This is a genomic window from Kluyvera cryocrescens NBRC 102467 (genome assembly GCF_001571285.1).
Lineage (GTDB): Bacteria > Pseudomonadota > Gammaproteobacteria > Enterobacterales > Enterobacteriaceae > Kluyvera > Kluyvera cryocrescens.
The window spans coordinates 1-48,775 of sequence record NZ_BCTM01000030.1; the positions used below are offsets into that span (position 1 = coordinate 1).

Below are 48,775 nucleotides of genomic sequence, written 5' to 3' on the forward strand. Positions count from 1 at the left end.
AATCGATGAAAAATCCGTATTGCGTACTCATGGGTTAATCCTTATACCTTCGCGATTTCAACCAGGTTCGTGTGCTGCGGGTTGCCCTTTGCCAGCGGAGACTGGCGATGGGTCGTTAGCGTATTGATACAGGAACCGTGGTCGATACGGTCACCATCCATTTTGGCATCGTGCCATGCACCCTGGCCCATCGCAGAGACACCCGGCATGATGCGCGGAGTGACTTTCGCCGCAATACGCACTTCGCCGCGACCGTTAAACACCCGTACCATGTCACCGTTCTTTATGCCGCGCTTTTGCGCATCAATCGGATTGATCCACACTTCCTGACGGCATGCCGCCTGCAGAACATCGACATTACCGTAGCTGGAGTGGGTTCGTGCTTTATAGTGGAAGCCGAAAAGCTGCAGCGGGAATTTATCGCGCAGCGGATCGTCCCAGCCTTCGAAGGTGGAGGCATAGACCGGTAGCGGGCTGATGGTTTCATCTTTTTCTAGCTGCCATTTCGCTGCAATATCAGCCAGTTGAGCAGAATAAATCTCAATTTTGCCCGATGGCGTTTTTAACGGGTTGGCATCGGGGTTGTTGCGGAAATCCTTATAGGCGACAAAGTGTCCGTTCGGATCTTTACGCTTGTAGATGCCCATTTTCTTGAGTTCATCATAGGTTGGCAGTTCGGCATCCTTCGCGCGCATTTTGGCGTAAAGATACTGCAGCCACTGCTCCTGAGTACGACCTTCGGTGAACTTCTGGTGAACGTCGTCACCCAGACGTTTCGCGACTTCGCTTAAGATCCAGTAAATTGGCTTTCGCTCGAACTTCGGCGCGGTTGCCGGTTGGATAAAGATCAGGTAGCCCATGTTCCCGGCATAGTCATTCGGGATGATATCTTCCTGCTCGACGGTCATCAGATCCGGCAGCAGGATATCGGCGTATTTCGCCGACGCGGTCATGAAGTTTTCAATCACCACGATCATTTCGCACTTACTTTCATCCTGCAAAATCTCATGGGTTTTGTTGATGTCAGAGTGCTGGTTGATGATGGTGTTGCCGGCATAGTTCCAGAAGAACTTGATTGGCACATCGAGCTTTTCTTTGCCGCGTACGCCGTCCCGGGTAGCGGTCATTTCCGCGCCGTGATCGATTGCATCGGTCCAGGTGAAGCAGGAGATTGCCGTTTTAACCGGGTTGGTCAGAACCGGGAAGCGCTCAATGGTGATGGTATAGGTAGACTCGCGGGCGCCGCTGTTACCGCCGTTGATGCCCACGTTGCCGGTGAGAATTGACAGCATGGCGATGGCTCGTGCAGCCAGTTCACCGTTAGCCTGGCGCTGTGGCCCCCAGCCCTGACAAATATAGGCCGGCTTGGTGCTGCCGATTTCGCGTGCCAGTTTAATAATGCGATCGGCGGGAATACCGGTGATGCGCGAGGCCCATTGCGGCGTTTTGGCGATGCCGTCGTCGCCCTGGCCCTGAATATAGGCTTTATAGTGACCGTTGGCCGGAGCCCCTTCTGGCAGCGTAGTCTCATCGTAACCCACGCAGTACTGGTCGAGGAACGGCTGGTCAACGAGATTTTCATCAATCATCACCCAAGCGATACCGGCCACCAGCGCGGCATCTGTACCGGGGCGAATCGGGATCCACTCATCTTCACGGCCGGCGGCGGTGTCGGTATAGCGCGGATCGATAACGATCATGCGCGCATTTGAACGTTCGCGCGCCTGCTCAAGGTAATAGGTGATCCCGCCACCGCTCATGCGCGTTTCGGCAGGGTTATTGCCAAACATCACTACCAGTTTGCTGTTTTCGATATCGGAGGTGCTGTTGCCTTCGTTACTGCCGTAGGTATACGGCATGGCGCAGGCGATCTGGGCGGTGCTGTAGGTGCCGTACTGATTAAGTGAACCGCCGTAGCAGTTCATTAAGCGCATCACCGCTGAACCGGAAGGCGAGGAGCGGGTAATGTTGCCGCCGACAATACCGGAAGAGTAATTGATATAAACAGATTCGTTGCCGTAATCTTTCACGACGCGCTGCAGGTTATTGGCGATGGTATCGAGCGCTTCCTGCCAGCTAATACGTTCAAACTTGCCTTCACCACGCTTGCCCACGCGCTTCATCGGATAGTTCAGACGATCGGGGTGATTGATGCGGCGGCGGATGGATCGCCCGCGCAGGCAGGCGCGGACCTGGTGTTCGCCATAGATATCCTGGCCCGTATTGTCGGTTTCAACCCAATAGACCTCGTCATCTTTGACGTGCAGACGCAAGGCGCAGCGGCTACCGCAGTTGACCGAGCAGGCGCCCCAGACCACTTTGTCGTCCGTGCGCCCGGCCTGTTGTACCGCGGCCGCAGTGGCGCGCAAAGAGAAGGGTAGCGACAGCCCGCCCGCCGCCAAGGCTAAAGAACCGATAGCCGATGATTTAATCAGGCTGCGTCGGCTCAGCCCTCCATGCTTTTCCAGATTCGACATCACTCACTACATTATTGTTTATTGATTTCAGATGGAAATTAAAATCCGGCTAAGAATGGAGGGATGATACCTGGTAAGTGGTATACAAGTATTATCCCTGGTCAAATAGGAATATGACTACAACAGGTTATTTTTTGCGGGGCGTTTGCCAGGTTCTCAGCTGCTGTGCATAATTGTTTTACAACAAAAAAACATTATTTTTACGGTGAATGTTTTCCGCATACCGGAGAATATTGGCTGTCCCCTACAGGAAAAGTCTCATGCACGATATGTCTTCGCACATCGTTCCGCTGCCGGCGATCGATACGGTCACGGTTCCCTATAAAGGGGTAAATTATTTACGCCCCGAAATTTTACTCGATTTCGTTAGCGTGACCCCTGGGCATGTCCTCGCCATTACGCCGCTGGCGGTACTTTATTCAAGCGTTGGTGTCTCGCAATCGACCGAATTGCGCAAGATCCCAGTACTGGTCTCAGGACGGGTGGTTTATCCGATTAGTTCGCAGACGCTCCCGTGCCTACACGCGAAGCTCATCATTAACACGCACTCACAGCAGCTGCGTTTTCAGGGCAATCTTGATGCTCTATCGGACGACCGTTCATTAAGGGATGGGGTATTAATTGGTATCGCGCTGGCGTTTACGGTAGCTGACGAAGGTTAAGACGGCACCGCCTCCGCAGAGGCGGTATCGCATTACTGAGCGCTGTCGGTGCGGGTGTATAGAATCTTGAAGGTATCGTTAGCGCAGTGACCTACAACCTGTGCACCGGGCTGATCGGCCTGATCGTTAGGAACGATATCAAGAGTGAAGGCGCTTTCAGCGACCCCGTTGTTGACGATTTTTTGCTGAATGTCGCTCCTGAAGCGTTCACATGAATCCGGAACGGCCGCCAGTGCAGGCATCGCCCCTGCAAGTAACAGCGCGAGTAACCAACGTGAAGATCTCATGATCGGCTCCTTTTCAGTAGACTCGGAAAAAGTATAACAGTGGTAGTGTAAATAATTGTATTTCCTAATATCATTGAGAAAATCCCGAAACAGGACCGCGGTTTGAAGAAACTTATTTTACTGGCGTCAGCGCTGACGCTACTCAGCGGCTGCGACAATCACGATTCGCCTGCGGCATTTACTCCGGAAATGGCCAGCTTTTCCAATGAGTTTGATTTCGATCCGCTGCGTGGACCGGTGAAAGACTTCAGTCAAACGTTGATCAATGAGAAGGGCGAAGTTGCCAAGCGCGTCAGCGCGCAAATATCGCGCGAAGGCTGTTTTGACTTACTGGAGTTTCATAACATCGAAGAGGATACCGGCGCCCTGCTGGTGCTGGATGCCAACTATTATCTCGATGGCGTGACGCGGGAGAAGCGCGTGCGCCTGCAGGGGAAATGTCAGTTGGCAGAGTTCCCTTCAGCGGGAGTGGCCTGGGAAACGGACGATAATGGCTTCGTGGTGAAGGCACTCAGTAAAGAAAGTGAAGTGGACTACCGCTATGACGACGAAGGCTATCCGCTTGGCAAGACCTCAACGGTAAAAGATAACACGCTGTCGGTGGTCTCCACGCCTTCGCAGGATGTCCGCAAAAAGCTCGACTATACCGCCGTGAGCCTGCTGAATAAGCTGCCCGTCACCAACGTAACGCAAAGCTGCGAATACGACAGGCACGATAACCCGGTGAGCTGCGAGCTGAAGATTGTTGATGCAAGCGCGAAACCGCCGGTCACTCAGCATTACACGATCAAAAATACGATTGAGTACTACTGAGAGAAAATGAGAAGGGCGCCGATGGCGCCCTTTTTTACACTATGGGTTGATTGAACGACCGGTAGAGCGATCGAGGCAACGCAATGTGTTCGGTTCCCAGTAAGCATTGACGTTCGGGCTCTGCTGGCATTTATCGCGAGCATCAAAAGCGACGTCGGTTTTATCCCACTCTTTTTCCGCGCGTTTGTTAACTTTCTGACGCAGCTGGCGAGTGTCGTTCCACTGCTCTTTGTCCATCGCTGCATTCTGGCGACTCTGGGCGCTATCGCCCGATTCGATCACCAGTTTGTTAGTTTCAGCAGAGGCAGATGCGGTGTACACGATGGCTCCCAGCGCGAGCATTGCCGTCAGGCACAGGCGTTTGCCAAGTGTAATTTTCATTTGCATGTTCCTTCGAGATAGTGAATACGATAACTCCTTAAACCAGTTTACTACATCTCTTTCGGCTGGCATACCTGCGAAAAAAACGTGGTCGAAACCTGCGTTTTTTTCCGTATGATGGCGCAATCGGTTCATTATTGATGATGCAAGATGTTAAAGACCTCGCTACTGTTTTTTGCTACCGCACTGTGTGAAATCGTTGGCTGCTATCTTCCCTGGTTATGGTTGAAGCGAGGTGCTACGCCGCTATTGTTGGTACCAGCGGGCTTAGCGCTGGCGATGTTTGTCTGGTTATTGACGTTACATCCTGCCGCGAGCGGGCGCGTGTATGCCGCCTATGGCGGAGTCTATATCTTTACCGCGCTGCTGTGGCTTCGGGTGGTGGAAGGCGAGAAGCTGACCGCCTACGATTGGCTGGGAGCGGCAGTCGCGCTATGTGGCATGCTGATCATTGTTGCCGGCTGGGGGCGGAGTTAAATCCGCCATCCGTTTCCTGTGTGATCTCTCAGTCGTTTGTTCGATTTAAAACCCCGCGTTTTGTGATCCTTCTCGGCATTTTTTGATCTCTATACTTGTATGGTAGTAGTTCAGGGCGTAAGTTTTGCTCACTAACCGATGAGATGTAAGGATTGAAGATGAAAATTGTGGGTGCTGAGGTTTTTGTAACCTGTCCTGGTCGTAACTTTGTCACGCTGAAAATTACTACCGATAGCGGATTGGTTGGCTACGGCGATGCCACGTTGAATGGTCGCGAACTGCCAGTTGCATCCTACCTGAAGGATCATCTGTGCCCGCAGCTACTGGGACGTGATGCACACCGCATCGAAGATATTTGGCAGTTCTTCTATAAAGGCGCGTACTGGCGTCGTGGGCCGGTAACGATGTCGGCAATCTCGGCAATTGATATGGCGCTGTGGGATATCAAGGCCAAGGCCGCCAACATGCCGTTGTACCAGCTGCTGGGTGGTGCATCCCGTGAAGGAGTGATGGTTTATTGCCACACCACGGGGCGCACCATCGATGAGGTACTGGAAGACTACGCGCGCCACAAAGAAATGGGCTTTAAGGCCATTCGCGTTCAGTGCGGCGTGCCAGGTATGAAAACCACCTACGGGATGTCGAAAGGCAAAGGGCTGGCCTACGAGCCAGCGACGAAAGGCCAGTGGCCGGAAGAACAGCTGTGGTCGACGGAAAAATATCTTGATTTCACGCCAAAACTGTTCGATGCCGTACGTAATCAGTTCGGTTTCAACGAACATCTACTGCACGACATGCATCACCGTCTGACGCCGATTGAAGCGGCGCGTTTTGGTAAAAGCATCGAGCAGTATCGTCTGTTCTGGATGGAAGACCCAACGCCTGCAGAGAACCAGGAGTGTTTCCGCCTGATTCGTCAGCATACCGTCACGCCGATTGCGGTGGGTGAGGTATTCAATAGCATCTGGGATTGCAAACAGCTGATTGAAGAACAGCTGATTGACTACATCCGCACCACCATGACCCATGCAGGTGGCATCACCGGAATGCGCAGAATCGCTGATTTTGCCTCGCTTTACCAGGTTCGTACTGGCTCACACGGTCCATCCGATCTTTCACCTGTCTGCATGGCAGCTGCGCTGCACTTTGACCTATGGGTACCGAACTTCGGTGTTCAGGAATATATGGGCTACTCCGAGCAGATGCTGGAAGTCTTCCCACACAACTGGACCTTCGATAACGGCTATATGCACCCAGGCGATAAACCGGGCTTAGGCATCGAGTTTGACGAAAAACTGGCGGCTAAATATCCGTACGACCCTGCGTATTTACCGGTCGCCCGGCTGGAGGACGGCACGCTGTGGAACTGGTAATTCATTCTGCTTTTTAATTTCATTCATCATTGCCAAAGAGAAAAAACATGGACTTCATTAACGATCGTTTCATGATCGAGAGTGAAGTCGGTGTTCGGTTATATAAAGAAGTTGCAGCACAATTACCGATCATCGACTATCACTGTCACCTTGATGCAAAAGAAATATACGAAAATAAAAGCCTCGAAAATATCACACAGCTATGGCTAGCCGGAGACCATTATAAATGGCGCGCAATGCGCGCTAATGGCATTGCCGAACGTTATATTACCGGTGATGCAACGGCAGAGGAAAAGTTTAAAGCCTGGGCTGAAACGGTGGAGTCTTCATTTGGTAATCCGCTCTATCACTGGACGCATTTAGAATTAAATAAGTATTTTTCCTGTAATGAAATGCTTAGCAGTGAAAACTGGCAGGAAATAATGCAGCACTGTAATCAACAGATGGCCGGAGAAGATTTTAAACCGCGTAGTTTAATTGCGCGTTCTAACGTTGAGGTAATCTGTACAACCGATGCACCGCTGGATTCTTTGGAATACCATCGTTTGTTACAGCAGGATTCAACTTTTAAAACACGGGTGCTGCCAACGTTCCGTCCGGACGATGTTTTTGAACCTGATGCAAATAGGTTTGCGCGCTTTGTTGATAAGCTGGCCGCGCTGACCGGCCGTGAAATTTGTACTTTTGCTGATTTTTCAGCGGCGCTGGCGCAGCGAATTGACTGGTTCCATGAATCGGGATGCCGCATCTCCGATCACGGTCCGGTCATCCTTGAGTATCAGGCAGCGGATGAGCAACGTGTTAACGGACTTTTCAACCAAAAGCGTGGTGGTGAAGCGTTAACTGGGCTTGAGAGCGCGCAGCTGACGAGTGCGATATTTGTCATGCTGGCGAAAGAATATAAACAGCGCGGCTGGGCGATGCAGATCCATTTCGGTGCAATTCGCAGCAACAATAGCAAAATGCACCAGCAGCTAGGGATTAACACGGGGTTTGATTCAATAGCCGACCAAAGCAATCTGGCCGCTGGTCTGAACCAGCTTCTGGACGCAATGGCACGGATTAACGCGCTACCAAAAACAATTCTCTACAACCTTAATGGCAGCTATAACGATATTGTCGCCACCACCATTGCCAATTTCCAGTCGGGTGAAGATGGCGTGAAATCACCGATGCAGTTTGGTTCCGGCTGGTGGTTTAACGATACCCGCCGGGGTATGGAAAACCAACTCAATAGCCTCGCCGACCAGGGCTTATTAATGCATTTTGTGGGCATGCTCACCGACTCCCGGAGTTTGGTTTCTTACCCTCGTCATGATTATTTTCGTCGGATTCTTTGCAATTTAATAGGCAGTTGGGTTGACCGTGGGGAAATTCCTGATAACGACAGGATCTTAACGCGGATGATTAGGAATATATGTCACGACAATGCAGTTAATTATTTTAGATTCTAACGTCCTTCCTTAAATGAGGGTAGAACATGTCTCGTACTAATAGAAAAATAACAATTCCCGTCAGTATTGGCTATGGCTTAACGGATATCATGGGCGGTGGCGCATTTACCGTTATTGGTGCATGGCTTTTATTCTTTTACACAACTTTTGTTGGTCTATCTCCGGTTGAGGCGGCATCCATTGTTGCTATTGCGCGTATCGTAGATGCGATAGTCAGCCTGTTCATGGGCAGCTTCACCGACCACTTTTATAAAAACGCATTGGGTAAACGGTTTGGCCGTCGACGCTTCTTTTTGCTGATCGGTGCGCCGTTGATGCTGGTCTATACGTTGTTGTGGGTGACCGGTATGAGCTTCTGGTTCTACCTGGCGGTTTATCTGGCTTTCGAAGTGATTGCGGCAATGGTACTCATCCCTTGGGAAACCCTGCCGTCTGAAATGACCAAGGATTTTAACTCCCGTACCAAGCTTTCGACTTGCCGTATGTTCCTGTCGGCATCCGGTACTTTCCTGGCGACCTTTATTCCAGGGCTGTTGATAAGTCATTTCGGTGAGCACGATCCGCACGCGTACTTTATTAATGGCGTTGTGTTCTCGGTCATCTTTATGCTGTGCGTCTTTATTTCGTGGAAAGTGACCTGGGAACGTGAGTTGACGCCGGAAATGCAGGCGGAGTTAGAGAGTCATCGCCAGCCAACCTCGTTTATGGAAAAAGTCGTTGCCGTTGGTCGCCTGTTTAAAGAGTACTATTCCACGCTCAAAGTCCGAGCCTTTAGAAAACACCTGGCGATTTATCTGTTCTCCTTTACGGCAAAAGATGTCTATAACACAGTCTTTGTCTTCTTCTGCGTGTACTGCCTCAACGTCTCGTCTTCACTGTCGGGGACGCTGCTGTCAATGAGTATCGTGGGGTTGCCGGTGACGCTGTTGGCTGGTGTCGCTATCATCAAATACGGTCCGTCGCGTTTGTATGTGTTTGCCTACACGTCGATGTTGTTGTGTCTGGCCGGCCTGTTTATGGTTTATCAGTTCCCAACCGATAACAAAGTGACCATTTTGCTGGTGCTGGCTGCACTGTATCAGGTTGGTCGTTGCGTGCTTGAGTTCACGCCGTGGAACGTATTCCCATTCATCCCAGATATTGATGAAATGATCACTCGCCAGCGTCGCGAAGGGTTATTTGCTGCCGTTATGACGTTCTCTCGTAAAACTACGGTGGCTATCGCGACTTTCGCCGTCGGCGTGATGTTGCAGGAGGGTGGTTTTGTGAAGGGCAGTCAGGTCCAGCCGGAAAGCGCGGTTAATACTATCGCCATGATGTTGTTTATCGGTACAGCGGGACTGCTGCTGATTGCACTGTGGCAGGCGTTAACCTTCCATCTCAACAAGCAGACTCATAAGATCTTTGTCGATGAAGTTGAGCGTTTGAAAGCGCATGGTTCGAAACAGGACGTGACGCCACAGGCCCGACATATCGTAGAAGATCTGACCGGTTACTCGTATGACGATTTGTGGAACGAGCCGCAGAACACCGAGAGTCAAACATCTCGCCCGATGCGGGCACACTAACGATAGCGCTGACAGCATAGGGAGATTTTTGCCTATGCTGTCACACAACTTAAAAATCATGTCATACCAATCGCCAATAAGTTAACGCAAATCAAAAACACCTCAAATGAACTCGTTAATCTAGTATGGCAATCAACGTTCTCTACAGTGAGTCAAAAAGATGCAGAATAAGCTATTAACCGCTAAGGCAACTCTCCCGACCTACGACCGCAGCAAGCTGGTGTCACGTATCGTACACTTGGGCTTTGGTGCGTTCCATCGCGCTCATCAGGCTGTTTATGCCGATATCCTTGCCGCAGAACATGGCAGCGATTGGGGATATACCGAAGTTAACCTGATTGGCGGTGAGCAGCAGATTGCCGACCTGAACCATCAGGACAATTTATACACCGTGGCAGAAATGTCGGCTGACGCCTGGACTGCTCGCGTTGTGGGTGTGGTCAAAGAAGCGCTGCACGCCCAGGTTGATGGGCTGGAAACCGTACTGGCGAAAATGTGCGAACCTCAGGTAGCGATTGTTTCTTTAACCATTACCGAAAAAGGCTATTGCCACTCTCCGGCCACTGGCCAACTGATGCTCGATCATCCATTTATTGCCGCTGATTTGCAAAATCCGCACCAGCCGAAATCTGCACCGGGTGTCGTGGTAGAAGCACTGGCGCGTCGTAAGGCGGCGGGGCTCCCGGCATTCAGCGTGATGTCCTGCGATAATATGCCGGAAAACGGCCATGTGATGCGTAACGTGGTGTGTGCTTACGCCCGTGCCGTGGATGCCGCTCTGGCTGACTGGATCGAGTCCCACGTCACGTTCCCGTCTACCATGGTTGACCGCATTGTGCCCGCCGTAACCCCAGAAACGCTGGATAAAATTGAACAGCTGACCGGCGTTCGCGATCCTGCAGGCGTGGCCTGTGAGCCGTTCCGCCAGTGGGTTATCGAAGATAACTTTGTAGCAGGGCGTCCGGCATGGGAAAAAGCGGGGGCAGAGCTGGTGAGCGACGTGATCCCGTTTGAAGAGATGAAACTGCGTATGCTGAACGGCAGTCACTCTTTCCTGGCGTATCTGGGCTATCTGGCGGGTTATCAGCATATCAACGACTGTATGGGCGATGAAAACTATCGCCGCGCTGCGCATGACCTGATGTTAAAAGAACAGGCACCAACGCTGAAAGTGCAGAACGTCGATCTGGCGCGCTACGCGGACTTACTGATTGCGCGGTATACCAACCCGGCTTTGCGTCACCGTAGCTGGCAGATCGCGATGGACGGTAGTCAGAAATTACCGCAGCGTATGCTCGATTCCGTGCGCTGGCATCTGGCGGATAGCAGTAGCTTCACGCTGTTAGCGTTAGGCGTTGCCGGTTGGATGCGCTACGTAGGCGGTGTGGATGAGCAGGGTAACGCAATTGAAGTTTGTGACCCGCTGCTGCCGGTGATTCAGGCGGCGGTTGCACAGAGCGAAGAGGGCGAATCCCGCGTGAAAGCGCTGCTGGCTATTGAGGCGATCTTCGGTAAGGACCTGCCGCTGAACGGTCAGTTTGTTGACCAGGTGATAAATGCGTATTTGTCTCTTCTCAGCAAAGGCGCGAAAGCGACTGTCGCGGCATACATCTAATCAGTAAAGCTATACTGCCAAGCGCCGTCATTTTATGGCGGCGCTTTTCCGCGTCTGAACTCCAGTTTTTTCCTGCGATATCCTGATTTCCCCCACAAATTTTATCTGCGCAATCTTATTTCCGGTCATTCTTTCATCTACGACATTTTTGTGATCTGTATTGCTGTTTCTTTCTAATTATACTTGTATGGTAGATATATGGAGCAAGATATGTACAGTATTAGGTGGTTATTTGTTCAGTGATATCCTAAGGGGCAACAGAGATGAGAAGTGTGGTTATCGAAAAACCAAACCAATTAACGCTTGAGGAACGACCGATTCCTTCTCCAGGAAAGAATGAAGTTCGAGTAAGAATAAAAAGCGCCAGTATTTGTGGTTCTGATATTCACATTTGGCATGGACATAATCCTTTTGCAAAATATCCGCGAGTGATTGGACATGAATTTTCTGGGGTTATTGATGCTGTAGGTGAGAATGTGTCGAAGGCTCGTCTTGGCGAGCGGGTTGCTGTGGATCCGGTGGTGAGTTGCGGATATTGCTATCCTTGCCTGACGGGCAAACCAAATGTCTGTACATCACTCTCGGTCATTGGCGTCCATCATGATGGCGGGTTCAGTGAATATGCCTGTGTCCCGCAATACAATGCAAAATTATTGCCGGAAAGCATTCCTGACAGCATTGCCAGCCTTGTTGAGCCTTTCACCATTGGCGCCAATATCTGCGGCAAAATGCAACCTACTGAACTTGATGTTGCGCTTATTTATGGCGCCGGGCCAATGGGACTTACCGCCATACAGGTATTACGCCATGTATATAATGTCAAAAAGATAATTGCTGTCGACCGTATTGATGAACGATTAACACTGGCGAAGGAAAATGGTGCTGACGTTGTTATCAATAATAAAGACATATCGTTAACTGAAACCCTGAATGATGTACCTACATTAATTATTGATGCTGCCTGCCATCCGTCAATCTTGAATGAAGCCATACAGATAGCGTCACCTGCGGCGCGGATTGGACTGTTGGGATTCTCAGATACACCCGCAACTCTCGTCCAAAAAGAGATTACCAGTAAAGAGTTGACTATTTTCACCTCCCGCCTTAACAGTAATAAATTTCCTGAAGTGATCGAATGGATTTCACAGGGGAAAGTATTCCCGGAAAAATTAATCACTCATCGTTTTTCTTTGGATAGCGTATTGTCCGCTATGGAGTTATTTGAACACGATGCCAGAACGTGCTGCAAAGTTGTATTAGATATTCAGTAGTCGAAATTAATATTTGTAATCTGATAAAACTGCGCCTTATCGCTCAGCGCAGTGGCCATGATTTTATTCTTGCTATATTAATTAGCCATTAAACTGGAGATTGATTCATGACAAAAATTTCATTTAATGAAATGAAGAATACTGTGAAACAAGCTTTTCTGAATGCGGGTCTTCATGAAAAACAAGCAGATATTTGCGCTCAAATTCATACGGAAACTAGCTGTGATGGGATTTTTTCTCATGGACTTAATCGCGTGGCGCGCTTTGTCGATTATGTGAATAAAGGTTGGGTTGATATTAACGCGGCTCCGGAACGCGTGAAATCACTGGCCTCTTTAGAAATATACGATGGCCATCGCGGCATTGGTATCACCAACGCGTTATTTGCTACGGAGCGAGCAGTTGAGCTCGCTAAACAATATGGTGTTGGTATCGTCGGGATGCGAAACACAACTCACTGGATGCGTGGCGGCACCTACGGTTGGAAGGCTGCACAACAAGGCTACGCAGCAGTCTGCTGGACTAACACCGAATCCTGTATGCCAGCCTGGGGAGCGAAGAATACTCGCCTTGGTAATAACCCGTTTGTGATGGCCGTTCCTCTGCATGAAGGCGCGATGGTTCTGGATATGGCGATGTCACAATATGCCTATGGCAAGCTGCAGGTAACTCGTCTTAAAGGAGAGAAACTGCCGTTCCCTGGCGGTTATGATAAAGAGGGTAACCTCACTGATGAGCCAGGGCCAATTGAAGAGTCCATGCGTATTCTGCCTACTGGATACTGGAAAGGCTCGGGTATGGCGATCCTGCTCGATGCGATGGCGGCATTTTTAACCGCCGGTTCACCAACGAATGAGATTGATAAGATCCAGCAAGGTAGTTGTACCGGGGCAAGCCAGGTGTTTATGGTCTTTGACCCGGAACATTTTGGTGGCGCTGAGTTTAGTGAAAATATGGCCCAAAGTGTCGCTGAATATGTGAAAACATCTGCGCCAGCGGAAGGCATTAAAGAGGTTTACTATCCTGGGGAAATGGAGATGAAAAACCGTGCTAACTTTATGAATAGCGGCATCCCGGTCGATGATGGTGTCTGGACAGAAGTCGTACAACTTGCGGAGCGCAGGGTGTTATGATTAGTGGAAATATTCAGCAACTCCCGCAGGCGGTGAAAGAATTGCCGGCAGAGATTTATACTGTCCTGGAAAATATTGCCGGTTTTGATTGGCGACAACATCAGGATGGCCAACTCGAAATAGATGGTATTGTCTACAAAACGTTTACAGCTGATACCGTAACTGCAGAAAACCGTCGACCGGAAACGCATAAAAAGTTCATTGATGTACAGTACGTGATTACCGGCAATGAGTGGATAGAGTTTGCCGTGCGAGGAGGCTCCGTGCCTCAGGAGGTAAACCCGCTACAGGATAATTATTTCTATCAGCGGGAATCTTTAAGCTTAAACGATATGTTGCTGAGGGCTGGAGACTACGTGATCTTTTTCCCCTGGGATATCCATGCGCCGTTGTGCCATAAGCAAGATCCTCAGCGCGTAAGAAAAATGGTGGTAAAAGTCCCCCTCGAGACGTTGTAATCAATTAGGTAGCGAACCAACGCCTCCCATTAGTGGAGGCGTTTTATTTTTTCTGATATTCCATGACAACACTTCTTTGAGTTCCTTTAAGTTAGTTGAAATAACAGACGTTTATTTTCACGTTTGTCTCATCATTATGAACAAAAAATGCTATATCCAGCAGAATAACTGTGGCATGGTTATAGCAGGAGATTAATGGACTATCTGTAATAAGGAGCTCGGGCTATGTACAAAAAAATTCTCATGCCTGTAGATGTATTTGAAATGGATTTAAGTGATAAAGCCATCCGCCATGCCGTTTACTTGGCCGGTGAAACGGGTGAAATTACCTTATTTAATGTTTTGCCTAACAGTAATCGCTCGATTTTACGCGGTTTTGCTTCAGATATTAAAAAGTTTGAAGACTATATGTTGGCAGAATCAACAAAGAAAATGGTGAGTCTCCAGCGTTTATTTGACATGCCTGCGGAGCGACTGCATACCGAAGTTCGTTTTGGGAATATACGCGACGAGATCCTCGCAAAGGGTAAAAGTGGTGAATATGACGTGATTGTCATTGGTTCACGTCAGCGGGGGATGAGTACCCATTTGCTGGGGTCAAACGCTGAATCTATCCTGCGCTACGCCAATATCCCAACAATGGTGGTTCGCTAATAAAAAAGGCCTTCATGATGAAGGCCTTTTTTCTATTCCTCGCTAAACCAGTCACGATTTTCCTGACGGATAAGCAATACCGACTCGCTAATTTCCTGTAGATGCAGCGTCATCGCTTTATCCACGGCGTCGACATCACGTTTCTCCAATGCTGAGAATATTTCGTGATGCTGCTTTAGCAGCATTTCTGGGGATGATACATGATCAAGACTCATGTAACGGACCCGGTCAATGGCGGCTTTAATATTTTCAATAGTGTCCCAGGCCAGTTGGCAATCGGCAATGCTGGAAAGCAACTGATGGAATTCATCATCAAGCTGAAAAAAGTCATTGAGCTGCTGGCGGTCAATGGCAATACGCTGCTGATGTAAATTTTGCTCAAGCAGATAGCTTTGTGCATCAGTGATCATCGTTGCCGCCCGACGAGCCACGGCGCATTCAATCGCCTGGCGTACGAAGCAGCCGTTACGCACCTGCGAGAGGGATATTTTATTTACGTAGCTACCGCGCTGCGGGCGAATTTGAATCAGGCCATTTTCGGCAAGCTTAATAAATGCTTCGCGTACCGGCTGACGAGAGACGTCAAACCGCAAAGAGACCTCTTTTTCGGACAGCGGGGTACCTGGCGCAATAAGGCAATGCACAATATCGCGACGCAGAATGCGATAAATCTGTTGGTTGACGGGCTGTGTAGGGTTCAGTTGGGTTTCGGCGGCCATTGAATCGTTCTTATCAGCTGATTAAGCTGCTATTTTACGCTTTTTTTGCTTTGTAGCCCAGCCCGACCGACGGTCGAGCCGGGAATTAATGCTAAGCCTGGCGATGGACGCTAAGGCCTGCATAGGTTTGGCTTACCGGCATCATTTCGACGGTATTGATATTGACGTGTTTTGGCAGCGTTGCGACCCACCAAACGGCCTCTGTCACGTCTTCCGGCGTCAGCGCGTTGGTGTTTTCGTAGGTTTTGCCAGCTTTCGCATCGTCGCCTTTAAAGCGCACATTCGAAAACTCGGTGCCACCCACAAGACCCGGCTCAACGTCAGTCACGCGGACGGCGGTGCCATGCAGGTCGGTACGCAGATTAAGGCTGAACTGACGAACAAACGCCTTGGTGGCGCCGTAAACATTGCCGCCGGCGTAAGGCCAGCTTCCGGCGGTGGAGCCGATGTTGATAATATGTCCGCGGTTACGCTCGACCATTCCCGGCAGAACGGCACGCGTCATATACACCAGGCCCTTGTTGTTGGTATCAATCATATCTTCCCAATCTTCAACGCTGGCTTTGTGCGCCGGCTCCAGACCCAGCGCCAGGCCGGCGTTGTTGACCAGAATGTCGATTTCCTGCCACTGCGCAGGAAGATTGGCGATTGTCTCTTCAATGGCCGCGCGGTTTCGCACATCAAGCTGTACGGTCAGTACGCTATCACCCAGCTCATCTTGCAGCGCTTTCAAACGTTCGCTACGACGGCCAGTGGCAATCACTTTATGCCCGTTGGCAATAAAACGACGCGTAATGCTTTCGCCAAAACCCGCCGTTGCCCCGGTTACCAGTACGATCATCTTTCTGTTCCTTCAACGCGTTAGTGTGTCATCACGATAGCACGCTATCTTTATCTGGGGAAAGATACCGCGACAGCCTGAGAAATCATTGCGGTCTATCAATAGCTTGCTACTCTAGAGCAAAGTCTTAATCAGGAGCACACGATGTCGGCCATGAATCCATTTTTTGCTAGCAGTACGCTGCCTTACCAGGCACCGCCGTTTAATGAAATCAACGATAGCCACTATCGACCGGCTTTTGATGAAGGCTTAAAGCGCAAACGACAGGAGATTGCCGATATTGCGCACAACCCCGCTGCGCCTGACTTTGACAACACGTTTGTGGCACTGGAAAAAAGTGGAGAGCTGCTGTCCCGCGTCAACGCCGTTTTCTTTGCAATGGCGGCCTCACACAGCAATGATGAGATCCAGCGGCTGGACGAACAGTTCTCGGCGGAACTGGCTGATTTAGCGAATGATATTTATCTCAATGATGCGCTATTCCAGCGGATCGATCATGTGTGGCAGCAGCGCCATCAATTGGGTCTTGATGCAGAATCCCTGCGTCTGGTCGAGGTGATTTACCAACGATTTATTCTGGCGGGTGCTACGCTGGCGGAGGCGCAAAAAGCCGAGCTAAAAGCCTTAAATACCGAAGCCGCGACCTTAAGCAGCCAATTCCATCAGCGTCTTCTCGGTGCCGCGAAATCGGGTGGACTGATCGTTGAAAGCGCCGCAGAGCTGGCCGGTCTTAGCGATGATGAGATCGCCACGGCTGCAGCGGCCGCTGCTGAGCGGGGGCTTACGGATCGTTGGTTGATCCCTCTGGTTAACACCACTCAACAGCCTGCGCTGGCGGCGCTTCGTCGTCGCGAGACGCGCGAAAAACTGTTTAAAGCCGGTTGGCAGCGTAACCAGCAGGGGGATGACAACGATACCCGCGAACGTTTGCTGCGGCTGGTGGCCATTCGCGCGAAGCAGGCAGCACTCATGGGCTATGCCGATTACGCGAGCTGGAGCATGGCCGATCAGATGGCGAAAACGCCCACCGCCGCCTTTGATTTTATGCGTAAAATCACCCCTGCGGCGCGAGCTCGTGCGGAGAGCGAGCTGGCTGATATTCAGGCGCTTGTCGATAAAGGTGAGTCGACCTTTAGCGCCCAGGCCTGGGATTGGCTGTTTTATTCAGAACAGGTGCGGCGCGAAAAATATGCGATTGATGAAGCGCAAATTAAACCCTGGTTTGCCCTCGAAAATGTGCTGACCAAAGGCGTATTCTGGGCGGCGAGCCAGCTTTTTGGCATTCGCTTTGTAGAACGTTTCGATCTGCCGGTGTACCACCCGGATGTCCGCGTTTGGGAAATTTTCGATGCCGACGGTGAAGGAATGGCGCTGTTTTACGGTGATTTCTTCGCGCGGGAAAGTAAAAGCGGTGGCGCGTGGATGGATAACTTTGTGCCGCAGTCGACATTGCTGGGGACGCGCCCGGTGATCTACAACGTATGCAACTATGCAAAACCTGCCGCAGGGAAAAGCGCATTGATCTCCTGGGATGACGTCATCACCTTGTTCCATGAGTTTGGTCACGCGCTACACGGGCTTTTCGCCAATCAGCGCTATGTCACGCTTTCCGGCACCAACACCCCGCGCGATTTTGTGGAATTCCCTTCGCAAATCAATGAGCACTGGGCTAGTCATCCCGAGGTGTTTGCGCACTACGCGCGTCATTATGAAACCGGCGAACCGATGCCTGAATCATTGCGCGATAGCCTGTTCCGGGCATCCCACTTCAACAAAGGGTATGACATGACCGAACTGTTGAGTGCGGCGCTGCTGGATATGAACTGGCACAGCGTGACGGTGAAAGAAATACCGCATAATGTGGAACAGTTTGAAGCGCAGACGTTACGTCGGGAAAATATTGACCTTGCTGCCGTTCCGCCGCGCTATCGCAGCAGCTATTTTTCACATATTTTCGGAGGTGGCTATGCTGCGGGCTATTACGCTTATTTGTGGACGCAGATGCTGGCGGATGATGGTTACCAGTGGTTTGTTGAACGCGGTGGCTTAAATCGTGAAAACGGCCAGCGTTTCCGTGAAGCTATTTTGTCTCGCGGTAATAGCAGTTGCCTTGAACAGCTTTATCACGACTGGCGTGGACACGATCCGTTAATTGCGCCGATGTTAAAAAACCGCGGCTTAAGCGATTAACGCTTTCTATTCTCAACACTCCCGGCCGAACGCGTTGAGGTCGGGAAATAGAAAAAAAACCCGCACACAGGGCTGGCGGGTTAAGTAGAACAATAAAATAGAGCATTCATGCTGTCTTCCCTGGAGTGAAGACAACAGCGTCAGTTTACGTAATGTTAACAGTTACGCAACCTGACATTTTCGGTAGGGGACAATAGCAAATTTGCGTGGCTGGCGCTGGCGCACGCACTCTTTACAAATGCGTTCAGTTATTGAAGAAACTCGGCATTTGTCTTGCTATTATTGATTCGTAACTTGTTGAGTTAATGGATTTAATATCGACACTCTGCCCGGAGGCAATAATGAATAAATTACAGCGTAAAGCGCGTTGCGAAACTATCTGGTCTACTCGTCCCGAGCATCAGGATTTACAGGAGTCGCGCTCCGGCAGATTGTGGGCAGGGCGTAAGGCCAACTGCCAGAGCAAAAAAGCGTGGAAGAATCCGGGCTTAATGAATGTGCTCGCCGTTTAACATTAGTTGAATATTGCGGTGATAGAGTAACTGCCAGTACCAGTTATCCATTCCAGGAGGGAGGGTAGCTGTAGAATGAAAATCTATCCATGCAAGCATTTATACCGCCAGTATTACTGGCGGTTTTTTTTTGCCCGTTAATCATTCCATTTTCCGCTCAAATAGGCTGTCAGAAAACCGGAAAACAGAATAAGACCGAGCGCAATAACAAATATTTGCATATTATCCGGCATAATGACCTCCGCTTTAACGATCGATGATACACATCCTCTAGCGTACTCATTTAAACGTAGACTAACGGCCTGGTTTGTTAAATTAATTATTTGTTGCAGTAAACTTTTTACGGTAGGCCAGCGGGCTTATTGCTAAATGTTGCTGAAAACGCAGCCGCAGATTCCGGGCATTACCGAATCCGCTGATCTCTGCGACCTTTTCCATACTGTCACGGCCGGTGGCCAGGTGATGTTGCGCCAGCTGTAGCCGCGCTTCAAGCAGCCAGCGGGCAGGGGTGTGACCGGTGGCATCCTGAAAACGCCGTAGAAAGGTGCGTTCACTCATTCCCACCCGTTCGGCAAGCGAGCGTACGCTGTGACTCTCAGCCAGATGCTGATGGAGGAAATCGTACAGCATTCCAAGGCGTTGGCTTTCCCGGGAGCGCGCGACGGGTTGTTCAATCTGCTGCTTCTGCGTGCCATCACGATGCGGTTGAATAACCAAACGCCGGGCTACTTGATTGGCGATTTCCAGCCCATAGTCCAGCCGTACCACATGCAGACACAAATCGATTCCTGCCGCGCTACCTGCGGATGTAAAGACATTATCTTCCGCCATATAGAGCACATCCTCTACGACCTGGATCTGCGGGAAACGCTGCTGCAGCTCTTCGGTGTAGCGCCAGTGGGTGGTCGCCTGTTTCCCACTCAGAAGCCCGGCGGCCGCGAGGACAAACACACCTGAGCAGATTGATAGCATCCGGCAACCGCGTTGATTTGCTCGCTGCAACGCCTGACAAAGCGCGTTCGGTACCGGGCTGTCGATGCCGCGCCAGCCGGGAACGATAATCGTGTCGGCGTGCTCCAGCAAACTGAGGTTACCATCGGCCATCACCCGCACGCCGCCGGTGGCGTGTAGCTCACCTTCATCAACTGCAGCCACGGCAAAGCGATACCAGTGTTCCCCCATTTCTGGTCGCGGCAGGCCAAAGATCTCGACCGCCACGCCAAATTCAAAGGTACATAAGCCGTCGTACGCCAGCACGACCACCTGAGAGGCTAACTTTGTCATTTTATGGCTGTTTTCTGTCATTTCTGCGGGCAGTCCTCGTGCATACGGTCTGTATATACTCAAGCGGTTGTTACCATAGAGTTAACATATAACGGGAGAATAAACGATGAGTTATGTAACTGAGCACCCCGCCGCGCCATCGGAACAGGCTGTTGCACACTTTCGCCAACGGCTGGCGCTGGAGACCGATTGTGCTGATGTTCATGCGGCAATGCGGCAGTCTGATATCGATTTTGTGCTGCTTCACGTCGTCGGCAGCCCGGAAGCCTTTGCCCAGCGTCATATCCCTGGCGCTATACACCTCCGCCACGCGGCTATTACCCGCGAAAAAATGCAGGCGTGGCCAGAGAACACGCTGTTTGTGGTCTATTGCGCCGGACCGCACTGTAACGGTGCCGACCGCGCAGCGCTGAAGCTGGCGCAATTGGGACGACCGGTAAAATTAATGATTGGCGGCATGACGGGCTGGCAGGATGAAGGTTTTGCCTTTAATACGGGAACATGAATCTTTTTCACGGGTGATGAAATTTTCTCGTTTGCCAGCGAAGGTCACGGATGACAGTATTTGGACATATAGCCATCCAGAAGGCTAAATAATTCAAATAATACATTATCACCCAGGGCAACCAGTTTGTCCGGGTGAATAAGGAGAATCGCATGCCACATCAACACGCTCCCTATCGCGCCGATATCGTCGGCAGTTTTTTACGCCCGCTGGCCATTAAGCAAGCGCGTCAGCAGTTTGCCGACGGTGAAATCAACGCGCAGCAGCTGCGTACCGTTGAGGATGCGGAGATCCGCCGCGTCGTACAACATCAGTGTGATTGTGGTTTGCATGTGGTCACCGACGGTGAGTTCCGTCGCGCCTGGTGGCATTTCGACTTCTTTGACGGCCTACAGGGGGTTGAGCGTTACGACGCCGACAAAGGCATCCAGTTCAACGGTGTACAAACCCGTGCGCATGGTATTCGCGTGACCGGAAAGCTGGGATTCGGTGAACATCCAATGCTGGAAGATTTCCGCTTTCTGAAAAGCATTAGCGGCGATGCAACCCCAAAAATGACCATTCCAAGCCCTAGCGTGCTGCACTTCCGCGGCGGGCGTAAAGATATTGATGCGACGGTCTATCCGGATCTGGCTGATTACTTCAACGATTTGGCCGATACCTGGCGTGATGCGATTCGCGCTTTCTATGATGCGGGCTGCCGTTATCTGCAGCTGGATGACACCGTGTGGGCCTATTTGTGCTCCGATGAGCAGCGCCGTCAGGTTCGTGAACGCGGCGATGACCCGGATCAGCTGGCGGCCATCTATGCTGATGTGCTGAACCGCGCGCTGGAGGGGAAACCTGACGATCTGATTATTGGTCTGCACGTTTGCCGTGGCAACTTCCGTTCTACGTGGATCTCTGAAGGGGGTTATGAGCCAGTGGCTGAAATCCTGTTCGGCCGGGTGAAAGTGGATGCCTTCTTCCTGGAATATGATAATGACCGTTCCGGCGACTTTGCGCCGCTACGCTTTGTGCCGAAAGGTGAACAGAAAGTGGTATTGGGGCTGATCACAACGAAGAACGGCGAGCTGGAAAATGCACAAGGAGTGAAAGCGCGTCTTGATGAGGCGGCAAACTTTGTCGCTCGGGATCAAATTTGCCTCAGCCCGCAGTGCGGCTTTGCTTCGACAGAAGAAGGGAATAGCCTCACCGAGCAGCAGCAGTGGGAGAAGGTTCGCCTGGTGACGGGGATTGCCGCCGAGGTTTGGGCATAAGATAACGGTTCAATCATGTTGCGCCATCCGATGATCGGGAACGATTGTCGGATGGCGTTTTGCTGCTCGCGGGGTTAGATGGCGTTCAGCTCCGGGCGCCAGGCGCTGGCTTTTATTCCGCGGAAGATCAGCGCCCATGCGAGGATGATCGCAATCATCATTATCGGGAACAGGGTCAGCGGTGGGAAGTGGGTAAGGATCTGCCCGGTCAGCAATGGGTTGAATGCGGCCCCTAGCCAGCCCAACGCCTGGGCGGAGAAGTAGCTGGCTTTCATACCCGGTGGTGCGATGTTATCGATCAGCATGTATTCACCTGGAGCATAAATTATCTCGCCAATAGTGAAAACGGCCGCCGCCAGCCCCCAATACACCAGGTTGTTGCCTGACATCATAAAGCCAGCCAGCCCCAGTACGTAGCAGACGGTCCCAAAGGTCATTAACGGGCGCAGGTTATTCGCCGTTAATTTGCGCCCAATGGCGTACTGCAATGTAACCACCACTGCGGCGTTGACCGGCAGAATCACCGCCACCACTTTTTCGGCAAACGTACTGTCACCGATGGTCAGGACGTACTGGGACAAGCAGGAAGCGAACGAGCCGCCAACAAAGGAGGCCAGCAGGCCGGAAAGGGTAAACCACAGTAGCGCCCGGTCATGCAGCAGTACGGAAGGCGACCAGGCGACCGGCTTTTCCGTCATCTCACCGGGAGTGACGCGCTCAACGTAGCGTTGAATAAACAGCAGAGGGAAAGCGGCACAAATCGCCGCCAGCCAGAATGGCAGGTTAATGCTGTGCATTACCAATAGCGTGCCAATCGGCGGGCCGATGGTCCAGCCGATGTTCAAAAATGAGTAGTTAAGTGAGAATACGCGCGTTTTGGTACTGGCGGCCAGGGTATCGGAAAAATAGGCCTTCAGTACGGTTGAGAAGACCGAATAGGAACAGTTTATGAGTGCGAAAAAGAACACCACCAAAGGAATACTATTCACCAACGGAATGGCGACAAAGCCGGCGATGAAAAACATCACGGCGATCAGCATATAGCGCTTTTTATCAAATTTATCGGCCAGAATGCCGAAGCCAAGGCTGAAGACTACGCCGACCACCAGCGCGATGGACATCGCATAGCCGATGGTATCTACCGTCATGGCATATTGCCGGGTGAGGTAGATGGTCATGAATGGGAGTGTGGCACCGCGCCCGATGGTTAACAGCAATGACGATGCCAGCAGCGCAATCGTGGATCGTCTGGTGGTTGGTTTCATTTTCTTGCCCAAATGGTGTTGTGGTATTGGTTTTGTTATCTCTTTCACAAATATCACGCCATAAGAAGCTTGTATAGCGGAGGAGGTGTCGGGAAGTGCGATTTCATCCCGCCAAAAATAATGATCTATTACTGGGGCAAATTTTTCGTTACTTTGATTGTGTTTACATAAATTTAATAAACGTTGAGGCGAGTATGACGCGTAAAGATGGGCTACTGGCGCTGCTGGTGGTGGTGATATGGGGGCTGAACTTTGTGGTGATCAAAGTCGGGCTACACGGCATGCCGCCGCTGCTGCTGGCTGGCTTACGCTTTTTGTTTGTGGCTTTTCCCGCACTTTTCTTCGTTCCGCGTCCTCGCGTGCCGCTGTCGTTGCTGCTGGGCTATGCGCTGACCATCAGCTTTGGTCAGTTTGCCTTCCTGTTCTGCGCCATTAATTTCGGCATGCCGGCGGGCCTTGCATCACTGGTCTTACAGGCCCAGGCTTTCTTTACCATCATTCTCGGCGCCTTTGTCTTTGGTGAACGGCTACAGCGCAAACAGCTGGTGGGGATCTCGCTGGCGGTTTTCGGCGTACTGGTACTGATAGAAACGAGCATGAGCGGGCAAAACGTCAAGCTGCTGGGCTTTATGCTGACGCTGGGTGCGGCGCTGTGCTGGGCATGCGGCAATATCTTCAACAAAAAAATCATGCTGCATCCTTCTCAAACCGGCGTGATGTCGCTGGTGGTGTGGAGTGCGCTGATCCCCATTATTCCTTTCCTGCTCAGTTCGTGGATCTTCGAAGGGCCGGACCTGATGGCCGAGAGCTTGATCCATATCGATATGACAACGGTTCTGTCGCTGGCCTACCTTTCATTTATGGCCAGTATTGTCGGTTACGGAATTTGGGGTTCTTTGCTGGGGCGCTATGAAACCTGGCGAGTGGCACCGTTATCGCTGTTGGTTCCGGTCGTTGGGCTGGCGAGCGCGGCGCTGCTGTTGGGGGAAACGCTATCGTTGATGCAGCTTGCGGGGGCGGTGTTGATTATGGCAGGACTGTTGATTAACGTCTTTGGCTTTCGTTTGCCGGGGTTGCGTCGTGCGGTGAAGGGATAAAAAAAGCCCCGCGCTGGCGGGGCAATTGCGTTTAGCGATGATTATCGTTGTAGTACGGCACGCCCAGCTCGTCCGATTTGTCGCTACCGGCGGCCATATGATTAAAATCAAACGGTGACTGGTTGCTGGCAGATGGCATCAGCATAGTGTGATGGGCGTTATTTTGTGCCGGGAGTTGTTGCTCCGCATAGCTTGGGCTTGCAGCCACCGCCAGTAGGGCGAAGGCAACGGAAGCGAACAGTTTCATTATTTCCTCAATACGTCTTTTGGCAGGCGATTAACAAACACAGTGATCAATGGGATGGAGGTAGCGAGACTCTCCGTGCATATTGGTGACGCGATACTTGTGCGGTGGCACATCGAAATAGTTCTTAAACGTTCGCGTCAGCGTCTGCTGCGATTCAAAACCGTAACGCTCCGCCAGATAGAGGATCGGCTCGTTACTTTCTTTTAATTTCTGGGCAATTTCCGTCAGCTTACGGGTGCGGATGTATTGACCTAGTGAATGACCGGTCTCTTTTTTGAACATCCGCTGCAGGTGCCACTTGGAGTAACCGGAACGCTCGGACACTTTCTCAAGCGACAACGGGGATTCCAGGTTATCTTCGATCCAGCCCAAAATGCTATGAATAGTAATAGCGTCGGTGTTGCGTCTGGACATCGTCTTACCTCTTCTTCTGTTTACGGCAATATTTTTTTAAGTAGAAGCTCAAGCGTTGCCACTTCATTTGCCGTTAAGTTTTTTGTTAATTCCTGGTGCAGGTTTTGCCCAACGAGCTGATGACATTGCTCACAGATTGCCGCGCCTTCAGGCGTTAGCTGAATCAATACCCCTCGCTTATCGTTTGGATTGGGTAACCGGGCTATCCAGCCCCGACACAACAAACGATCCAGCATGCGGGTGAGTGCGCCTAAATCCACCGAAAGGGTCTTTTTCAATTCCACTGGGGTGATGCTGCCCTGGCAGCGAATGGAGCACAAAACCCGGAACTGCGAGGCGGTAATGTCTTCTGGCGATAAATGCTCGTTGAGTAAGCGATCTTTTTTCTGGTTAACCATGTGAATCAAATGCCCAAGTGGAATCATTTCATTGAAGAGATTGCTTGTGCTGTTCACTTTGGTTGCCCTGGCAAGTACTTTAGTTGCGGAGGATATTATTTCCCATGCAACCATAAGTCAACTGAATGAATGGCGGGATGCCACGAATTGCTAAAACGGTTCAGATGGCGGTAAATAGGATATCCTGTAGTTAACCGTGTCAGAGCAAAAGCTGCTGCACTGAACGGTCAACGCCCGGCGCTCAGCGCGTTTTTTTTCGTAAAACAGACAGGATTTTTGGATATCTATGAAGGAACTCTTTCAGGCAATTGGGCTTGGGCTGGTGGTGCTGCTGCCGCTGGCGAACCCGCTCACCACCGTCGCGCTGTTCCTCGGCCTTTCGGGAAATATGAACAGTGCAGAACGTAATCGTCAGTCGATGATGGCGTCGGTGTACGTGTTCGCCATTATGATGGTGGCCTATTACGCCGGTCAGGTTGTGATGAATACATTCGGTATATCTATACCTGGTCTGCGTATTGCCGGGGGGCTGATTGTTGCCTTTATCGGCTTCCGCATGCTGTTCCCGCAGCAAAAGGCCCATGAATCGCTGGAAGCGCAAAGCAAATCGGAAGAGTTAAAGGAAGAGCCGACCGCCAATATCGCCTTTGTTCCGCTGGCGATGCCGAGTACGGCGGGGCCTGGGACCATTGCGATGATCATCAGCTCGGCGTCAACGGTAAAGCACGGTGCCGATTTTCCCGACTGGGTCATTATGGTCGCTCCGCCCATTATTTTTGCGCTCGTGGGGATTATTCTGTGGGGCTGTTTACGCAGTTCTGGCGCGATTATGCGCTTGGTCGGTAAAGGTGGGATTGAAGCGATTTCTCGCCTGATGGGCTTCCTGCTGGTGTGTATGGGCGTACAGTTTATTATTAACGGGGTACTGGAAATTATCTCTACCTATCACGCCTGATGTATATGCGGGGCCGCATTGTCTGCGGCCCCGCATATGTTTAGTGTTGATGGGCCTGCTCTTCCAACGATGTCGCTGGCCAGCGACGGAAAATCACCACCGACCAGATAAAGGCCGCCAGCGCCGGAACCGCGCCAACGTAGCCGATGACTGACATTGAGAAATGGGTGCTTATCTGACTGCCCAGCAGCGCGCCAGCACCGATGCCGATATTAAAGATCCCGGAAAATAATGACATCGCCACATCGGTCGCATCCGGCGCCAGCGCCAGAACTTTAACCTGCATACCCAGACCAATCACCATAATTGCGATTCCCCAGAAGACGCTCAGCACCGCAAGGTGGCTGGCATCCTGGGATGCGGGCATCAAGAGCAGTAAACATGCCAACAGTAGGCCGATGGCGCTGCTGACCAATCCTGACGCGTGCTTGTTACCGAGCTTACCGAACACCACACTGCCAATAATCCCCGCACCGCCAAGCACCAGCAGCAGAATGGTTGCGAAGTTGCCGCTGAGTCCCGCCACGGTTTGTACGAACGGCTCAATATAGCTGTAAGCGGTGTAATGCGCGGTCACGACGACCACGGTGAGCAGATAGATGCTGACCAGCGCTGGACGTCGGAACAATATTGGCAAGCTTTTCAAGGAACCGGAATGTTCGCTCGGCAGACGAGGAAGCAATTTTACCAGTGCCAGCAGGGTGATCAGCGCGCCTACGCCGATGGCAAAGAAGGTGGTTCGCCAGCCGAAGTATTGGCCGACGATACGGCCAATCGGTATGCCAAACACCATCGCCAGTGCGGTACCGGTGGCAATCAGGCTCAGCGCCTGAGCGCGTTTCCCGGCGGGAGCCATACGGATCGCCAGCGACGCGGTGATTGACCAGAACACCGCATGGGCGAAGGCAATGCCGATACGGCTGGCCACCAGCACGGTAAAGTTCCACGCGAGGAATGACAGCACATGGCTGGCAATGAACACAATAAACAGCCCAATTAGCAGTTTGCGCCGTTCCATCTGGCTGGTCAGCAGCATAAACGGTAGCGACATCAGCGCAACCACCCAGGCGTAAATGGTCAGCATGATCCCCACTTCTGCGGTTTGCATACCGAAGCTGCCGGCAATGTCAGAGAGCAGGCCAACGGGAACAAATTCGGTGGTGTTGAAGATAAAAGCGGCAATGGCCAGCGTGACCACCCGAAGCCACGCGATCCGACGAGAGACCGTGTTAGTTGTCATATAAATGCACCGGGAGCGTTAAAGAAATGGGGAGATGGTCGATCTTAAAGCGATTGTTGCGCTGAATACAAACATTTTGTGAGATATATCTCATTTTTATCTGTGTGTGACAGTGTCACGTTATTTTGAGTTCAACAGGCTTGTCGATGTGAATAATTCGTGTCAGTTTGCTGTAACAAGAGTGGGCAATGCGGGGAGTAATATGCACGAAATTGATTTTTATCTGGTTGATGCATTTAGCCAACAGGCCTTTGGCGGCAATGCGGCGGCGGTCTGTATCCTGGACGACTGGCTGCCGGATGAGACCATGCAGAAAATGGCGCAGCAGCACAACCAATCGGAAACGGCCTTTATCGTCAAACAGCAAAGTGGGTTTGCTCTGCGTTGGTTTACGTCGCGTATTGAAGTGAATCTTTGCGGCCATGCGACGCTTGCCGCCGCGCATGTGATTTTCAACCATCTGCATTATCCCGACGAGCGCCTCCATTTTGACACGCTCTCCGGGCGTTTGACCGTCTCACGTAGCGGTGACTGGCTGACGCTCGACTTCCCGGCCTGCCCAACGAGCGAACAAACGCCGCCCGCAGAGATGCTACGCGCTCTGGGCATCAGCGGTTATTGTCAGGCACGCAAAGGACGTGCCTGGGTTATCGAACTGGACAATCGAGAGCAGGTTGCCGCCCTGGCTCCGGATATCACGGCGATGACGCCGGTTGAACATAAAGTCTCGGTGACGGCCGCGGGCGACGGGGAATATGATTTTGTGAGTCGTTTCTTTTCACCGGGGGAAGCGGTATGGGAAGATCCGGTCACCGGGTCGGCGCATACCATGCTGATCCCCTATTGGGGAGAGAAGCTGGGTAAGACACAAATGCTGGCGCGTCAGATTTCAGCGCGCGGGGGCGATATCCGCTGCGAATGGGCGGGAGAGCGGGTGTTGATGAGCGGTACGGCGAGAACCTACCTGCAGGGGAAAGTACAACTCGATTAACGCAACGGCGGCTACGTTGACCCGTTAATCAGGAGAAACGTAGCCGTGGGACTCTTTTCTATGGCAACAGCGCGATGTTGGCTTTGATTACCTCAACTGAGTGGCGGAATTTCTCCTGCTCATCGGGCGCCAGCTGTAATTCAATCACCTGTTGAATGCCATTCTGCGCCAGCACGGCGGGGACCCCAATGGCCACGCCGCTTACGCCGTATTCACCGTCAAGAATGCAGGAGATGGCCAGCGCACGATGGCTGCCGGTGAACACATTGCGACAAATCTCCGCAATCGTTCCTGCGATACCGTATTCGGTACAACCTTTACCGGCATAGATCTCAAAACCGAGTTTGCGCACGCTTTCGGCCATCGCCTGTCGATCTAGCGTTTTGCCAGTCCGACGCTGGTAAACCTGTTCAATGGGTGAGCCGTAAACCGAGGAGTGTGACCAGACCGGGAACTGCGTGTCGCCGTGCTCGCCAAGAATAAAGGCATCGATACTTTGCGCGCCAATATCCAAATCCTGAGCCAGCTTGCGACGCAAACGCGTGGTATCAAGCCATACCCCGGTTCCGATCACCTGATTGCGCGGCAGGCCTGATAGCTGCCAGACTTGCCAGGTAATGATATCGCACGGGTTAGTGGCAATCAGGAAAATGCCGTTAAAACCGCCGGCCATCATTTGCGGCACAATGCTGTGCACGATACGGGCTGTGCCATGTAATTCATCAAGGCGCGTCTGGCCGGGCTTTAGCGCGCCGCCGGAGACGGTAATGACCGCGATATCGACATCAGCGCAATCGCTGGCGTCGCGACAGGAGATGGTCATCATGCCGGGCATATAGGCCGCGGCATCGCTCAGATCCTGGGCGTGTGCCTGCGCGCGGGGCTGATTGAGGTCGACCAGGATTAACTCTTCACAAATATTCTGATTCAGCAGCGCATAGGCGGCCGATGCGCCGACGTTACCGGCGCCGATGATCATGACCTTACGGGCTTTGGTATTCATGGGAATTCCATTAAATGGATAAACAACAGGGAATAAAGCTACTCGTTAACAAGCGGTTAGCGCAAGAGTCTGCTGCAATTATAAGTTAACGATCTGAGTTGACGTGCGGGCGAATGGTAGAGTGAAGAAACAACATAACACCGGAGCCGCCTATGTACACTATCGCCATGACGACACCCGCTGACGCGGGAATTCATTCCCTTATTGCTGCGCTTGACCGCTACCAAATGGCGCTTTATCCGCAGGAGAGTAATCATCTGGTCGATTTGTCGCAGCTGCCGCAGGATCAACTGGTGCTGTTGGCCATTCGTCACGGTGAACAGGCGGTTGGCTGCGGCGCGATAGTGGTGGGTGATGATGGGCGCGCGGAAATGAAACGCGTGTATATCGACGATACGCACCGTGGGCAGCAGTTGGGTGAAAAATTGTTGGCTGAACTTGAGGCGGCAGCGTGGCAACGAGGTTGCCATACGCTGCAATTAGAAACGGGAATTCATCAACCCGCGGCCATTCGGCTTTATGAACGCTGCGGTTATGCCGTGTGCGAAGCATTTGCCCCGTACCTGCCCGATCCGCTGAGCGTCTTTATGACGAAGGCGTTGACTCATTCAGTAACGCAATAAACGCTTCCAGCTGACGGCTCATGGCACCGCGTCGCCATACCAGCCAGGTCGTCAGCCAGCGCCATTTCTCCGCCAGCGGCCAGGCAGACACCTGGTGATGGCCGGGCATACTTTCTAGCATACTGCGGGGAATTAGCGCCAATCCCGCACCGGCAATGACGCAGGCCAGCATGCCATGGTAGGACTCCATTTCATGAATACGCCCAGGCGTGGCTTTATCCGCATGAAACCAGCTCTCGAAATGACGGCGATAGGAGCAGTTGGCGCGAAACGCATAGATGCTTACGCCGTTCACCTCACTGGCGCGAGTAATCGGCGGATGGCCTTGGGGGGCAACCAGCATCATCTCTTCTTGATAAACCGGCATGCCATCAAGACCCGGATGGATTATCGGACCATCGATAAATGCTGCGCCCAATGTCCCTTCGAGTACGCCATCGGTCATGGTGCCGGAAGGGCCGGTTGCCAGATCAAATTGAATACGTGGGTAAAGCTGGTTATAGCGCGCCAGCGTCTGCGGGATCCGCACGGCGGCAGTGCTTTCCAAAGCGCCGAGGGCGAATAGCCCCTGCGGTTCATCACCAGCAACCACCATCCGCGCTTCATCAACCAGCGCCAGAATCTGCTGGCTATAGCGCAGAAAGCTATGACCGGCGGGGGAAAGACGCAGCCGCTGGTTCTCGCGGATAAACAGCTCGACGCCGAGATCGGCCTCCAGTTGGCGAATACGGGTTGTCAGGTTTGACGGAACGCGGTGTACCTTCTGCGCGGCCTGGGTAATGCTGCCGGTTTGCGCGACGGCGTTAAACATTTCCAGCTGGGTTAAGTCCATGGCATTCTCGTATCGTGAATAGTTTGGTTAATATTATTCAGTTTTCATAAATAGCAGAATAGGCGAGGATGTCATCATCGCGCAATTGACCAGGAGAGAAAAAATGAATTCACCTGCAACCCATGCCCTTTCTATTAACCCTGCAAATGGCGAAACGTTATCCGCGTTGGCGTGGGCAACCTCAGCGGAAGTCGACGTGGCCATCAGTCTTGCGGATAGCGCTTTCCGCCAGTGGCGTAAGACATCCGTTGCTGAACGTGCGGATGTGCTGCGTGCCGTTGGACGCGCGCTACGAGAACGTGCTGAAGAAATGGCTCAGTGCATTACCCGTGAGATGGGTAAACCTATTCAGCAGGCGCGGGGGGAGGTGGCTAAGTCCGCGGGCCTTTGCGACTGGTACGCAGAAAACGGCCCGGCGATGCTGGCTACGGAAGCGACTCAGGTTGAGAATAATCAGGCGGTCATTGAGTACCGACCGCTGGGGCCGGTGTTAGCTATCATGCCCTGGAACTTCCCGCTGTGGCAGGTGCTGCGCGGTGCGGTACCCATTATGCTGGCGGGTAACAGCTATATTCTGAAACACGCCCCGAACGTGATGGGCTGTGCGGCGCTAATCGGCGAGGTGATGGCGCAGGCCGGTGTACCTGCCGGCGTTTTTAACTGGGTCAATGCAACTAACGACGGCGTTTCGCAGATCATTAACGATCCGCGCGTGGCGGCGGTAACGGTGACCGGTAGCGTGCGCGCGGGTAAGGCCATTGGTGCCCAGGCCGGCGCGGCGCTGAAGAAATGTGTGCTCGAACTGGGCGGTTCCGATCCCTTTATCGTGCTTAATGACGCTGATGTTGATATGGCGGTACAGGCGGCGGTGATTGGTCGTTATCAAAACACCGGACAGGTGTGCGCGGCGGCGAAGCGTTTTATCGTGGAGGCCGGGGTTGCCGAGATCTTCACGCAGAAGTTTGTGGCGGCGGCGAAAGCGCTGAAAATGGGCGACCCGCGTGAAGAAGAGAACTATCTGGGGCCGATGGCGCGATTCGATCTGCGCGATGAGCTTCATGACCAGGTGATGGCGACCGTGCAAGAAGGGGCGACACTGCTGCTCGGTGGCGAGAAGCAAAACGGCGAAGGTAACTATTATCCTGCGACGGTGCTGGCTGATGTGTTACCCACCATGACGGCGTTCCGTCAGGAGATGTTCGGCCCGGTTGCGGCGATTACGGTAGCGCGTGACGCGGACCACGCGCTGGCGCTGGCCAACGACAGTGAGTTTGGTTTATCCGCAACCGTCTTTACCGCGGATAGCGCTCAGGCGCAGCGTTTTGCCGATGAGCTCGAGTGCGGCGGCGTGTTTATCAATGGTTACAGCGCCAGCGACGCGCGAGTCGCGTTTGGTGGGGTGAAGAAAAGCGGCTTTGGTCGTGAGCTGTCGCACTTCGGCTTACGCGAGTTTTGTAACGTGCAGACCGTGTGGAAGGATCGTCGCTAAGCCAAACGACGTAGCCGCTGCGCTCTGCTATACTCCCAGGCCGAAAATAGCCTGTGGGCAAGGAGCGTAAGTGGCTACGGTTATCAATAATGCCATGCTGACGTCGATTCTTAACGACGTCCGGCCGCTGATTGGGCAGGGTAAAGTGGCGGATTACATTCCGGCACTGGCCTGCGTCAGCGGTAATAAATTGGGGATTGCTATCAGCACCGTCGATGGCCAGCACTTTTGCGCCGGTGATGCGAACGAGCGGTTCTCCATTCAATCCATTTCAAAAGTCCTTAGTCTGGTGGTGGCGATGAATCACTATCAGGCTGAGGAGATCTGGTCACGGGTAGGGAAAGATCCCTCCGGCCAGCCGTTCAATTCGCTGTTGCAGCTCGAAATAGAACAGGGCATCCCGCGCAACCCGTTTATCAACGCCGGGGCGCTGGTGGTCTGCGACATGCTGCAAGGGCGTTTAAGCGCTCCGCGCCAGCGTATGCTGGAGATCGTGCGGAAGCTTAGCGGTGTTTCTGACATTAGCTATGATTTGCAGGTGGCCCGTTCGGAGTTTGAACACTCGGCGCGCAATGCGGCCATTGCCTGGTTGATGAAATCCTTTGGCAACTTTCACCATGATGTGGCGACGGTTTTACAAAACTACTTCCACTACTGTGCCCTGAAGATGAACTGCGTGGAGCTGGCGCAGACCTTTTTATTCCTGGCGAATCAGGGGCAGGCAACGCATCTGGATAAACCGGTGATCTCGCCGATGCAAACGCGGCAGATCAATGCCTTGATGGCAACCAGTGGGATGTATCAAAACGCCGGTGAGTTTGCCTGGCGAGTTGGCCTGCCGGCGAAATCCGGCGTGGGCGGCGGGGTGGTGGCGATTGTGCCTCATGAGATGGCGATTGCCGTCTGGAGTCCCGAACTGGACGAAACCGGTAACTCACTGGCCGGTGTCGCGGTGCTGGAAAAACTCACTCAACAAATAGGACGCTCGGTTTACTGATGGATACGCTGGAGAATTTGTTCTCACGTCTACAGCGATCGCCGTTCCGCAGCCGTTTTCGGCTTGGCATGAAAGAGCGGCAGTATTGTCTGGATAAAGGTGCGGAGGTGATTGATCGCCACGCAGCCGATTTTGTCGCCGGGCGTTTAGCTCCGGCGCTACCAAAGAATGACGGTAAGCAGACACCAATGCGCGGGCACCCGGTATTTATTGCTCAACACGCCACGGCGACCTGCTGTCGAGGCTGCCTGGAAAAATGGCATCATATTCCTCAGGGGCAAGCGCTGAGTGAAACCCAGCAGCAGTATATTGTTGGTGTGATTCATTACTGGCTGGTGATACAGATGAATAAAACCGAGACGTAGTACGCATAAGCATAATCTGAAAAGCTATCTTTTTTGATAGCTTGCCCAGACGAACGTTGCTCAATATGATAGGCCGGGCGACGTATCGGAATAAATTGTGTTATGAATGGTTTTGGCAAACTAATTGCGAATGATGGGGTGACAGGAACCCGGTTTGTCAGACGAATGTATCTGATGCGGATCCTTGGCACCTTTCTCTGTTTTCTTCCTATTCTCTCCGTGCTTATTGAACGTCAGCAGCCGCTGATTCTGCAGTTACTGCTGGGGATCAACGCCTTTATCTGGCCAACGGCCGCTTTTCTGCGCGCGCGTCGTGCGCCTATTCCCAGGGATGCGGAACAACAAAATCTGTTGGTGGATGCAGCGGTGGGCGGATTCTGGATAGCGATGATGGCCTGTAATCCGCTGCCTTCGGTAACGATCGCCACGATCCTGATGACCGACAGGCTTTCTGCGGGCGGCGTGGTGCTGATGCGCAAAGCCGCGGGAATGATGCTCGCCGGTTTTGCCGCGAGCTGGGTGCTGACCGGGATGCCGTTTTATCCCTATGTCTCGCAGCGCACGATGCTGGCAACGCTGCCGCTTATTTCCCTCTACGTATTGGCGCTCAGCCTGCTAACGGACAGTATTGCGGTTAAGCTGCGGCTGAAGAGTCAGGAGCTGGAGCGTATTGCCATGCTCGACCCGCTGCTGGATATCGCCAATCGCCGTCTACTTGAACAACGCATCGCCTGGGAGCTTATTCGGCTTAAGCAGCACTGTGGGCATTCATTGTTGATGTTTATCGATCTCGATAACTTTAAAGAGATTAATGATCGCTTTGGCCATAAAGTTGGCGATGTGATGCTGAAAACGGTGTCACAAATTTTGCAGATGGCCACGCGTCCGAGCGATACGCCTGCGCGTTTGGGCGGCGATGAGTTTGTGATCCTGCTACCCGATACTTCGCCAGAAGAAGGGCGCGCGATTGCCCAACGTATTATGGATGCGACATCGGTGGTCACCGATCGACCGGATCATCAGCAAACACTAACGCTGAGCATTGGTATTGCCGATGCGCTGCCGGATATGCAAGAAGTCACTGATTGGCTGCAAGCGGCAGATAGCGCCTTATACGAAGCCAAACGTCGCGGTAAAAACCAGATCTTTGCGCATTGAGATATACGAAAATACAATGACGCGTCTTGTTGTGTAATCAAATCGTTAACGAGATAGTGGTCTCTTCATTGAATGAGGAAGATCATGAACGCATCTTTTACCTTACATACCTTCTCTGAGGCCGATATTTTGGCTCACCTCGACGCGCTGAGCGACGTTCTGTCTAACTGTGTTAACGGCGGCGCTTCGGTCAGTTTTATGCTGCCTTTTACGGAGAAGACCGCGCACGCGTTCTGGCGGCGGACGGCGGCAAGTGTTGCCTTGGGCGAACGTCAGGTGCTGGTGGCAAAAAATGACGCCCAGCGCGTCGTGGGAACGGTCCAGTTGATTACCGATCAAGCCGAAAACCAACCGCATCGTGCCGATGTGGCCAAACTGCTGGTGCATGAATGTGCGCGGCGTAGCGGAGTTGCCCGGGCGCTGATGCAACGTTTGGAAGCGGTGGCGAGGGACGCACAGAAAAGCGTGCTGGTGTTGGATACGGCTACCGGTAGCGACGCCGAACATTTCTATCGGCAGTGCGGCTGGCAGAAAGTGGGGGAAGTCCCGCGTTATGCACTAATGCCGGACGGTGAATTGACAGCAACCTCAATTTTTTACAAATTTGTATAGACTCGTTATTTATACGCTCACTTTTGATCAAAACACGGTTTCATAAGCGGAAAATCTGATAAGTTATTACACCAATTGAGCAGGCTGTATGACTAATCCAGAAAGGAACCCATTGTGAAAACACTGAACCGCCATGATTTCCCCGGTGCCCAATACCCTGAACGTATAATCCAGTTTGGCGAAGGAAACTTCCTGCGTGCATTTGTTGACTGGCAGATTGATCTCCTGAACGAACATACCGACCTGAATTCCGGGGTCGTTATCGTTCGTCCAATCGCCAGCGATTTCCCTCCGTCGCTTAGCACTCAGGATGGCCTTTACACCACAATTATTCGTGGCTTGAATGAAAAGGGCGAAGCCGTGAGCGATGCGCGCCTGATCCGTTCCGTAAACCGTGAAATCAGCGCCTACAGTGACTACGATGCCTTCCTGAAGCTTGCTCATAATCCAGACATGCGTTTTGTCTTCTCCAACACCACTGAAGCCGGCATCAGCTATCACGCAGGTGATAAATTTGATGATGCACCTGCGGTGAGCTATCCGGCGAAACTGACCCGTCTGTTGTTCGAACGCTTCAGCCATTTTAACGGCGCGGCGGATAAAGGCTGGGTTATCATTCCTTGCGAATTGATTGATTATAATGGCGAAGCGCTGCATGAACTGGTCGTCCGTTATGCGCAAGAGTGGGCGCTGCCGGCAGAGTTTATGACCTGGCTGAATGCGTCAAATGCCTTCTGCTCAACGCTGGTGGACCGTATTGTCACCGGCTATCCGCGCGATGAAGCGGCCAAACTGGAAGCCGAACTTGGCTATAAAGACGGTTTCCTCGATACCGCCGAACATTTCTACCTGTTTGTCATTCAGGGGCCGAAATCACTGGCCAGCGAGCTTCGTCTCGACAAACTGGCGCTGAACGTGCTGATTGTTGATGACATCAAGCCATATAAAGAGCGTAAAGTCGCCATTCTCAACGGGGCGCACACGGCGCTGGTACCGGTCGCGTTCCAGTCCGGTATTGATACCGTTGGTGAGGCGATGAACGACGCAGAAATTTGTGCCTTCGTCGAAAAAGCCATCTATCAGGAAATCATTCCGGTGCTGGATCTGCCAAAAGACGAACTGGAATCTTTTGCCAGCGCAGTGACCGGGCGTTTCCGTAACCCGTACATTAAGCATCAACTGCTGTCGATCTCACTCAATGGGATGACCAAATTCCGTACCCGTATTCTTCCTCAGCTTCTGGCGGGGCAGAAGGCGAGCGGTAAACTGCCGGCGCGTCTGACCTTCGCGCTCGCGGCGCTGATTGCGTTCTACCGCGGTGAGCGTAATGGTGAGGCGTATCCGGTTCAGGATGATGCGCACTGGATTGAGCGTTATCAGAAACTGTGGGCTCAGCATCGCGACCAGCAGATCAGCACCGCTGATTTGGTGAAAACGGTCCTGTCTGTCAGCGATCATTGGGAACAAGATCTTACACAGGTTTCTGGATTGGTCGAACAGGTTTCCGCTGACCTGGATGCAATCCTCACCCTGGGTATGCGTAAAGCCGTTCAGCCTTTGTGCTAACGGATAACGATATTAGATTTACCCGGCTTCGGCCGGGTTTTTTGTCTGTTGCGTGGGCGCAGGACAGGAAAGCGGTACACCCCATTATGTGCTCTTAATTAGTTACAACATACATATGGTTGTTAATAATATCCCCATGAAACTCCGTGCAAATCTGCTTTTTCATCTAGCGTAGAACGGGCGAAAGCATACCATTGCCGTATGCACCGTGCTTGAATACATGACGAAGATCACGTTTAATATACAAATTGTTAACCAGATTGATAAAAACATGATCGTCCGTCCTCACCAGCACTGGCTGGCCCGAATCTTTGTCTGGCACGGTTCCGTGCTACCGAAAATCTTCTCCCGCTTACTGCTCAATTTCCTGCTTTCCATTGTCGTTATTTTGATTCTGCCGTGGTATTCATCGCTAGGATTCAAGTTGACTGTGGCGCCGTTCAGTATCCTCGGGGTGGCAATTGCGATATTCCTCGGTTTTCGTAACAACGCATGCTACGCGCGCTATGTTGAAGCGAGGCAACTTTGGGGCCAACTGATGATTGCTTCACGCTCGCTGCTACGTGAAGTGAAAAATACCCTGCATAATGACCCGCAGATGGCCGAATTTGTGGGCCTGCAAATCGCGTTTGCCCACTGTCTACGTCTGACGCTACGTCGGCAGCCTACGCGCGCCGTGCTGGCCAATTACCTGTCGGAAGAAAATCTGGCACAGGTGATGGCTGCACAATCACCGGCTAATCGCCTGTTGCTGATTATGGGGGACTGGTTGGCACAGCGCCGCCGGGAAGGAGAACTGTCGGATATTTTGTACCACAGCTTAAATATTCGTCTGAATGATATGTCCATCGTTCTGGCCGGCTGTGAGCGTATCGCCAACACGCCGGTGCCATTTGCCTATTCACTGATTCTCCACCGCACGGTGTACCTGTTCTGCATCATGCTGCCGTTTGCCCTGGTGGTGGATCTTCACTATATGACGCCGTTTATCTCCGTGCTGATTTCGTACACCTTTATCTCTCTGGACACGCTAGCGGAAGAGCTTGAAGAACCCTTCGGTATGGAAAATAATGATTTGCCGCTGGATGCTATCTGTAACGCCATTGAAATTGATTTACTGCAAATGAACGATACGCCGCAGATACCTTCACGGATTACCGTCGATAAGTACTATCAACTAACCTAATAGGTGGCGCCGTGAGCGTGATATTTCGCCCAGTTCAGACTGATGATAAGGCGCAGTGGTTAGCGCTGTGGAAGGGGTATACTGAATTTTATGCAAGTCAGATCCCGGATGAGGTAACAGAACGAACCTGGGCTAGAATGCATGATTCGGCTTCGCCAATGTTTTGCCGCGTGGCGGTGGTTGATGGCGTTGTGGCGGGCTTTGCGCTGTGCGTATTGCATGAAGGGACGTGGGTAACGGCGCCGATCTGCTATCTGGAAGATCTGTTCGTCGACCCGGCGTTTCGTGGTAAGGGTGTTGCACGTCAGCTGATACAATTTGTGCTAAATGAAGCGAAAGAGCAGGGATGGTCACGTTTCTACTGGCATACTCGTATTCATAACCCCGCGCGTAAGCTTTATGATGAATTTGTCGCAGCCGATGATTTCGTACGCTACAGCGTGACGCTTTAACCGCGATGTCCGGAATAAATCATTAAGGTTTTCCATGTTTAATGGTTGTACTGACATAGGGAGAATCAAAATGGAAAAGAGAATCGAAACGGCCGTTAACATTATTTTGTTCATTTCGCTGTTTGCGACCGCCTGGGATTTATCGCTGGTTCGGGCCTTAAACTGGTAAGCGAAACGACTCATCCCATTGGGCGCAGAAAGCTGCTGCGCCCTTGACCAGCCCCTGAACCATCCACTAATCAACGGCTTTTAGGCCGATTACCCACAAGGTTGTGCACCGTTTCTGTGGATAACATTTTGGCGAGCGATGTATCGCTATCCCTGAAAAGTGCGGCGCCACTCCAGTGGGCTCACCCCCATTTTCTCGCGAAATACCTGACGAAAGGTCACCGAGGACTGAAATCCGGAGCGTTCGGCTACTTGTTCGATAGAGAGCGCGCTGGTTTCCAGCAGCACCTGGCTGCGGCGTAAGCGTTCGGTTGTTATCCATTCACCTAACGACATGCCGGTCGCTTTCTGGAAATGACGGGTTAACGTCCGCCTGCTCATGGCGGCCTGTTTGGCCAGCGAATCGATATTATGCGGTTGCTCAAGGTGCGCTTGTAGATAGGTCAGTAGCGGATTAATTCGATTGTCACCGGTACGGTGGGGCACCACGTGTTCGATAAATTGTGCCTGACCACCTTCACGGTAAGGCGGCGTCACCATTCGCCGGGCAATTTGATTGGCTACGTTTGCGCCAAAGCGCTGGCGGATGACGTACAGACAGCAGTCCAGCGCCGCGGCGGTGCCCGCAGAGGTGATGATTCCATCATCCTCGGTGTATAAGACGTTAACGTCGAGATTGGTATCAGGAAACAGGCGCTGGAACGCTTTTTCATATTCCCAGTGCGTGGCGGCGCGCCGGTTGTTGAGTACACCGGCGTAGGCCAGTGCAAAAGTCCCCAAACAAAGGCCAACCAGCGTTGCGCCGTTTTCACGCGCTTGTTGCAGCGCAGCCAATAACGCGGGAGAGGGCTTTTCATCAACGCGTCGCCAGAAAGGAACAATCACGATCTCGCACTGCGCCAGCGTCGTGAAATCATGCGTAGCCTGAACCGCCGTGCCTTCTTTGGACCACAGCAGCCCTGGTTGTTCGGCGCAGATATAGCGGGTAAACCGCTGCGGTTCTCCTGGGTTTTCACCAAACAGGATCAGCGGCACCGAGAAATGAAAGGTGCTGAAACCTTCGCTGGCAACGATTGCAACCGTAGTGGGCATACCGCAATTCTCCGCTATAAAGTGACACTGTCACCATCATTGGGTGCGCTAACAAATGATTCAATTTCATTATCTTGTGCATATTGCAGCAGTTCGCGACGGGTGACTAAACAGTGGTTAACCGCCTCCATATGAGTGGCAACTATATGGGCCTGCGGCAAAAGAGCATGCGCCTTCAGCACATCTTCTTTGCCAAAGATAATCGGTCCAAAGCCCAGCAAATGCGCCCAGCCGGTATTCATGATTAGCACGCCTGGCTGGTAATGACGCATGTTATCAGCAACGCCATCAATCCAAATAGAGTCTCCCACCAAATAGAGCGTTTTTTCAGCGGGATGCTTAAAAATTACTCCGCACGCTTCGCCAAGACGCTCTGCCAGAGCGGGGATGGCATAGGCATCATCCGAGCCATGCTGGCCGCTGGTTTTGATCAGCGCAATATCACCAAAATGACTGTCCGCTGAAAGCTGGCGGAGATGCGTAAAGCCTTGCGCGCGCAATATGGCTTCATCGCTGGAATTTTGTACATAAATTACCATCGATTTAGGGATCTGCGCGGCGGCGGCATCATCCCAATGATCGGGGTGAGTGTGAGTGACAATAATGGCATCAACGTCGAGCAGCGCATCAATACTTGTTGGTAATGCAACCATAGGATTACGAATGTCGGCTCGCGCGCTACCGCTAAACCCAGGGTAAGCCCCTTGGTCCGCCAGCATGGGGTCGATCAGGAAACGCTTTCCGGCGTAGGTGATTATCTGAGTCGCATTACGAATTTGGGTAATTTTCATGGCAGGATCCTTTTATCCGTTGTCTGATGACACCAGTATGCGGGAACCGTCGTTTTCTGCCGCTGGCCAAAAGCCAACTTTCGATGATATTGGGCCAATATACGGTAAATGGCGTCAAATGATGCCATTTGGGCATGGTTATTATGAAAAATGAGTATGAACAGTGGAGGTTAAAACCGTAGACAGCGGCGCTTATTTGTATTTATCATACAAATCATGTCAACCATAACGCATACGCGTGCTACTCATTCACTTGTGGGTTTCTGATTATGTCTGCAGAAGTTAATGCTTTGATTATGCTTGCACAGCTCAATGAATCTAAAGGTTTTTTTCGGCGTGCACTCTGTATATGGCAGGAGATCTCCACCAGCGTTCTGGCGAATAGCGAACAGTGCCGAATGGCGTGGGACAAAATCAACACCTGCCGCCTTCAGCTGCAAATGAAGTCAGTTCGTGAGGTGCCGGCTAATAATTCACGAAAGCAAAACATTGAGCGCGATAAAATAAAGATCCAACAACTACTGCGGCAAGGGTATAGCATCAAAGAGATTCAGTTGATGACCGGTCGATCGAGCGCTTTTATTTATAAATATAATCCGCAAACAAAAGCTATACATTAATAACTGGACGGCGGAACGCCAAATGCCTGTCGAAACGCATAGCTAAAAGCTGCCGTACTTGAATATCCAACCTCAAGTGCAACGGCAGTGACATTTTTATTCTTCTTAAGCATCATTACCGATTCAAGAATACGCATTTTTTGTTTCCATGCGCTAAATGGCATTCCAGTCTCCTTTTTGAAATGGCGGGAAAATGTGCGGGCTGACATTCCGAGATGATTAGCCCAATCCTCCATCGCATGTTCAAGCCCGGGAGATTCCTGAATAGTTCTGCACACCTTCATCAGCGCCGCGTTCTGCGGCCACGGCAGCATCAGTTCCACTTGTGGAAGTTGTAAAATGACATCGAGCAGGACGCGCACCAGTTGGCCATCTTTGCCCTTGATATCAAAGCGTTCCGCAGTATTCGTCGTCGCATAGTGAATGAACTCGCGCACAAAATCGCTGATGGCCACGACCTGACACTCCTCAATCGGCGACGGTAAAAAATCAGGCTCGATATCCAGATTTTCCAGATACACATCATCCAGTGCCCAGACGGCATGATCGGTATTATGCGGGATCCAAATTCCATAGTGGGCGGGGATCACCCAGCATTTTCCTGCGACATCAATACGCATACTGCCTTTACGCGCGAAGTGAAACTGAGCAAACGCGTGGCGGTGTTGGTCGACATGATTGTTCGCTGCCAGCACATAGGAGCGAAAATAGACCGACTGCGGCAACTCTTTCATTGAGTCATCCGGTGAGGAGATCCAGCGTTTTACCTGCGGTGTGGTGAAAGGAGGGCAATCGTCCATCATTATGGCGTCTATTCGATAAATATTGTCCGCACATCATAATACATACCACTGCGTTATCCATAATAATCTTACGCAGAAAATACTGACTCAATGATGGATAGGGATCATGGCCACGGTTTGCTCAGACGTAATAAATGTTAATGAATTAAACGATAACTGGTCCCGGATGGGTAACGATCTCCTCCGTCAGGCTGATATTAAGATCAACGGTGGGCGACCATGGGATATTCAGGTACACCATGCTGATTTCTTCAAGCGCGTATTTCGTCAGGGTTCGTTAGGACTTGGCGAAAGCTATATGGAAGGGTGGTGGGATTGTGAGCGCCTTGATATTCTGTTTTACAAAATACTCAAAGCCAAGCTGGATAAACAGATGCCGGGCAATCTGAAAGATATTTTACGTATCGCCAGCGCTCGACTATTTAATCTGCAATCGCGCAGCCGTTCCTGGATTGTTGGCAAAGAGCATTACGATATTGGTAACGATCTTTTTACCCTAATGCTTGATCCGCATATGCAATATTCCTGCGGTTACTGGAAAGACGCGCAATCGCTAGAAGAAGCGCAAAATGCGAAGCTCAAAATGATCTGCGAAAAGCTGCAGCTCAAACCCGGCATGCAGCTTCTTGATATTGGCTGCGGTTGGGGAGGGCTCGCCGCTTATGCAGCCCGCCATTACGGCGTTAGCGTGGATGGGGTGACCATCTCCCGCGAACAACAAAAACTGGCACAGCAGCATTGCGAAGGGCTGGATGTCTCCATTTTATTGCAGGACTATCGCGACCTGAACAAGACTTACGATCGTATTGTCTCGGTCGGTATGTTTGAGCACGTAGGGCCGAAAAACTACGAGACCTATTTCAGCGTTGTTGACCGCTGCCTGAAACCGAACGGCCTCTTTTTACTGCACACGATTGGCAGCAATGAGACGGGGTTGAACGTCGATCCATGGATCAATAAATACATCTTCCCCAATGGTTGTCTGCCGTCTATTCGGCAAATCGCCAACGTTAGCGAATCTCGCCTCATCATGGAGGATTGGCATAACTTCGGCAGCGACTATGATAAAACGTTGATGGCGTGGCACCTGCGCTTTAACGCCGCATGGCCAGAACTGACGCCGAACTACACAGCACGCTTTCGTCGGATGTTTAACTACTATCTGTGCGCCTGCGCTGGGGCGTTTCGTGCGCGGGACATTGAATTATGGCAGGTGCTGTTCAGCCGAGGGGCGGAAGGCGGAATGTACGTTTATCGCTAACGACAAGCGGGACGATGCCGGGTTTTTCCCGGCCTTCCCTGAACACAGGGTATAGTTTATAACTCTATTTTATTGTGCCTCATCTCCTAAAACCTTCGATAAATCCCTTATTTTGTGGATTGTCCTTTCTTTCTATTTGTTGAGTATAACTCTATAATAATGGGTATTAACGTCATTAATTAGAGTTAAAACACATTATGTTGGATTTATCTCTTAGCAAGCCCGCCGAAGTGGTGAAGCTGCTTTGCAGTCGATTACGCCAGGAAAGACTGAGCCAGCAGGCAACCCAGGCAGAGGTCGCGGCAAGAGCCGGTGTCGGCGTGAATACGGTGTCAAATCTGGAAGCTGGGCGAAACGTTAGTTTTGACAGTCTGATCCGGGTTGCCATGGTACTGGGCTTTTCCAACGAGCTTGAAGCGCTGTTTAAACCCCGAGTCGAAAGCCTTGACGATATTCTGCGTTATGAAAAAAGCGCCAAGCGTCAGCGGATAAAGCGGAAGAGTGACAATGCCTGAGATGATCGAAGTCTACTACGAAGGTTGGGGGGAACGCTGGCTGTGGGGGCGGTTAATTAGCTCTACCGCGCTAACCGGGCGGCCGTTGATTGCCTTTGAATACAGCGAGGAGGCGGTCAAAAAAGGGCTTGAACTTTCCCGGATGACTTTACCCCTCAATGGTACACGCCTGAGACGTGATTTTCCATCGCACCAGTTGGGGCTGCCGGGCCCGGTTTACGATGCGTTGCCGGACGGTTGGGGGATGCTGCTGATGGACCGGCTTTTCAAACGCCGGGGGGTGAATGCGGCGCGCGTTGGGCCACTGGAGCGGCTGACCTATATTGGTGATAGCGCAATGGGCGCAATGACCTTCCATCCCGTTCAACCCAATGACTCTGGGGACCTGAAGCAAGATGTACCTCTTGCCCAACTGGCGGCTGAAGTGCAGGCGGTGCTGAGCGGTGAAGGGGGGGAGTTTTTGCAAAAACTGCTTCAGATGGGCGGTTCACCGCAGGGAGCAAGGCCAAAAGTCTTGTTATACCGCGATCCCCAAAGCCAACAGTTTACGACGATAGCCCAACCTGGATTCGAAGCCTGGCTCGTCAAGTTTCCCGCGCAGCGTGAACACCCAGAAGTGTGCGCCATTGAAGCCGTCTACGCGGAATGCTTGCGCCGTTGTGAGATTGATACGCCGCAAACGGCATGGTTTCCGCTACCGGACGGGCAAGCCGCGTTTGCCAGTAAACGTTTTGACAGGCACGACGGGCTGCGCGTGCCGATGCAAAGTCTGGCGGCGTTCACAGGGGCAAATTATCAGCTCGCCGGATCGCTCGACTACGTGAATTTTCTGCGTGCGACGCAGATTTGTACCAACGACGTGCGAGAAAAAGCGCGGGCCTTTGCACGAGTCGTCTTTAACGTCATTTTTAATAACCGCGATGATCATCCGAAAAACTTTGCCTATTTGATGGCGGAGAATGGGCAGTGGACGCTGGCGCCCGCATTTGATGTGACCTTTAATGAAGGTCCCGGCGGCTATCACCAGATGGATGTGATGGGAGAAGCATTAGATATTGGTCGTCAGCATCTTGAGGCATTAGGCCGGCAGGAGGCCGAATTAACCGATGACCAAATTGATGCCATGATCGTCGACTACAGCGCGGTGGGCAAGAGTTTCTCTGACATTGCTCGCGCCCGTTATCCAGGACAGATAACGGAAGAGACGCTTAATTATATTCAACAGCAGATTGCCAATAATATGGCTCGATTGCAGCGTTAAACGGCCTAAAAACGAGCCACACCGAGCCAAACGGTGTGGCTTTCCGGGTTAGAACATGGAATAGAGCAGCGCCGAAACGGTCAAAATTCCACACACCATCACCATCAGCGACGTCAGGCCGCGCAGCGGTTTTAACGCCGGACGGGTAAAGATTAACCACGTTGGAATAATAAACAGGAAAATCGCAATTAGCGGCCCACAAACGGTTTCAATCATATTGATAACATCGGGGTTTAAATAAACAACCAGCGATGTGACAATAAACATCAATACGGAAATGATTAATTTAATCCGTTTAATCTGGCTGTTTCCTTTTATTTTAAACAGGTCCGCTGCCAGTACGTTAAACGTTTCTGCGACCGGCATTGAAATCCCTAAAAATGATTTCGTCATTCCCAATATGGCAATGAATGGCGCCAGATACAGTATTGCGCTCATACCGCCGTTACCACCAATAACCGACAGCACGTTCAGATTCTGTGCCTTGGCCATTTCGAACGTTTCGCGCGGCGTACTCAAAATACAGCTCAATACGAAGAAAATAATGCTGAAGAAAATAAGGGCATAGGCGCGACGGATCACCCGTACGGATTGATTTTCACCACCATGTCCCGGTTCTCGGTACCAGGAAGCCAGCGCAGGAATAAGCGGGGCGGAACATAGCGAAAATGCAATCAGCGGCAGGGTTAACCACAAATCTTTCAGCGAGCTGCCAACCGATGATGATTGGGTCTGCTGCCAGGTATTGGAAATATTGCTGAAGTTCCAGGCCGGGATCTGGGAGGCGGCGATGGCAATAATAGCAATGGCGAACGGCAGCGCCAGCGCGCTCAGAGTGCTCACGACTTTGTCGCGCCCTTTACTCAGAACGATGTGCAGGATAAGCAGCACGATAAGCGTCAGGCTACCGCGGTGAATACCGCCCACGTGCAGGCGTTCAGTCAAGAAATGACTCAGGGCGTTAATCAATGACACTGCATACACCAGGGTAACCGGGTAATGTGCCACGCAGAAAAACAGCTTCATGGCCTGGCGGCCTTTGGTGCCGAAAAATGAGCCAAAGAGTGGCAGCGTTTGATCGGCCTGGTCATGTCCCTGCCGGTCACGCATGAATACTCGGCAGATGAGGACGTGCGGCACCAGCGCTAGCGGGATAGCAAGCAGGAGTAGCATAAGAAAGATCAGCGGGCCGCGCGTCCCAATTTCCACCGGTAGGAACAGGGTGCCTGCTCCTACCGTTGCGCCATAAACACCCATCATCCAGATGGTATCTTTTTTGGTCCATTGAGGACGGGACATCGCTGTTTCTTTAATCATAATACTCATAAATATCGAAAAATAACGCGAACGTTAACGGTGAGTTATTAGGGGTAACGTGAAAGGGGAAGAATAATAAGTGGAGTAAACGCCAGTTTTATTTACAGCAACTTTGTCTTGCATGCCTTTAATTCGATACTACTGGCTCTTCTGCGCAAGCGGCAAGTGGTTTTTGGCGTTATTTGGAAATTTTCTGATATTTGTAATAATGTTTCACATCATTGTAACGTATTAGCAGCGCAGGAAAGAACCGGTGACATTTTCACCGATTCTTTCCACTGATTAATTACCCCAGCGATCTTTGAGATAATTCACTGCATCCTGGGTTTGAGGTTGTTCCAGATAACCCTCACGGAACAGGATGGTACCGTTAATGTTGGAGGCGGACTCGTTGAGATCAATCTGTTTTTTCAGTTCCGGAACACCGCCTTCAATCGACCAGTCGGGTTCATTTTTTGACGGTTCGCCAATTTTGTAGAGGGCTATACCAATATACAGTCGCGTATTGGTTGGCTTAACGACGTCGGCCCACCACTTAGCCAGCACATCATAGCGCGCAGCATCACGGGCAAAAGGCCAGTATAGCTGCGGGGCGATATAGTCTAATAACCCCTGCTGTACCCATTGGCGGGTATCGGCGTAGGACTCATCGTAGGCCGCAGCACCGCGAGTGTCGGAACCGGCGGGATCGTGCGAACGGTTACGCCAAACGCCGGCCGGGCTCACGCCAAACTCCACGTTCGGGTTGATCTGCTTAATCGTGCGCGATACCTGCGCAATCAGCTGCTGCGTATTATGACGTCGCCAATCTGCTTTTGAGGCAAATCCCTGACCATATTGGCGGAAAGTGGCATTGTCGTTCAGTTCAGAACTACGCGTCTCAGTATAGAAATAGTCATCAAACTGCACACCATCAATAGGATAGCGGGAGACCACTTCCGCCACGATACTGGTGATCCAGTCACGCGCTTCCGGAATGCCTGGGTCGACGACAAAACGGTCGCCCGATGTGCGGATCCAGTCACGATGAAGAACGTAAACGCTAGGCGGCGACTGCGTAAGCGTATTGTTGAGGGCTGTGATGGTTGATGGTTTGGTATTCACCGAAACCCGATAGGGGTTAAACCAGGCGTGTACCTTCATCCCACGCTGATGAGCCTCGTCGAGCACGAACTGCAGCGGGTCATAGCCCGGGTATTCGCCAATATTCCCGGTCATCATATCCGACCATGGCAAAATATTGGATTGCCACAGCGCGGTTCCATCCGGCTTAACCTGGAAGAAAATGGTGTTGATACCAAGACTCTTGAGGTTGTCGAGCTTCGCCCGCATCGCAGTTTGCTGCTGATTAATACGCAAGGTACTGCTACCGGCATTGATTGAGCTAATCGGAGGCCAATCGAGGCGCGATACGGTGGTGAGCCAAACGCCGCGCATGGGTTCATTACTGTGCTGAGTTTTACCGGGCGTCGAAGTAGAAGGTGATTTAACCGGAGTTTTTGAGTCACAGCTCGCCAATAAAAGCGCGGCGACAATCAATGCGCTGGCCTTTTTCATTGTCGACATGCGGGAAACGCTAAAAGAACTGAGAGTCATAGGTGCCGTTGTTCGGGTTGTCACGAGTGAGGAACATTCTCTTACTATTGACGGCGAAGTCAATCGGTTAGCCAGCAGGGAATAGGGCATTTACTCATCCAGAGCAATAAATGTTCTGTTAGTCCGGAACAGCACGTGAAGAGACAATAAAGTCTTGGTAAAGAGATCGAGTGGGATCATAGGATCGTATAAAACGATCCCGATGGTTGCGCAGGGGTAAAGCGGGACAGTGTCGAAGTTTACGTCACAGCCAACAATGAATAGTAAGCACTTACTATTTTAATCATTGCCGCTCATTATCTTTTTAAGCGATACAAGAAGAACATGTTGTATAAAATATCCGTTCTACGAGTCTTTCTTGACCCGACTGTTTGCCCATGGATCAACAGGGGATTTATCTGCGGAGTCTTCAACCATGTCCGCCAGCGAATCGAGATAAAGTGCTTCAACTTCAGTGCGGGCCCAGGGAGTACGGCGCAAGAATTTCAGACTGGATTTAACGCTCGGGTCTTTCTTAAAACAGTTGAT

At 51.7% G+C, this 48,775-nt stretch carries 51 protein-coding genes; 31 read left to right on the forward strand and 20 right to left on the reverse strand.

Translation table 11 applies throughout. The features are described 5' to 3' along the window. Positions 1 to 41: 41 nt before the first annotated feature. Positions 42 to 2,477: a selenate/tellurate reductase subunit YnfE gene (gene ynfE, locus KCR01S_RS18670; protein ID WP_061284578.1), complete on the reverse strand. Its 2,436-nt coding sequence runs from the start codon at positions 2,475 to 2,477 to the stop codon at positions 42 to 44. Positions 2,478 to 2,737: 260 nt separating this feature from the next. Between ynfE and KCR01S_RS18675 the strand changes: the two genes are divergently transcribed. Beyond that, entirely contained in the window at positions 2,738 to 3,139 is a 402-nt protein-coding gene (locus KCR01S_RS18675; protein WP_061284579.1) for a hypothetical protein, read from the forward strand. Between the two features lie 32 nt (positions 3,140 to 3,171). Here KCR01S_RS18675 and KCR01S_RS18680 read toward each other — a convergent pair whose 3' ends face one another. Further along, positions 3,172 to 3,426 carry a DUF1161 domain-containing protein gene (locus KCR01S_RS18680; protein WP_061284580.1) on the reverse strand — a complete coding sequence of 85 codons (255 nt, stop codon included), beginning with the start codon at positions 3,424 to 3,426 and terminating at the stop codon, positions 3,172 to 3,174. A gap of 102 nt (positions 3,427 to 3,528) precedes the next feature. On the opposite strand from KCR01S_RS18680, the gene KCR01S_RS18685 reads away from it, so the two are divergent. Beyond that, positions 3,529 to 4,239 carry a YnfC family lipoprotein gene (locus KCR01S_RS18685; protein WP_061284581.1) on the forward strand — a complete coding sequence of 237 codons (711 nt, stop codon included), beginning with the start codon at positions 3,529 to 3,531 and terminating at the stop codon, positions 4,237 to 4,239. A gap of 39 nt (positions 4,240 to 4,278) precedes the next feature. Here the strand turns inward: KCR01S_RS18685 and KCR01S_RS18690 are convergent, their stop codons facing one another. Next, complete coding sequence (locus KCR01S_RS18690) at positions 4,279 to 4,620, reverse strand: DUF1283 family protein (protein ID WP_052282541.1); 342 nt, start codon at positions 4,618 to 4,620, stop codon at positions 4,279 to 4,281. Positions 4,621 to 4,770: 150 nt separating this feature from the next. Here KCR01S_RS18690 and KCR01S_RS18695 point away from each other — a divergent pair, with 150 nt between their 5' ends. The 9 genes from KCR01S_RS18695 to KCR01S_RS18735 all read left to right on the forward strand — a co-directional run bounded on the left by KCR01S_RS18695 (position 4,771) and on the right by KCR01S_RS18735 (position 14,623). Further along, the gene (locus KCR01S_RS18695) at positions 4,771 to 5,097 is read left to right on the forward strand and encodes a YnfA family protein (RefSeq protein WP_061284582.1); all 327 of its coding nucleotides are present in this window, start codon (positions 4,771 to 4,773) and stop codon (positions 5,095 to 5,097) included. 158 nt (positions 5,098 to 5,255) lie between these two features. After that, on the forward strand, positions 5,256 to 6,470 hold the full coding sequence (gene rspA / locus KCR01S_RS18700) for a starvation-sensing protein RspA (RefSeq protein ID WP_061284583.1): 1,215 nt from the start codon (positions 5,256 to 5,258) through the stop codon (positions 6,468 to 6,470). Positions 6,471 to 6,517: 47 nt separating this feature from the next. Beyond that, complete coding sequence (gene uxaC, locus KCR01S_RS18705) at positions 6,518 to 7,924, forward strand: glucuronate isomerase (RefSeq protein WP_061284584.1); 1,407 nt, start codon at positions 6,518 to 6,520, stop codon at positions 7,922 to 7,924. Positions 7,925 to 7,950: 26 nt separating this feature from the next. Next, positions 7,951 to 9,492 carry an MFS transporter gene (locus tag KCR01S_RS18710; protein WP_061284585.1) on the forward strand — a complete coding sequence of 514 codons (1,542 nt, stop codon included), beginning with the start codon at positions 7,951 to 7,953 and terminating at the stop codon, positions 9,490 to 9,492. 160 nt (positions 9,493 to 9,652) lie between these two features. Continuing rightward, positions 9,653 to 11,107 (forward strand): mannitol dehydrogenase family protein, encoded by a 1,455-nt coding sequence (locus KCR01S_RS18715; RefSeq protein ID WP_061284586.1) that lies wholly within the window; start codon positions 9,653 to 9,655, stop codon positions 11,105 to 11,107. A gap of 263 nt (positions 11,108 to 11,370) precedes the next feature. Continuing rightward, on the forward strand, positions 11,371 to 12,378 hold the full coding sequence (locus KCR01S_RS18720) for a Zn-dependent oxidoreductase (RefSeq protein WP_061284587.1): 1,008 nt from the start codon (positions 11,371 to 11,373) through the stop codon (positions 12,376 to 12,378). Positions 12,379 to 12,485: 107 nt separating this feature from the next. Then, positions 12,486 to 13,511 (forward strand): 3-dehydro-L-gulonate 2-dehydrogenase, encoded by a 1,026-nt coding sequence (gene yiaK / locus KCR01S_RS18725; RefSeq protein WP_061284588.1) that lies wholly within the window; start codon positions 12,486 to 12,488, stop codon positions 13,509 to 13,511. Further along, the gene (locus KCR01S_RS18730; RefSeq protein WP_061284589.1) at positions 13,508 to 13,969 is read left to right on the forward strand and encodes a NanQ anomerase/TabA/YiaL family protein; all 462 of its coding nucleotides are present in this window, start codon (positions 13,508 to 13,510) and stop codon (positions 13,967 to 13,969) included. The genes yiaK and KCR01S_RS18730 overlap by 4 nt, the downstream gene beginning before the upstream one ends. Positions 13,970 to 14,194: 225 nt before the next feature. Next, entirely contained in the window at positions 14,195 to 14,623 is a 429-nt protein-coding gene (locus KCR01S_RS18735; RefSeq protein ID WP_061284590.1) for a universal stress protein, read from the forward strand. 32 nt (positions 14,624 to 14,655) lie between these two features. Here KCR01S_RS18735 and KCR01S_RS18740 read toward each other — a convergent pair whose 3' ends face one another. Together KCR01S_RS18740 and ydfG are read right to left on the reverse strand one after the other, a co-directional pair. Beyond that, positions 14,656 to 15,342 (reverse strand): GntR family transcriptional regulator, encoded by a 687-nt coding sequence (locus tag KCR01S_RS18740; RefSeq protein ID WP_061284591.1) that lies wholly within the window; start codon positions 15,340 to 15,342, stop codon positions 14,656 to 14,658. A 91-nt stretch (positions 15,343 to 15,433) separates the two neighbouring features. Further along, a complete protein-coding gene (gene ydfG / locus KCR01S_RS18745) occupies positions 15,434 to 16,183 on the reverse strand; it encodes a bifunctional NADP-dependent 3-hydroxy acid dehydrogenase/3-hydroxypropionate dehydrogenase YdfG (protein ID WP_061284592.1) in 750 nt (249 codons plus the stop codon). Positions 16,184 to 16,327: 144 nt separating this feature from the next. Between ydfG and dcp the strand changes: the two genes are divergently transcribed. Together dcp and KCR01S_RS25195 are read left to right on the forward strand one after the other, a co-directional pair. Beyond that, positions 16,328 to 18,373 (forward strand): peptidyl-dipeptidase Dcp, encoded by a 2,046-nt coding sequence (gene dcp / locus KCR01S_RS18750; protein ID WP_061284593.1) that lies wholly within the window; start codon positions 16,328 to 16,330, stop codon positions 18,371 to 18,373. 341 nt (positions 18,374 to 18,714) lie between these two features. Then, complete coding sequence (locus tag KCR01S_RS25195; RefSeq protein WP_156478789.1) at positions 18,715 to 18,885, forward strand: hypothetical protein; 171 nt, start codon at positions 18,715 to 18,717, stop codon at positions 18,883 to 18,885. Positions 18,886 to 19,022: 137 nt separating this feature from the next. Here the strand turns inward: KCR01S_RS25195 and mgtS are convergent, their stop codons facing one another. Both mgtS and ftrA read right to left on the reverse strand, forming a co-directional pair. After that, positions 19,023 to 19,118 (reverse strand): protein MgtS, encoded by a 96-nt coding sequence (mgtS, locus tag KCR01S_RS25200; protein ID WP_156478790.1) that lies wholly within the window; start codon positions 19,116 to 19,118, stop codon positions 19,023 to 19,025. Positions 19,119 to 19,200: 82 nt separating this feature from the next. After that, the gene (gene ftrA / locus KCR01S_RS18755) at positions 19,201 to 20,190 is read right to left on the reverse strand and encodes a transcriptional regulator FtrA (protein ID WP_061284594.1); all 990 of its coding nucleotides are present in this window, start codon (positions 20,188 to 20,190) and stop codon (positions 19,201 to 19,203) included. Positions 20,191 to 20,275: 85 nt separating this feature from the next. On the opposite strand from ftrA, the gene KCR01S_RS18760 reads away from it, so the two are divergent. Together KCR01S_RS18760 and KCR01S_RS18765 are read left to right on the forward strand one after the other, a co-directional pair. Next, entirely contained in the window at positions 20,276 to 20,674 is a 399-nt protein-coding gene (locus KCR01S_RS18760) for a rhodanese-like domain-containing protein (RefSeq protein WP_061284595.1), read from the forward strand. Between the two features lie 152 nt (positions 20,675 to 20,826). After that, positions 20,827 to 21,933, forward strand: a complete 1,107-nt coding sequence (locus KCR01S_RS18765) for a cobalamin-independent methionine synthase II family protein (RefSeq protein WP_061284596.1) — start codon at positions 20,827 to 20,829, stop codon at positions 21,931 to 21,933. Between the two features lie 74 nt (positions 21,934 to 22,007). On the opposite strand, the gene ydeE is transcribed toward KCR01S_RS18765, so the two are convergent. Next, the gene (ydeE, locus tag KCR01S_RS18770; protein WP_061284597.1) at positions 22,008 to 23,198 is read right to left on the reverse strand and encodes an efflux MFS transporter YdeE; all 1,191 of its coding nucleotides are present in this window, start codon (positions 23,196 to 23,198) and stop codon (positions 22,008 to 22,010) included. 194 nt (positions 23,199 to 23,392) lie between these two features. Between ydeE and eamA the strand changes: the two genes are divergently transcribed. Beyond that, complete coding sequence (eamA, locus tag KCR01S_RS18775; protein WP_061284598.1) at positions 23,393 to 24,295, forward strand: O-acetylserine/cysteine exporter; 903 nt, start codon at positions 23,393 to 23,395, stop codon at positions 24,293 to 24,295. 31 nt (positions 24,296 to 24,326) lie between these two features. Here eamA and marB read toward each other — a convergent pair whose 3' ends face one another. Genes marB through marR form a run of 3 tightly spaced genes read right to left on the reverse strand, consistent with a single transcriptional unit; the run spans position 24,327 to position 25,411 of the window. Next, entirely contained in the window at positions 24,327 to 24,542 is a 216-nt protein-coding gene (gene marB, locus KCR01S_RS18780) for a multiple antibiotic resistance protein MarB (RefSeq protein WP_061284599.1), read from the reverse strand. A gap of 30 nt (positions 24,543 to 24,572) precedes the next feature. Then, positions 24,573 to 24,956, reverse strand: coding sequence for an MDR efflux pump AcrAB transcriptional activator MarA (marA, locus tag KCR01S_RS18785; RefSeq protein ID WP_052282559.1), 384 nt, complete (start codon positions 24,954 to 24,956; stop codon positions 24,573 to 24,575). 20 nt (positions 24,957 to 24,976) lie between these two features. Beyond that, on the reverse strand, positions 24,977 to 25,411 hold the full coding sequence (gene marR, locus KCR01S_RS18790; protein ID WP_052282595.1) for a multiple antibiotic resistance transcriptional regulator MarR: 435 nt from the start codon (positions 25,409 to 25,411) through the stop codon (positions 24,977 to 24,979). Between the two features lie 229 nt (positions 25,412 to 25,640). Here marR and KCR01S_RS18795 point away from each other — a divergent pair, with 229 nt between their 5' ends. Further along, a complete protein-coding gene (locus KCR01S_RS18795; protein ID WP_061284600.1) occupies positions 25,641 to 26,309 on the forward strand; it encodes a MarC family NAAT transporter in 669 nt (222 codons plus the stop codon). A gap of 40 nt (positions 26,310 to 26,349) precedes the next feature. Here the strand turns inward: KCR01S_RS18795 and KCR01S_RS18800 are convergent, their stop codons facing one another. After that, on the reverse strand, positions 26,350 to 27,549 hold the full coding sequence (locus KCR01S_RS18800; protein WP_061284601.1) for a sugar transporter: 1,200 nt from the start codon (positions 27,547 to 27,549) through the stop codon (positions 26,350 to 26,352). 202 nt (positions 27,550 to 27,751) lie between these two features. Between KCR01S_RS18800 and KCR01S_RS18805 the strand changes: the two genes are divergently transcribed. After that, positions 27,752 to 28,540 carry a PhzF family phenazine biosynthesis protein gene (locus KCR01S_RS18805; RefSeq protein WP_061284602.1) on the forward strand — a complete coding sequence of 263 codons (789 nt, stop codon included), beginning with the start codon at positions 27,752 to 27,754 and terminating at the stop codon, positions 28,538 to 28,540. 58 nt (positions 28,541 to 28,598) lie between these two features. On the opposite strand, the gene KCR01S_RS18810 is transcribed toward KCR01S_RS18805, so the two are convergent. Next, on the reverse strand, positions 28,599 to 29,543 hold the full coding sequence (locus KCR01S_RS18810) for an L-lactate dehydrogenase (RefSeq protein WP_061284603.1): 945 nt from the start codon (positions 29,541 to 29,543) through the stop codon (positions 28,599 to 28,601). Positions 29,544 to 29,695: 152 nt separating this feature from the next. On the opposite strand from KCR01S_RS18810, the gene KCR01S_RS18815 reads away from it, so the two are divergent. Continuing rightward, a complete protein-coding gene (locus KCR01S_RS18815) occupies positions 29,696 to 30,166 on the forward strand; it encodes a GNAT family N-acetyltransferase (RefSeq protein WP_061284604.1) in 471 nt (156 codons plus the stop codon). On the opposite strand, the gene ptrR is transcribed toward KCR01S_RS18815, so the two are convergent. Next, the gene (gene ptrR / locus KCR01S_RS18820) at positions 30,129 to 30,998 is read right to left on the reverse strand and encodes a putrescine utilization regulator PtrR (protein WP_061284605.1); all 870 of its coding nucleotides are present in this window, start codon (positions 30,996 to 30,998) and stop codon (positions 30,129 to 30,131) included. The genes KCR01S_RS18815 and ptrR overlap by 38 nt on opposite strands. A 103-nt stretch (positions 30,999 to 31,101) precedes the next feature. On the opposite strand from ptrR, the gene sad reads away from it, so the two are divergent. The 8 genes from sad (at position 31,102) to KCR01S_RS18860 (ending at position 38,823) form a co-directional block, all read left to right on the forward strand. Beyond that, a complete protein-coding gene (sad, locus tag KCR01S_RS18825) occupies positions 31,102 to 32,487 on the forward strand; it encodes a succinate-semialdehyde dehydrogenase (protein WP_061284606.1) in 1,386 nt (461 codons plus the stop codon). Positions 32,488 to 32,557: 70 nt separating this feature from the next. Continuing rightward, on the forward strand, positions 32,558 to 33,484 hold the full coding sequence (glsB, locus tag KCR01S_RS18830; protein WP_061284607.1) for a glutaminase B: 927 nt from the start codon (positions 32,558 to 32,560) through the stop codon (positions 33,482 to 33,484). Beyond that, positions 33,484 to 33,849, forward strand: coding sequence for a DUF4186 domain-containing protein (locus tag KCR01S_RS18835; RefSeq protein ID WP_061284608.1), 366 nt, complete (start codon positions 33,484 to 33,486; stop codon positions 33,847 to 33,849). The genes glsB and KCR01S_RS18835 overlap by 1 nt, the downstream gene beginning before the upstream one ends. A 165-nt stretch (positions 33,850 to 34,014) precedes the next feature. Then, positions 34,015 to 35,007, forward strand: a complete 993-nt coding sequence (locus tag KCR01S_RS18840; RefSeq protein ID WP_061284609.1) for a sensor domain-containing diguanylate cyclase — start codon at positions 34,015 to 34,017, stop codon at positions 35,005 to 35,007. An 84-nt stretch (positions 35,008 to 35,091) separates the two neighbouring features. Continuing rightward, positions 35,092 to 35,619, forward strand: a complete 528-nt coding sequence (locus KCR01S_RS18845; RefSeq protein ID WP_061284610.1) for a GNAT family N-acetyltransferase — start codon at positions 35,092 to 35,094, stop codon at positions 35,617 to 35,619. 114 nt (positions 35,620 to 35,733) lie between these two features. Then, complete coding sequence (locus KCR01S_RS18850; RefSeq protein ID WP_061284611.1) at positions 35,734 to 37,185, forward strand: tagaturonate reductase; 1,452 nt, start codon at positions 35,734 to 35,736, stop codon at positions 37,183 to 37,185. 271 nt (positions 37,186 to 37,456) lie between these two features. Beyond that, entirely contained in the window at positions 37,457 to 38,371 is a 915-nt protein-coding gene (locus KCR01S_RS18855) for a bestrophin family protein (protein ID WP_061284620.1), read from the forward strand. A gap of 11 nt (positions 38,372 to 38,382) precedes the next feature. Further along, on the forward strand, positions 38,383 to 38,823 hold the full coding sequence (locus tag KCR01S_RS18860; protein WP_061284612.1) for a GNAT family N-acetyltransferase: 441 nt from the start codon (positions 38,383 to 38,385) through the stop codon (positions 38,821 to 38,823). A gap of 315 nt (positions 38,824 to 39,138) precedes the next feature. Here KCR01S_RS18860 and KCR01S_RS18865 read toward each other — a convergent pair whose 3' ends face one another. Beyond that, on the reverse strand, positions 39,139 to 40,083 hold the full coding sequence (locus KCR01S_RS18865; RefSeq protein WP_061284613.1) for a GlxA family transcriptional regulator: 945 nt from the start codon (positions 40,081 to 40,083) through the stop codon (positions 39,139 to 39,141). Between the two features lie 14 nt (positions 40,084 to 40,097). Beyond that, a complete protein-coding gene (locus KCR01S_RS18870; protein ID WP_061284614.1) occupies positions 40,098 to 40,874 on the reverse strand; it encodes an MBL fold metallo-hydrolase in 777 nt (258 codons plus the stop codon). A gap of 269 nt (positions 40,875 to 41,143) precedes the next feature. Between KCR01S_RS18870 and KCR01S_RS18875 the strand changes: the two genes are divergently transcribed. Further along, entirely contained in the window at positions 41,144 to 41,494 is a 351-nt protein-coding gene (locus KCR01S_RS18875) for a hypothetical protein (RefSeq protein ID WP_061284615.1), read from the forward strand. Here KCR01S_RS18875 and KCR01S_RS18880 read toward each other — a convergent pair. Next, a complete protein-coding gene (locus tag KCR01S_RS18880) occupies positions 41,491 to 42,228 on the reverse strand; it encodes an AraC family transcriptional regulator (protein WP_072277186.1) in 738 nt (245 codons plus the stop codon). The two genes, KCR01S_RS18875 and KCR01S_RS18880, sit on opposite strands and share 4 nt — an antisense overlap. 175 nt (positions 42,229 to 42,403) lie before the next feature. On the opposite strand from KCR01S_RS18880, the gene cfa reads away from it, so the two are divergent. The 3 genes from cfa to KCR01S_RS18895 all read left to right on the forward strand — a co-directional run bounded on the left by cfa (position 42,404) and on the right by KCR01S_RS18895 (position 45,334). Next, positions 42,404 to 43,558: a cyclopropane fatty acyl phospholipid synthase gene (cfa, locus tag KCR01S_RS18885; protein WP_061284616.1), complete on the forward strand. Its 1,155-nt coding sequence runs from the start codon at positions 42,404 to 42,406 to the stop codon at positions 43,556 to 43,558. 197 nt (positions 43,559 to 43,755) lie between these two features. Then, positions 43,756 to 44,073 carry a helix-turn-helix domain-containing protein gene (locus KCR01S_RS18890; protein ID WP_061284617.1) on the forward strand — a complete coding sequence of 106 codons (318 nt, stop codon included), beginning with the start codon at positions 43,756 to 43,758 and terminating at the stop codon, positions 44,071 to 44,073. Continuing rightward, entirely contained in the window at positions 44,066 to 45,334 is a 1,269-nt protein-coding gene (locus KCR01S_RS18895) for a type II toxin-antitoxin system HipA family toxin (RefSeq protein ID WP_061284618.1), read from the forward strand. The genes KCR01S_RS18890 and KCR01S_RS18895 overlap by 8 nt, the downstream gene beginning before the upstream one ends. A 48-nt stretch (positions 45,335 to 45,382) precedes the next feature. On the opposite strand, the gene KCR01S_RS18900 is transcribed toward KCR01S_RS18895, so the two are convergent. From KCR01S_RS18900 to KCR01S_RS24410, 3 genes are all read right to left on the reverse strand, one after another. Continuing rightward, entirely contained in the window at positions 45,383 to 46,594 is a 1,212-nt protein-coding gene (locus tag KCR01S_RS18900; RefSeq protein WP_061284621.1) for an amino acid permease, read from the reverse strand. A 339-nt stretch (positions 46,595 to 46,933) separates the two neighbouring features. Beyond that, positions 46,934 to 48,208: a glycoside hydrolase family 10-like protein gene (locus KCR01S_RS18905; RefSeq protein ID WP_061284619.1), complete on the reverse strand. Its 1,275-nt coding sequence runs from the start codon at positions 48,206 to 48,208 to the stop codon at positions 46,934 to 46,936. A gap of 384 nt (positions 48,209 to 48,592) precedes the next feature. Beyond that, the coding region (locus KCR01S_RS24410) for a VF530 family DNA-binding protein (RefSeq protein ID WP_072277187.1) at positions 48,593 to 48,775 on the reverse strand (183 nt) is incomplete at its 5' end.

Excerpts from the sequence above, each read along its gene's own strand:
- marB (WP_061284599.1), bottom strand. The coding sequence starts at position 24,542 with ATGAAACTGTTCGCTTCCGTTGCCTTCGCCCTACTGGCGGTGGCTGCA.
- KCR01S_RS18760 (WP_061284595.1), top strand. The coding sequence starts at position 20,276 with ATGAGTTATGTAACTGAGCACCCCGCCGCGCCATCGGAACAGGCTGTT.
- yiaK (WP_061284588.1), top strand. The coding sequence starts at position 12,486 with ATGACAAAAATTTCATTTAATGAAATGAAGAATACTGTGAAACAAGCT.
- KCR01S_RS18835 (WP_061284608.1), top strand. The coding sequence starts at position 33,484 with ATGGATACGCTGGAGAATTTGTTCTCACGTCTACAGCGATCGCCGTTC.
- sad (WP_061284606.1), top strand. The coding sequence starts at position 31,102 with ATGAATTCACCTGCAACCCATGCCCTTTCTATTAACCCTGCAAATGGC.
- KCR01S_RS18905 (WP_061284619.1), bottom strand. The coding sequence starts at position 48,208 with ATGAAAAAGGCCAGCGCATTGATTGTCGCCGCGCTTTTATTGGCGAGC.
- KCR01S_RS25195 (WP_156478789.1), top strand. The coding sequence starts at position 18,715 with ATGAATAAATTACAGCGTAAAGCGCGTTGCGAAACTATCTGGTCTACT.
- ynfE (WP_061284578.1), bottom strand. The coding sequence starts at position 2,477 with ATGTCGAATCTGGAAAAGCATGGAGGGCTGAGCCGACGCAGCCTGATT.
- eamA (WP_061284598.1), top strand. The coding sequence starts at position 23,393 with ATGACGCGTAAAGATGGGCTACTGGCGCTGCTGGTGGTGGTGATATGG.
- KCR01S_RS18710 (WP_061284585.1), top strand. The coding sequence starts at position 7,951 with ATGTCTCGTACTAATAGAAAAATAACAATTCCCGTCAGTATTGGCTAT.
- KCR01S_RS18840 (WP_061284609.1), top strand. The coding sequence starts at position 34,015 with ATGTATCTGATGCGGATCCTTGGCACCTTTCTCTGTTTTCTTCCTATT.
- mgtS (WP_156478790.1), bottom strand. The coding sequence starts at position 19,118 with ATGCCGGATAATATGCAAATATTTGTTATTGCGCTCGGTCTTATTCTG.
- marA (WP_052282559.1), bottom strand. The coding sequence starts at position 24,956 with ATGTCCAGACGCAACACCGACGCTATTACTATTCATAGCATTTTGGGC.
- KCR01S_RS18805 (WP_061284602.1), top strand. The coding sequence starts at position 27,752 with ATGCACGAAATTGATTTTTATCTGGTTGATGCATTTAGCCAACAGGCC.
- KCR01S_RS18865 (WP_061284613.1), bottom strand. The coding sequence starts at position 40,083 with ATGCCCACTACGGTTGCAATCGTTGCCAGCGAAGGTTTCAGCACCTTT.
- KCR01S_RS18800 (WP_061284601.1), bottom strand. The coding sequence starts at position 27,549 with ATGACAACTAACACGGTCTCTCGTCGGATCGCGTGGCTTCGGGTGGTC.
- cfa (WP_061284616.1), top strand. The coding sequence starts at position 42,404 with ATGGCCACGGTTTGCTCAGACGTAATAAATGTTAATGAATTAAACGAT.
- KCR01S_RS18730 (WP_061284589.1), top strand. The coding sequence starts at position 13,508 with ATGATTAGTGGAAATATTCAGCAACTCCCGCAGGCGGTGAAAGAATTG.
- KCR01S_RS18815 (WP_061284604.1), top strand. The coding sequence starts at position 29,696 with ATGTACACTATCGCCATGACGACACCCGCTGACGCGGGAATTCATTCC.
- KCR01S_RS18810 (WP_061284603.1), bottom strand. The coding sequence starts at position 29,543 with ATGAATACCAAAGCCCGTAAGGTCATGATCATCGGCGCCGGTAACGTC.
- ydeE (WP_061284597.1), bottom strand. The coding sequence starts at position 23,198 with ATGAAACCAACCACCAGACGATCCACGATTGCGCTGCTGGCATCGTCA.
- KCR01S_RS18765 (WP_061284596.1), top strand. The coding sequence starts at position 20,827 with ATGCCACATCAACACGCTCCCTATCGCGCCGATATCGTCGGCAGTTTT.
- KCR01S_RS18880 (WP_072277186.1), bottom strand. The coding sequence starts at position 42,228 with ATGAAAGAGTTGCCGCAGTCGGTCTATTTTCGCTCCTATGTGCTGGCA.
- KCR01S_RS18735 (WP_061284590.1), top strand. The coding sequence starts at position 14,195 with ATGTACAAAAAAATTCTCATGCCTGTAGATGTATTTGAAATGGATTTA.
- uxaC (WP_061284584.1), top strand. The coding sequence starts at position 6,518 with ATGGACTTCATTAACGATCGTTTCATGATCGAGAGTGAAGTCGGTGTT.
- ptrR (WP_061284605.1), bottom strand. The coding sequence starts at position 30,998 with ATGGACTTAACCCAGCTGGAAATGTTTAACGCCGTCGCGCAAACCGGC.
- KCR01S_RS18875 (WP_061284615.1), top strand. The coding sequence starts at position 41,144 with ATGTCTGCAGAAGTTAATGCTTTGATTATGCTTGCACAGCTCAATGAA.
- KCR01S_RS18845 (WP_061284610.1), top strand. The coding sequence starts at position 35,092 with ATGAACGCATCTTTTACCTTACATACCTTCTCTGAGGCCGATATTTTG.
- KCR01S_RS18895 (WP_061284618.1), top strand. The coding sequence starts at position 44,066 with ATGCCTGAGATGATCGAAGTCTACTACGAAGGTTGGGGGGAACGCTGG.
- KCR01S_RS18720 (WP_061284587.1), top strand. The coding sequence starts at position 11,371 with ATGAGAAGTGTGGTTATCGAAAAACCAAACCAATTAACGCTTGAGGAA.
- KCR01S_RS18900 (WP_061284621.1), bottom strand. The coding sequence starts at position 46,594 with ATGATGGGTGTTTATGGCGCAACGGTAGGAGCAGGCACCCTGTTCCTA.
- rspA (WP_061284583.1), top strand. The coding sequence starts at position 5,256 with ATGAAAATTGTGGGTGCTGAGGTTTTTGTAACCTGTCCTGGTCGTAAC.
- KCR01S_RS18855 (WP_061284620.1), top strand. The coding sequence starts at position 37,457 with ATGATCGTCCGTCCTCACCAGCACTGGCTGGCCCGAATCTTTGTCTGG.
- KCR01S_RS18675 (WP_061284579.1), top strand. The coding sequence starts at position 2,738 with ATGCACGATATGTCTTCGCACATCGTTCCGCTGCCGGCGATCGATACG.
- KCR01S_RS18680 (WP_061284580.1), bottom strand. The coding sequence starts at position 3,426 with ATGAGATCTTCACGTTGGTTACTCGCGCTGTTACTTGCAGGGGCGATG.
- KCR01S_RS18870 (WP_061284614.1), bottom strand. The coding sequence starts at position 40,874 with ATGAAAATTACCCAAATTCGTAATGCGACTCAGATAATCACCTACGCC.
- KCR01S_RS18690 (WP_052282541.1), bottom strand. The coding sequence starts at position 4,620 with ATGAAAATTACACTTGGCAAACGCCTGTGCCTGACGGCAATGCTCGCG.
- ydfG (WP_061284592.1), bottom strand. The coding sequence starts at position 16,183 with ATGATCGTACTGGTAACCGGGGCAACGGCGGGTTTTGGCGAAAGCATT.
- KCR01S_RS18715 (WP_061284586.1), top strand. The coding sequence starts at position 9,653 with ATGCAGAATAAGCTATTAACCGCTAAGGCAACTCTCCCGACCTACGAC.
- KCR01S_RS18740 (WP_061284591.1), bottom strand. The coding sequence starts at position 15,342 with ATGGCCGCCGAAACCCAACTGAACCCTACACAGCCCGTCAACCAACAG.
- dcp (WP_061284593.1), top strand. The coding sequence starts at position 16,328 with ATGTCGGCCATGAATCCATTTTTTGCTAGCAGTACGCTGCCTTACCAG.
- ftrA (WP_061284594.1), bottom strand. The coding sequence starts at position 20,190 with ATGACAGAAAACAGCCATAAAATGACAAAGTTAGCCTCTCAGGTGGTC.
- KCR01S_RS18695 (WP_061284582.1), top strand. The coding sequence starts at position 4,771 with ATGTTAAAGACCTCGCTACTGTTTTTTGCTACCGCACTGTGTGAAATC.
- KCR01S_RS18795 (WP_061284600.1), top strand. The coding sequence starts at position 25,641 with ATGAAGGAACTCTTTCAGGCAATTGGGCTTGGGCTGGTGGTGCTGCTG.
- KCR01S_RS18890 (WP_061284617.1), top strand. The coding sequence starts at position 43,756 with ATGTTGGATTTATCTCTTAGCAAGCCCGCCGAAGTGGTGAAGCTGCTT.